General features: G+C 39.2%; 54 protein-coding genes. 41 read left to right on the forward strand and 13 right to left on the reverse strand.

The annotated features are described in order from the left end of the window. The first annotated feature begins 383 nt into the window (after window positions 1–383). From AC25Y6_RS13075 to AC25Y6_RS13115, 9 genes are read left to right on the forward strand one after another with little or no spacing between them, the layout of a single operon-like run. Window positions 384–1,589 carry an acyl-CoA dehydrogenase family protein gene (locus tag AC25Y6_RS13075; protein WP_488143333.1) on the forward strand — a complete coding sequence of 402 codons (1,206 nt, stop codon included), beginning with the start codon at window positions 384–386 and terminating at the stop codon, window positions 1,587–1,589. A 20-nt stretch (window positions 1,590–1,609) separates the two neighbouring features. Continuing rightward, the gene (locus tag AC25Y6_RS13080) at window positions 1,610–2,563 is read left to right on the forward strand and encodes a VOC family protein (protein WP_482103784.1); all 954 of its coding nucleotides are present in this window, start codon (window positions 1,610–1,612) and stop codon (window positions 2,561–2,563) included. A gap of 34 nt (window positions 2,564–2,597) precedes the next feature. Further along, on the forward strand, window positions 2,598–3,398 hold the full coding sequence (locus tag AC25Y6_RS13085; RefSeq protein ID WP_488141617.1) for an adenylyltransferase/cytidyltransferase family protein: 801 nt from the start codon (window positions 2,598–2,600) through the stop codon (window positions 3,396–3,398). Window positions 3,399–3,427: 29 nt separating this feature from the next. After that, entirely contained in the window at window positions 3,428–4,327 is a 900-nt protein-coding gene (locus tag AC25Y6_RS13090; protein ID WP_488143334.1) for an isocitrate lyase/PEP mutase family protein, read from the forward strand. Beyond that, a complete protein-coding gene (locus AC25Y6_RS13095) occupies window positions 4,324–5,742 on the forward strand; it encodes an FAD-dependent oxidoreductase (RefSeq protein WP_488143335.1) in 1,419 nt (472 codons plus the stop codon). The genes AC25Y6_RS13090 and AC25Y6_RS13095 overlap by 4 nt, the downstream gene beginning before the upstream one ends. Before the next feature lie 11 nt (window positions 5,743–5,753). Further along, window positions 5,754–6,497, forward strand: coding sequence for an SDR family NAD(P)-dependent oxidoreductase (locus AC25Y6_RS13100; protein WP_488143336.1), 744 nt, complete (start codon window positions 5,754–5,756; stop codon window positions 6,495–6,497). Window positions 6,498–6,514: 17 nt separating this feature from the next. Then, on the forward strand, window positions 6,515–6,964 hold the full coding sequence (locus AC25Y6_RS13105; protein ID WP_482100208.1) for a GlcG/HbpS family heme-binding protein: 450 nt from the start codon (window positions 6,515–6,517) through the stop codon (window positions 6,962–6,964). Window positions 6,965–6,970: 6 nt separating this feature from the next. Further along, entirely contained in the window at window positions 6,971–8,350 is a 1,380-nt protein-coding gene (locus tag AC25Y6_RS13110; RefSeq protein ID WP_488143337.1) for an FAD-dependent oxidoreductase, read from the forward strand. Between the two features lie 25 nt (window positions 8,351–8,375). Further along, the gene (locus AC25Y6_RS13115; protein ID WP_488141623.1) at window positions 8,376–9,227 is read left to right on the forward strand and encodes an aspartate/glutamate racemase family protein; all 852 of its coding nucleotides are present in this window, start codon (window positions 8,376–8,378) and stop codon (window positions 9,225–9,227) included. Between the two features lie 747 nt (window positions 9,228–9,974). Here the strand turns inward: AC25Y6_RS13115 and AC25Y6_RS13120 are convergent. Then, a complete protein-coding gene (locus AC25Y6_RS13120) occupies window positions 9,975–10,736 on the reverse strand; it encodes an alpha/beta fold hydrolase (RefSeq protein WP_488143338.1) in 762 nt (253 codons plus the stop codon). Window positions 10,737–11,355: 619 nt separating this feature from the next. Between AC25Y6_RS13120 and AC25Y6_RS13125 the strand changes: the two genes are divergently transcribed. From AC25Y6_RS13125 to phoU, 5 genes are all read left to right on the forward strand, one after another. Beyond that, entirely contained in the window at window positions 11,356–12,198 is an 843-nt protein-coding gene (locus AC25Y6_RS13125) for a phosphate ABC transporter substrate-binding protein (protein WP_488143339.1), read from the forward strand. 47 nt (window positions 12,199–12,245) lie between these two features. Then, entirely contained in the window at window positions 12,246–13,160 is a 915-nt protein-coding gene (gene pstC, locus AC25Y6_RS13130) for a phosphate ABC transporter permease subunit PstC (protein ID WP_488143340.1), read from the forward strand. 1 nt (window position 13,161) lies between these two features. Next, window positions 13,162–13,989 carry a phosphate ABC transporter permease PstA gene (gene pstA / locus AC25Y6_RS13135; protein WP_488143341.1) on the forward strand — a complete coding sequence of 276 codons (828 nt, stop codon included), beginning with the start codon at window positions 13,162–13,164 and terminating at the stop codon, window positions 13,987–13,989. A gap of 76 nt (window positions 13,990–14,065) precedes the next feature. Further along, window positions 14,066–14,836, forward strand: coding sequence for a phosphate ABC transporter ATP-binding protein PstB (gene pstB / locus AC25Y6_RS13140; RefSeq protein WP_488140953.1), 771 nt, complete (start codon window positions 14,066–14,068; stop codon window positions 14,834–14,836). Between the two features lie 13 nt (window positions 14,837–14,849). Next, window positions 14,850–15,509 carry a phosphate signaling complex protein PhoU gene (phoU, locus tag AC25Y6_RS13145; RefSeq protein ID WP_488143342.1) on the forward strand — a complete coding sequence of 220 codons (660 nt, stop codon included), beginning with the start codon at window positions 14,850–14,852 and terminating at the stop codon, window positions 15,507–15,509. Between the two features lie 246 nt (window positions 15,510–15,755). On the opposite strand, the gene AC25Y6_RS13150 is transcribed toward phoU, so the two are convergent. After that, entirely contained in the window at window positions 15,756–16,709 is a 954-nt protein-coding gene (locus AC25Y6_RS13150; RefSeq protein WP_488143343.1) for a DMT family transporter, read from the reverse strand. Window positions 16,710–16,844: 135 nt separating this feature from the next. Between AC25Y6_RS13150 and AC25Y6_RS13155 the strand changes: the two genes are divergently transcribed. Next, entirely contained in the window at window positions 16,845–17,744 is a 900-nt protein-coding gene (locus tag AC25Y6_RS13155; RefSeq protein WP_488143380.1) for a LysR family transcriptional regulator, read from the forward strand. Between the two features lie 136 nt (window positions 17,745–17,880). Next, window positions 17,881–18,741 carry a hypothetical protein gene (locus AC25Y6_RS13160; protein WP_488143344.1) on the forward strand — a complete coding sequence of 287 codons (861 nt, stop codon included), beginning with the start codon at window positions 17,881–17,883 and terminating at the stop codon, window positions 18,739–18,741. Between the two features lie 84 nt (window positions 18,742–18,825). Here AC25Y6_RS13160 and AC25Y6_RS13165 read toward each other — a convergent pair whose 3' ends face one another. Continuing rightward, a complete protein-coding gene (locus tag AC25Y6_RS13165) occupies window positions 18,826–19,011 on the reverse strand; it encodes a hypothetical protein (RefSeq protein WP_488143345.1) in 186 nt (61 codons plus the stop codon). A 79-nt stretch (window positions 19,012–19,090) separates the two neighbouring features. On the opposite strand from AC25Y6_RS13165, the gene AC25Y6_RS13170 reads away from it, so the two are divergent. From AC25Y6_RS13170 to AC25Y6_RS13225, 12 genes are all read left to right on the forward strand, one after another. Beyond that, window positions 19,091–20,452, forward strand: coding sequence for a catalase (locus AC25Y6_RS13170; RefSeq protein ID WP_488143346.1), 1,362 nt, complete (start codon window positions 19,091–19,093; stop codon window positions 20,450–20,452). A gap of 198 nt (window positions 20,453–20,650) precedes the next feature. Continuing rightward, window positions 20,651–21,205 carry a DUF6241 domain-containing protein gene (locus AC25Y6_RS13175; protein WP_488143347.1) on the forward strand — a complete coding sequence of 185 codons (555 nt, stop codon included), beginning with the start codon at window positions 20,651–20,653 and terminating at the stop codon, window positions 21,203–21,205. A gap of 361 nt (window positions 21,206–21,566) precedes the next feature. Next, window positions 21,567–22,709, forward strand: a complete 1,143-nt coding sequence (locus AC25Y6_RS13180; RefSeq protein WP_482102171.1) for an ABC transporter ATP-binding protein — start codon at window positions 21,567–21,569, stop codon at window positions 22,707–22,709. Next, window positions 22,687–24,180: a CehA/McbA family metallohydrolase gene (locus tag AC25Y6_RS13185; RefSeq protein WP_488143348.1), complete on the forward strand. Its 1,494-nt coding sequence runs from the start codon at window positions 22,687–22,689 to the stop codon at window positions 24,178–24,180. The genes AC25Y6_RS13180 and AC25Y6_RS13185 overlap by 23 nt, the downstream gene beginning before the upstream one ends. An 89-nt stretch (window positions 24,181–24,269) precedes the next feature. Beyond that, the gene (locus tag AC25Y6_RS13190; protein WP_482104369.1) at window positions 24,270–25,178 is read left to right on the forward strand and encodes an ABC transporter permease; all 909 of its coding nucleotides are present in this window, start codon (window positions 24,270–24,272) and stop codon (window positions 25,176–25,178) included. Window positions 25,179–25,204: 26 nt separating this feature from the next. Further along, complete coding sequence (locus tag AC25Y6_RS13195; RefSeq protein WP_482104087.1) at window positions 25,205–26,896, forward strand: extracellular solute-binding protein; 1,692 nt, start codon at window positions 25,205–25,207, stop codon at window positions 26,894–26,896. A gap of 60 nt (window positions 26,897–26,956) precedes the next feature. Further along, window positions 26,957–27,853 carry a carbohydrate ABC transporter permease gene (locus tag AC25Y6_RS13200; RefSeq protein WP_488140932.1) on the forward strand — a complete coding sequence of 299 codons (897 nt, stop codon included), beginning with the start codon at window positions 26,957–26,959 and terminating at the stop codon, window positions 27,851–27,853. 11 nt (window positions 27,854–27,864) lie between these two features. Beyond that, the gene (locus AC25Y6_RS13205) at window positions 27,865–28,755 is read left to right on the forward strand and encodes a metallophosphoesterase family protein (protein ID WP_482104085.1); all 891 of its coding nucleotides are present in this window, start codon (window positions 27,865–27,867) and stop codon (window positions 28,753–28,755) included. Continuing rightward, a complete protein-coding gene (locus AC25Y6_RS13210; RefSeq protein ID WP_488143349.1) occupies window positions 28,756–30,096 on the forward strand; it encodes an MATE family efflux transporter in 1,341 nt (446 codons plus the stop codon). It abuts the gene before it with no gap. A gap of 43 nt (window positions 30,097–30,139) precedes the next feature. Beyond that, a complete protein-coding gene (locus tag AC25Y6_RS13215) occupies window positions 30,140–30,919 on the forward strand; it encodes a DeoR/GlpR family DNA-binding transcription regulator (RefSeq protein WP_488143350.1) in 780 nt (259 codons plus the stop codon). Window positions 30,920–30,932: 13 nt separating this feature from the next. Next, window positions 30,933–31,955: a histidinol phosphate phosphatase domain-containing protein gene (locus AC25Y6_RS13220; RefSeq protein WP_488143351.1), complete on the forward strand. Its 1,023-nt coding sequence runs from the start codon at window positions 30,933–30,935 to the stop codon at window positions 31,953–31,955. Between the two features lie 396 nt (window positions 31,956–32,351). Next, window positions 32,352–33,767, forward strand: a complete 1,416-nt coding sequence (locus AC25Y6_RS13225; protein WP_488143352.1) for a short-chain fatty acid transporter — start codon at window positions 32,352–32,354, stop codon at window positions 33,765–33,767. 213 nt (window positions 33,768–33,980) lie between these two features. Here AC25Y6_RS13225 and AC25Y6_RS13230 read toward each other — a convergent pair whose 3' ends face one another. Next, window positions 33,981–35,333: a trypsin-like peptidase domain-containing protein gene (locus AC25Y6_RS13230; RefSeq protein ID WP_488143353.1), complete on the reverse strand. Its 1,353-nt coding sequence runs from the start codon at window positions 35,331–35,333 to the stop codon at window positions 33,981–33,983. Between the two features lie 438 nt (window positions 35,334–35,771). Here AC25Y6_RS13230 and AC25Y6_RS13235 point away from each other — a divergent pair, with 438 nt between their 5' ends. Beyond that, window positions 35,772–37,793, forward strand: a complete 2,022-nt coding sequence (locus AC25Y6_RS13235; RefSeq protein WP_488143354.1) for a sensor domain-containing protein — start codon at window positions 35,772–35,774, stop codon at window positions 37,791–37,793. Window positions 37,794–37,859: 66 nt separating this feature from the next. Beyond that, on the forward strand, window positions 37,860–38,309 hold the full coding sequence (locus AC25Y6_RS13240; protein ID WP_488143355.1) for a PilZ domain-containing protein: 450 nt from the start codon (window positions 37,860–37,862) through the stop codon (window positions 38,307–38,309). A gap of 216 nt (window positions 38,310–38,525) precedes the next feature. Here the strand turns inward: AC25Y6_RS13240 and AC25Y6_RS13245 are convergent, their stop codons facing one another. Further along, window positions 38,526–38,792, reverse strand: a complete 267-nt coding sequence (locus AC25Y6_RS13245; protein WP_488143356.1) for a hypothetical protein — start codon at window positions 38,790–38,792, stop codon at window positions 38,526–38,528. A gap of 204 nt (window positions 38,793–38,996) precedes the next feature. Here AC25Y6_RS13245 and AC25Y6_RS13250 point away from each other — a divergent pair, with 204 nt between their 5' ends. From AC25Y6_RS13250 to AC25Y6_RS13260, 3 genes are all read left to right on the forward strand, one after another. Continuing rightward, a complete protein-coding gene (locus AC25Y6_RS13250; RefSeq protein WP_482104077.1) occupies window positions 38,997–39,638 on the forward strand; it encodes an alpha/beta hydrolase in 642 nt (213 codons plus the stop codon). Window positions 39,639–39,710: 72 nt separating this feature from the next. After that, window positions 39,711–40,499, forward strand: coding sequence for a 2-keto-4-pentenoate hydratase (locus tag AC25Y6_RS13255; RefSeq protein ID WP_488143357.1), 789 nt, complete (start codon window positions 39,711–39,713; stop codon window positions 40,497–40,499). 27 nt (window positions 40,500–40,526) lie between these two features. Beyond that, on the forward strand, window positions 40,527–40,706 hold the full coding sequence (locus tag AC25Y6_RS13260; protein WP_482104075.1) for a 4-oxalocrotonate tautomerase: 180 nt from the start codon (window positions 40,527–40,529) through the stop codon (window positions 40,704–40,706). A 343-nt stretch (window positions 40,707–41,049) separates the two neighbouring features. On the opposite strand, the gene AC25Y6_RS13265 is transcribed toward AC25Y6_RS13260, so the two are convergent. After that, window positions 41,050–41,247, reverse strand: a complete 198-nt coding sequence (locus AC25Y6_RS13265; RefSeq protein ID WP_488143358.1) for a hypothetical protein — start codon at window positions 41,245–41,247, stop codon at window positions 41,050–41,052. A 619-nt stretch (window positions 41,248–41,866) separates the two neighbouring features. After that, window positions 41,867–42,178, reverse strand: coding sequence for a DUF3817 domain-containing protein (locus tag AC25Y6_RS13270; RefSeq protein ID WP_488143381.1), 312 nt, complete (start codon window positions 42,176–42,178; stop codon window positions 41,867–41,869). A 319-nt stretch (window positions 42,179–42,497) separates the two neighbouring features. Between AC25Y6_RS13270 and AC25Y6_RS13275 the strand changes: the two genes are divergently transcribed. The 4 genes from AC25Y6_RS13275 to AC25Y6_RS13290 all read left to right on the forward strand — a co-directional run bounded on the left by AC25Y6_RS13275 (window position 42,498) and on the right by AC25Y6_RS13290 (window position 46,957). Next, window positions 42,498–43,886 (forward strand): MFS transporter, encoded by a 1,389-nt coding sequence (locus tag AC25Y6_RS13275; RefSeq protein ID WP_488143382.1) that lies wholly within the window; start codon window positions 42,498–42,500, stop codon window positions 43,884–43,886. Between the two features lie 14 nt (window positions 43,887–43,900). Next, window positions 43,901–45,082, forward strand: coding sequence for an amidohydrolase (locus AC25Y6_RS13280; protein ID WP_488143359.1), 1,182 nt, complete (start codon window positions 43,901–43,903; stop codon window positions 45,080–45,082). Window positions 45,083–45,400: 318 nt separating this feature from the next. Beyond that, window positions 45,401–46,630, forward strand: a complete 1,230-nt coding sequence (locus AC25Y6_RS13285) for a hypothetical protein (RefSeq protein ID WP_488143360.1) — start codon at window positions 45,401–45,403, stop codon at window positions 46,628–46,630. Window positions 46,631–46,636: 6 nt separating this feature from the next. Then, window positions 46,637–46,957, forward strand: coding sequence for a histidine kinase dimerization/phospho-acceptor domain-containing protein (locus AC25Y6_RS13290; RefSeq protein WP_488143361.1), 321 nt, complete (start codon window positions 46,637–46,639; stop codon window positions 46,955–46,957). 282 nt (window positions 46,958–47,239) lie between these two features. Here the strand turns inward: AC25Y6_RS13290 and AC25Y6_RS13295 are convergent, their stop codons facing one another. The 5 genes from AC25Y6_RS13295 to AC25Y6_RS13315 all read right to left on the reverse strand — a co-directional run bounded on the left by AC25Y6_RS13295 (window position 47,240) and on the right by AC25Y6_RS13315 (window position 52,181). Beyond that, window positions 47,240–48,607 carry an amino acid permease gene (locus AC25Y6_RS13295; protein ID WP_488143362.1) on the reverse strand — a complete coding sequence of 456 codons (1,368 nt, stop codon included), beginning with the start codon at window positions 48,605–48,607 and terminating at the stop codon, window positions 47,240–47,242. Window positions 48,608–49,043: 436 nt separating this feature from the next. Then, window positions 49,044–49,769, reverse strand: a complete 726-nt coding sequence (locus tag AC25Y6_RS13300; protein WP_482102151.1) for an amino acid ABC transporter permease — start codon at window positions 49,767–49,769, stop codon at window positions 49,044–49,046. Window positions 49,770–49,795: 26 nt separating this feature from the next. Further along, complete coding sequence (locus AC25Y6_RS13305; protein WP_482104062.1) at window positions 49,796–50,494, reverse strand: amino acid ABC transporter permease; 699 nt, start codon at window positions 50,492–50,494, stop codon at window positions 49,796–49,798. Between the two features lie 66 nt (window positions 50,495–50,560). Then, a complete protein-coding gene (locus AC25Y6_RS13310; protein WP_488143363.1) occupies window positions 50,561–51,409 on the reverse strand; it encodes a transporter substrate-binding domain-containing protein in 849 nt (282 codons plus the stop codon). Between the two features lie 19 nt (window positions 51,410–51,428). Beyond that, window positions 51,429–52,181 (reverse strand): amino acid ABC transporter ATP-binding protein, encoded by a 753-nt coding sequence (locus AC25Y6_RS13315; RefSeq protein ID WP_488143364.1) that lies wholly within the window; start codon window positions 52,179–52,181, stop codon window positions 51,429–51,431. Window positions 52,182–52,381: 200 nt separating this feature from the next. Here AC25Y6_RS13315 and AC25Y6_RS13320 point away from each other — a divergent pair, with 200 nt between their 5' ends. Further along, complete coding sequence (locus tag AC25Y6_RS13320; protein ID WP_488143365.1) at window positions 52,382–53,545, forward strand: acyl-CoA dehydrogenase family protein; 1,164 nt, start codon at window positions 52,382–52,384, stop codon at window positions 53,543–53,545. A gap of 67 nt (window positions 53,546–53,612) precedes the next feature. On the opposite strand, the gene AC25Y6_RS13325 is transcribed toward AC25Y6_RS13320, so the two are convergent. Beyond that, complete coding sequence (locus tag AC25Y6_RS13325; protein ID WP_488143366.1) at window positions 53,613–53,828, reverse strand: hypothetical protein; 216 nt, start codon at window positions 53,826–53,828, stop codon at window positions 53,613–53,615. A gap of 271 nt (window positions 53,829–54,099) precedes the next feature. Between AC25Y6_RS13325 and AC25Y6_RS13330 the strand changes: the two genes are divergently transcribed. The 3 genes from AC25Y6_RS13330 (at window position 54,100) to AC25Y6_RS13340 (ending at window position 57,656) form a co-directional block, all read left to right on the forward strand. After that, window positions 54,100–55,674: a sensor domain-containing diguanylate cyclase gene (locus AC25Y6_RS13330; protein ID WP_488143367.1), complete on the forward strand. Its 1,575-nt coding sequence runs from the start codon at window positions 54,100–54,102 to the stop codon at window positions 55,672–55,674. Window positions 55,675–55,739: 65 nt separating this feature from the next. Then, complete coding sequence (locus AC25Y6_RS13335; RefSeq protein ID WP_488143368.1) at window positions 55,740–56,186, forward strand: GatB/YqeY domain-containing protein; 447 nt, start codon at window positions 55,740–55,742, stop codon at window positions 56,184–56,186. A gap of 387 nt (window positions 56,187–56,573) precedes the next feature. Further along, the gene (locus AC25Y6_RS13340) at window positions 56,574–57,656 is read left to right on the forward strand and encodes an NAD/NADP octopine/nopaline dehydrogenase family protein (protein WP_488143369.1); all 1,083 of its coding nucleotides are present in this window, start codon (window positions 56,574–56,576) and stop codon (window positions 57,654–57,656) included. The last annotated feature ends 15 nt before the right edge of the window (window positions 57,657–57,671 follow it).

The following is a 57,671-nucleotide window of genomic DNA, read 5'->3' on the forward strand; positions in this document are numbered from 1 at the left end:
GCTCATGGCGAGAGGCCTCCCCAAAGCGCCAAGCGATCTATAAATGCACACTCCGAATTGCAACTCTCCCGATAATGCACACCCGAATCACTACTCTATCTCGACATTATGTTCTCTAAAACATTACCCATGAAATAGCTCATTTTCATTCTGGAGAACAGAAGTAGCGTGACAAATCCTAGGAATATGAAAAACTGTTGGATTTATTGAGGCATTAGAGTGGGAATCCCAAAAAACCATAAAAAACTAGTGGAACTTTAGGGCAATACAAACAATTAACACTCTAGAATTTTAGCGGTTAGTTTTATAAACTATCAGTATAGTTCAAATTGATAAAATCTTTTATACAAGTGAAGTTTTAGCGTGGAATAGGAGGTTACGAGATGACAACGATGACGACAACAATGATTGATACGAATAAGGAATTAGTAGAAAAGGCAATTTCATTCATTCCGAAATTGAGGGAAAGAGCAGTTAAAACAGAAAAGGGGAGACGAATCCCAGAGGCAACGATGCAAGAGCTAAAGGATGCTGGGTTATTCCAAATCTTACGTCCGAAGCTATATGGTGGTCTTCAATCAGATATGAAAACCTATACGAAATGTGTCGCTGAAATTTCACGAGGCTGTGGATCGACGGGCTGGATTTTTGGCCTCTGCAATATTCGGGAACTGATGATTGCACAATCATTCTCGAAAAAAGCACATGATGAAATTTACTATTCTGGGGACGACATCATATTTGCAGGCGTATTTGAGCCTAGAAAGATCAGCGTTAAGAAAGTTGAAAGCGGATACATTATTGAAGAAGGCTATTGGCCGTTTTGTTCAGGGTCACTGCATGCGACTTGGGGATACTTCGGAATGCCGATTGTCGATGAGCAAGGTGAAGTAATCGATCAAGGACTGATTACACTTCCATTGAGTGAAGTGGAGATTGCAGACGATTGGCATGTATCGGGCTTAAAGGGAACGGGCAGTAACAGCATTCATATGAATAATGTCTTTGTACCGAATCACCGGGTAGTCTCCTTTACGGATGCCATACATGGTAAATTCCAGTCAGATCATTTCCGAGATACTCCTTTATACAATTCAGCACTTTTCCCTGCATTGGCAATGTCAATCGGTGTTCCGGCGCTAGGAATTGCAAATGCTGCACTGGACTTTTTTAATAAGACCTTGGAAACGCGTCGCGCAGCAAATTTAGGCGTCGAGTTCGTGAAGGATGCTTCTATTACGCATCATCAATTGGCTGAGGCGACATTACATATCGAGACAGCAGATCTCCATTTCACGAACATAGCGGAAAAAATGGATGCCTATGCGGAAAGTGGAGAATACATGCCGAAAGAAGAGCGTGTCAAAATGCTCGCTAAGATCGGTTATGCCGTTCAGATGTGTAAAGACGCGATGGAAATATTTGTTGTGGCACTGGGATCTGGAATTGTAGGGGAAGGTCATCCATTCCAAAGGTTATACCACGATTTCACTGCACTTTATACACATCGTACCATCAACCCGTTAACATCTCGAGAAAACTTCGGCCGTGTATTATGCGGTTTAGAGTCAAATACGAAAAACATTTAAAAGATAAAGAGGGATGAAAAATGACGAATCCAGAAATTGCAAAGCTCGGCTATGTTGCACTCGTTACACCAGATCTCGAAAAGTCACTTGTGTTTTTCAGAGATGTCATCGGCTTAGAAGTCACGGAAGAAGTAAATGGAGTTCACTATTTACGCGCTTGGGGAGATTTCCAGCACCATACACTTTCATTAGAACAAGGGGATCGCGGCTATGTTCGTCATATTGGTTGGCGTACGAAAAATCGTGAAGACGTTCTTTTATTCAAAGAAAGACTGGAGCAAGATGGCGTTGAGGTTGAATTTGTAGAGGCATGGAAAACTCCAGGAATCGGGGACTCGATCCGTTTTAAAATTCCAAGTCAGCATACATTCTCACTCTATTATGATGTGGAGCGGCCGGTTGTAGAAGAGCATCGTCGTTCTGTACTAAAAAACCAAACTTACAAATCATGGGCGAAAGGCATATCGCCTCGTCGTTTCGATCATGTGAATATCCATACATCCACAGATGCAGGATTGACGTATGAGTTTTTAGCAGAAATACTTGGATTCAAATTACGTGAATATGTACGTGATAACGATGGAGATGTTGTTGCGAGCTGGATGAGTGTCACGCCGCTTGTGCATGATGTGGCGGTTTTGGCTAAGCCAGATTCACCGACGCCTGCACGTTTGCATCATATTTCTTATTGGTCAGATGATTCACAAGACATTTTACGTGCAGCAGATATATTGAAAGAAAATGATATTGAATTTATCGGACCTGGTAAACACGGGATCACCCAAGCGTTGTATTTATATGTCATGGATCCAGGAAGTGGATGTCGGGTTGAATTGTTTACAGGCGGATATCTCATCTTCGAACCAGACTGGGAACCGGTGGAATGGACAATGGAAGAGCGTTCCGTTGGCAATACGTATTGGGGAGAATCGGTGCAGGACCGGGAAGAAAACAAAATAACAATCGAAGCGTAATGTGTCTTGGTGAAATGAAGGGAGGAAAATCGATATGAAAACAATTGAAATCAATCGCGATAACTTAGCCTACTGGCAAAAGCGTTTGCCGGAACAAATTATAGCACTCGGTTTTTTCGACGGTTTACACAAAGGACATCTTCAGGTCATTGAGACAGCAAAGAAACAAGCGCAATCGAAAAACTTGGCATTGTCCGTTATGAGTTTTTTTCCACACCCGAAAAGTGTTTTGTCTGACGGGAAAGTAAAAGTGGAATATTTAATGCCACTGAATGAGAAGGAGAAAAGGTTAAAGAAATTAGGAGTCGATTATTTCTTTGTGGTCCAGTTTGACAAACAACTAGCCTCTTTATCTCCTGAAAGTTTTGTTGAAAGTTATCTAGTCGATTTAGGTATTGTCCACGCAGTTTGTGGTTTTGACTATACTTATGGCCATCGTGGTGCGGGTAACATGAGTCGTTTGAAATTAGATTCAAGAAATCGGATAGAAGTTACAGAAGTGCCAAAGGTAGAATGTTATGGCGAAAAAATTAGCTCGACCTTAATAAGAGCGTCCTTAGCAGAGGGAAAGGTTAATTATATTCATAAGTTGCTAGGTAAGCCCTATCAAATAGAGTGGAATAAACTGACGGGTCTTTCACCGTTTTATACACTTCCTGCACCAGGACGATACTATGCTTCAATTCAAGCAGCTGGTAGCAGAGTGAATTGTATAGTGATCGTGAACAATGACGGACAACTTGTTTTCAACCAATTACCGTTTTCAAATGAAGAACAGCTTTCGATTTCTTGGCATTATCAAGTGAGAAGTAAAGCATGTAGAGAAATTAGTTGAATTTATCCAAAGGGAAAGGGGATGTCTATATGTCAAAAACAAAACAGTTTCAAGCATTGCTAAAACAACCGAATGCATTTATTTTACCAGGTGGATATGACGGCATGACAGCGCGCTTAGTAGAGGAGTTCGGTTTCCCGGCTCTGTATGCAACAGGAGCAGGTATTTCAAATGCCCAACTTGGATGGGCGGATGTCGGACTGACAACGTCAACGGAAATAGCGGAAATCGTAAGTAGAATGTCCGATGTTACGACAATACCGATTGTTGTGGATGGGGATACAGGATTCGGTAATGCCATTAATGTCATTCGAACAGTGAAGCAGTTGGAACGTGCAGGTGCTTCCGCCATTCAACTGGAAGATCAAGTTTCTCCGAAAAAATGCGGGCATTTTAGCGGTAAACAAATCGTCAGCAAAGAAGAAATGGTGAATAAAATCAAGGCCGCTTTAGATGCAAGAGTTGATAATAACTTGGCGATTATCGCGAGAACAGATGCGCTTGCTATTAATGGAATTGAAGATGCGTTGGATCGGGCAAATGCCTACAAAGAGGCAGGAGCGGATGTCCTGTTTGTGGAAGCGCCAACGACTTTGGAACAACTGAAAATGATTACAGCTGGCGTGCCTGATATTCCACATATCATGAATATGGTTGAAGGTGGGAGAACACCGTTACTATCATTGGAAGAGGCGGAAGCATACGGCTTTAAGATTATGCTTTGCGCGAATACGGTACTGCGTTCGGCTATTAAAGGAATACGTGAGAGTTTACAGATTTTATCAACTGATAAGTCACAAGCAAATATCCATGACGCGATTTGTACGTGGGAAGAACGTCAGGAACTATTTAAATTAAATCAAATACAACAGTGGGAAAAGCAATATTTAGTTGAAGAGATACTAGTTGGGGGAGGTAAGTCATCGTGACAACAGAAATCGATTATGACTTGGTCGTTATTGGTTGTGGGGTAGCAGGTACGTCCGCTGCATTAGCAGCAGCCGAAAGAGCAAAAGAACAAGGGGAAAACCTTCGTATCGCCATTTTAGAACGTGCGGACTTCGATAATCGTGGAGGGAATTCACGGTGGACTGCAGCCTATATGCGTATGGAAAATATTGACGAACCCGCTGATCGTTTTGTAGAAGATATGATGGGATTTTCAAACAATTATTCAGATCGCCAATATATCGAGACGCTCGCACAAGACGCGGGTTCAACGCTTCGCTGGGTTGAGGAAAAAGGTGTTGAATTCGATTATTTACCGACGATGTTCTTAACGGCATCTAAGCCCCGGTTGTTACCTATAGGCGGCGGCCGTGCCATCATTGACATTCTTTCATTAAAGGCACGCGCTCTAGGAGTTGAAATCATTTATGAGTCAACGGCGTGGGACATTGTGTTGGATGATGAAGGTGCAGTGAGTGGCTTAAAGGTTCGCATCAAAGGCGGTGCATCACTGAAGCTTAATGTCCAATCTGTCATTTTAGCAGCAGGAGGTTTCCAAGGCAGTCAGGAAATGATGGCACAATACATCGGTCGAGATGCGCATAAAATTCCAACTGTAGCAGAAGGTGGCCTTTACAACAAAGGTGAAACGATTCGAATGGCGATGAATATTGGTGCCAAAGGATCCGGACAGTTTGATGCTTTCCATGCAGAGCCTGTAGATCCACGCAGCAAAAGGGAAGAAGCAGGAATTATGGCATACCCTTATGCGATATTGGTTGACCAAAATGCCAAACGTTTTACAGATGAAGGGCAAACAACAATAGATGAGCAATATGAAGAAGTGGCTCGGAAAATCTTTTATGATTTACCAAATCACATTGCATACATGATCAGTGACCAGAAAATGAATGCTATTCCGAATATCGAAGAGGCAATTCAAACAGAGCAACCCGCAATTGAGGCAGATACATTGGAAGAACTTGCAGAAAAACTCGGTATTCCAGCAGCTCAGTTAGTTGAAACGGTTCAACAATTTAATGCTGCGGTTCAGCCTGGTGAATTTATCTATAACAAAAAAGACGGGAAAGAAGCAGTTGGGATTGAGCCGCCCAAGTCAAATTGGGCCATAGCAATTGACCAAGCACCTTATATTGCATACCCCGTCATTTGTTGCAACGTATTTACCAATGGTGGATTGGCGACAGATACGTTCGGGCGCGTGTTATCGAATGATGACGATCCAATTCCTGGTTTGTACGCCGCTGGAGAAATTACCGGACTTTACTATGGAAAATACCCAGGTGGAACTTCCGTGTTAAGAGGATTGGTATTTGGCAAACGTTCGGGAGAGCATGTAGTCACGTATTTGTCAGAAGCAAAAAACCTTATATGAGGAGGAATTAGATGTCTACAGGGGATTTGAAGGGTAAAGTTGCGCTTGTCACAGGCGGTGGGCGCGGCATTGGCCGTGAAACTTGTATTTTGCTTGCATCACATGGTGCGGATGTAGCCATAAGTTCAAGGACGGCTTCCGAATGTGAAGAAGTGGCAGCATATATTCACAAAACATATGGCACGAAGACACTTGTTGTTACAGGTGATGTGTCGAATGAGGCAGACGTTCAAAAAATCATTCAATCAGTTGAAAAAGAGTTGGGGAAAGTTTCAGTACTCATCAATAACGCTGGCATAATGAGCTTTTCACCATTTACGGAAACATCCCTTGAGGAATGGGATCAAGTCAATGACATTAATGTAAAAGCACCATTTTTACTGTGCAAGGCTGTTGTTCCAAATATGATTGAGAAACAGGATGGCATCATCGTGAATATTTCATCGATTTGGGGAACGAAAGGCGGACCGAATCGGAGCGCTTATATTACTTCTAAGCATGCAGTCATCGGCTTTTCAAAAGCACTCGGTGAGGAGTTAAAGCCATATGGCATACGCGTAAATGCAGTTTGTCCAGGTCCTGTCGAAACAAAAATGACAGACGATATGGGACCAGACGTGAATAGAACCGGTTGGCTCCAACCAATCGATATGGCGAATGTCATTGTCGAGCTTTGTTTACCAAAAATGAAAGCCATCACAGCATCAACAATTGAAGCATTCGGAGCAGGGCAACCTGTTGCCGTAACTAACTAAAAAGGGAGAGATACTCAATGACAGAAATGGTCGTAGCAATCGAATCGAAGAATATCAGTCTGGAACTATCTAACAAATTATTGGAAGCAGCTGTTGAAAAAGGTAAGGAACTTGGCATGCCATTTAGTATAGCAATTGTAGATAAGGTTGGTAACTTAAAGGCGTTTTCATCCATGGATAGAGCGACTGTATTAACTTTAGAAATCGCCCAAAATAAAGCATTCTCAGCTGCAGCCTATAACCGGGCTACGCATGAATGGTATGACCGTTTAAAAGATGATCCACCTCTATTACATGGCCTTGTCCACACGGAGCGTCTTGTCATTTTCGGGGGGGGCTATCCAATTACAGTGGACGGTGAATTAATCGGTGGTATTGGTGTGAGTGGGGGGCACTATACACATGATATGCAAGTATGTGAAGCGGCGTTAGAAGTTGTTCAGCAACTTGAGCTAAAGGAAGTGTAAAAGCCTATGGAAAACTACGATATTATTATCGTTGGCGCTGGTATGGCCGGACTTTGTGCTGCAGTTGAGGCTGCGGAGCGAAGTGCAAGTGTACTTGTGCTAGAAAAGGAAGCCGAAATGGGTGGAAGCTCTTTGCTCAGCGGGCGTTACATGGCCTTCGCAGAAACAGACTTGCAAAAAAGTAAAGGGATCGTGGATTCAACTGAATGTCTCGTCAACGACATGTTGTCTGTCGGGGACGGGGCGAACGATCCCGTTTTAGTCGAAGCTTACGGTTCGCACCAACTAGAAACGTATGAATGGCTCGTAAATAAAGGTGTTTTGTTTCATGCCATTCAAGCGGTTAGTGGCCATAGTGTCCCGCGTGGGCATACAATCACACCACAACAGGCAATCACTAAGTTATTTGAAAATGCTGTTAGCCATGAAAAAGTAACAGTTAAACGCAATGCAAATGCGTTGCGTTTACGTAAAAATAACGAAGGAAAAGTAGATGAAGTTTCTTATGAGATAGATGGTGAAATCCGTACAGTCAAGGCCAATAATGGCGTTATCTTAACGTCTGGAGGATTTTCACGCAGCGAGGAGCTTTTGAATTCCTTCGCACCTCAGTTAAAAGGTGCTCTTCGAATAGGTGGCAAAGGGAATATAGGTGACGGTATTAAGCTTGCCTGGGAACAAGGTGCCTGGGTACGTGATTTGCCATTTTTAAAAGGCACATACGGCTTCCATCCAACGGCGGATGGTCCTCGTAAATCACAAGGACTCGTATTTTATAAAGGTGCCATTATTATTAATAAATTTGGCAAGCGCTTTGTCAATGAGTCGATTTCTTACAAGTTAATTGGCACGGAGGCATTGCAACAGCCAGAAGGAATAACCTATCAGGTGTGGGATCAAAACATCATGAAAGAAAGTATTCCTGGTGATGCATTGTATGATTTTGAAAAGTTGCTTGAGTTAGGCTTGATCGAAAAAGCAGAAACAATTGCAGAATTGGCAACTAAAATTGCTGTCCCTTCCGATGAATTGGAAGAAACGCTTCATATATATAATCAAGATGTCGCGAATGGCAACGATTCACAATTTGGACGCGAAACATTGACGCATACTTTCGGAGCACCCAAACAAATTCTACAGGCACCATTTTATGCAATGAGAACGACTGTTGCAATGCTAGCGACATATGCTGGCATTGCGGTTGATGAATTTGCACAAGTCCTCAATCCATATAATGAGCCAATCGAGGGACTATACGCTGCTGGGGAAGTTGTCGGTGGCTTTCATGGAGCGGGATATATGACGGGAAGTTCGCTAGGTAAGGCATCGATATTTGGCCGAGTTGCCGTACGTACAGCCTTACAAAAGCGGGAAATACTAATCTAATCTAAATGAAAACGAGGTGGGTTACATGAAAATATGGCATCAAAGTCTAACGTCAATTGAAAACGTGCCGCAGTATCGAGATGCAGTCATTCAACATATTCAAAAAGTGGCACGTCCTGATGTAGAAGTCGTAATACATGGCATGTCAAAAGAAACCTATCCTGCAGAATATCCAGGTCATTTTATAACATATGCCTATTTGCAAAACTTGCATAAGGAGCAATTCATTCGAAACGCGCTGATTGCAGAAAGTGCAGGCTATGATTGTATGTTCATTGGGACAATACCGGATGTAGGCTTATTGGAAGCGCGTACACTTGTAGATATTCCAGTGATTGGCTATGGACAGGCATCTTTTCACTTTGCATCGATGCTCGGTGATTGCATTGGCATTGTCAATTTTTTAGAGCCATTAAAAGATCAGCTAAAACAAAATATTCAACGATATGGTTTGGGAGAAAAGCTAGGTCCGATCGTCCAAACAGATGTAGGTTTTTATGATATTTTAGAAGGTTTCAGTAATCCAGAACCGATTATTGAGAGTTTCACAAAGGCAGCAAATAAAGCGATTGAACTTGGCGCGGATGTAATTGTACCGGGAGAAGGACCTATGAATGTATTCCTAGCCACTCATGGCATTTCCCGTATCGGTGATGTCCCCATTGTTGACTCATTCGCGGCAGGCATTAAAATGTGTGAGTCACTTACTGATTTACAAAAAAACTCGGGCGTCTATATGACACGCAAGGGATACTTTAATGCGAAACCACCTGAAGAAGCAGTGCAAAAGCTACGTTCGTTTTATAATTTAGAAAGTAATATTCATCCGGAACTTGATTGGGGTCTCTCCATTAAGGGCAGTGCGGTCAAGTCTTAATTTGCCGATAGTATCTATTCGAGAAGAAGGGAGTAGCTATAAACTCTCTTCTTTTTGTATTGTCGATAATTCTTGAAATTTGTGAATCGTAAACGGTACAGCCCAACCACTCAACGGTTTGGGCTATTTTGGATAAATCGCTACATAGTCAACGTTATACTAAGTCTTCTTATTTCTGTACAATAGAAGGAAAGGGTTACAGGGAATTTTAGCTAGATATATTGAATTAAAGAATCCTGTTGAATTTGCTGCGGCGCGCAATAATGAGAGAGTTGAGATCTGGAGTGTGGATTATAGATCGCTTGGCGCTTTGGGGATGCCTCTCGCCCTGAGCGAGGCCACTGAAAAATCCGATTTCCTTCAATCCCGTTGATTTCCGTTCCGAGCGGACGCTTTCCGCGGGCACGGCTTCAGCCTCCTCGTCACTGCGTTCCTCTGGGGTCTTCAGCTGGGGAAGAGTGAACTTCTTTCTCTTCCTAGCTGTTCCCGCTGGAGTCGCCGCTCTCCACTACAATCAACTAGTTCTTATTATAATAAAGAACTTTTTCAGTGGCCCCATAATAACCGGACAGTTTCCTGACTTTTTCCGTTGGGTGGTTTGAAGCGAGAGTTTTCCAACCAATCCTCCGACGTGTCCAAGCAACCTCTGAAGATGTCCAATTAACCCTGTTAAGTGTCTAACGAAAGCTCGAAAATGTCTAACTGATGGGGGAGTGAAAGCTACCCCTTAGCGCATACAAACATGATCTACTTGATTGTTATCATACCTTGTGGCAAAATACCTCCCTGGATCCACTTTTCAAGCATTTGATTAAAAAAATTAGGATTCACCAAGGGTATTCCATGGCCCACGTTAGGGATAATGATTCCTGTACAACTTGCATTCGCCAAAACGATGTCCATCGCTGACTTTTTCATCACGGCTTTTTCTTTTTCGCCAACCGTAACGACTATATTGCACTGTGCGTTGCTGAAATCTTTGGGTATTGTAAACGACATATTTTCTTCTAGTATTCTAATTAGTGTATCTGCCTCCATTTGAGAACTTTCCTTGTAATAGGTTTCAAAGTGTTTTTCATCAACGTAGAGTGCTTTCGCTTGAAGCTTTGAAAAAGATTTATTTTTCACTAATGGAAAAGTTAGTTTTATAGCCGGCCTAATTATATTTTTAACAAATGCATTCGGTCTTACTAAGGCGCTGTTTATGAATGCATAATTGATTAAATTTGGTTGAATACTTAACATTTGAATCGTTACTTGTGCCCCTAATGAAAATCCAATAACAATTACTTTTTTACCGTTTGCTATTATCCCTATCAAGTCATTTACTTTTTCTGCACTTAATTGAATTGAAAAGTTTTCTTGTTCTGGTAAATCAATTGTGACGCAATGATAATGACTGAAGTATTGAATTTGTTCATCCCACATCCAACTACTTACGCCACCACCATGTAAAAATACCATTAATGATGCATTCTTATCCCCATACTCTTGGTAATGTAAATCCAACTCATTCACCTCTTTTGCATTTATTTCTCTTAATTTTAAGTAGAAACCTTCACAATCTCATCCTTAGTTTACTATAAATATCCAATTTAGACCTCTTTATAATATCTCTATATTCCGTTAAATGAATTGTCACTTGCTTAAGAGAAAAGCAGAGAATACAATGTAACAGGTGCTTATATTGTCGTAAATTGCATCTTCAAGCATTTACACTCTCTAATAGGAAGTCATCTATTCATTTCTTTTAAAATAACTGCATTTATCACTAGGATATTGTAGGGACGAGGCAGGCGAATATTCACAACAGGAAAACCGAAAAGGGAGTCACTTCTAACCAATCGACATAGTCCAGTGAAGATAGCGGTTTTCAAGCCTTTTAACTATACAAATACCTAACATCAATTCTGAAATAAATGGAAAGGATTAAACCATAATATCAACGCATCCTAAGTGATCATCTCAAGAGTGAATTCTTAACAATCCTTAACACAAAGTCACTTGTTTTTAATGAAATTTACAAAACCTTTACAATAAACCTGTTGAAAATTTACACAAGGCGATTATTCTGGTATTAGACAAAATACGACATAAAACTACCTACTCTATTTTTAGGAGGTCACAAATGATTAGTTTGAAAAATATGAAAAAGGGGATATTAATGTTATCTCTGGTTACTTTATTATCCGCTTGTAACAGCAATGATGAACCCGGCGAACAAGGGTCAAAAGGCAGTCATGCCACAGTTGCTATTTCAGGATCAACCTCTGTAGGACCGCTTGCTGAAAAGCTTGCTCACGCCTATTCAGAGCAGGATAATACAAAAATTGAAATAAACCAAATTGGTTCATCTGCAGGTATTACCAATGCAATCAGTGGTGTGTCTGAAATCGGTATGTCTTCACGTGATTTAAAGGAAGAAGAACGAGCGAGTGGATTGAAAGAAATCGTTATTGCTTATGACGGAATTGTCGTAGTAACGCATCCAACGAATAAAGTAAAAGATCTAACGATGGAGCAAGTAAAGGAAATTTTTACGGGTAAAGTGACGAACTGGAAAGAACTTGGTGGAGATGATTTGGAAATTGTTGTTGTCTCTCGTGAGGATGGTTCAGGGTCGCGTGATGCTTTCCAAGAAATCGTCGATTACAGCTCTGGCGAATTAATAAGAAATGCAATTATCGCAAGTGGTAACGGTAATATTAAAACAACTGTAGGGAACAATAAACATGCAGTGGGCTTTGTTTCATTTGAATATATCGATGAGTCCATTTCGACAATCGATATTAATGGCGTAGCAGCAACAGCAGAAAATGTTCTAAAAGAACAATACACTTTGTCTAGACCCTTCTTATTTGTGCATAAAGAAGGCGAGTTATCAGAAGCAGGTCAACGATTTATAGATTTCATCTTAAGTGAAGATGGACAACTCATTGCAGCTGAAACAGGAGCCATTCCAATTAAATAAAGAATGACAAAAACATAATATTTAGCGTGATTTTGGAGGAATAAAGTGTGTCTATCCCAACAACTAATAAGCAGTCCGTAGCAATCGGTAAAGCGAATAAAAGGAAGTATATGTTAGAGAAGGTATCATCAAGAATTTTCTTGATTTGTGCACTTCTTTCAGTCATCACTTTATTGTTAATCATTGGATTTGTATTTTATAAAGGAGCTCATCCCTTTGTCGCAGAGGGCTACAGCTTTATAGATTTCATCTTTGGTTCTGATTGGATACCGAGTGAAGATAAATTCGGTATATTCCCAATGATTGTTGCATCCATTTACGCAACAATTGGCGCATTGATACTCGGAGTTCCTATTGGTTTATTTACAGCTATTTTCTTAGCAGAAATTGCTTCTAAACGGGTAGCTAAAATTATTTCACCAGCCATTCAATTGCTAGCGGGTATCCCATCTGTACTATACGGTGTATTCGGACTTGCGATCATTGTTCCATTTTTACAAGATACATTCGGTTTAGTGAAAGGACAAAGCTTACTCGCAGTTATTCTGGTGTTGGCAATCATGATGTTACCGACAATCGTAACTGTAGCAGAGACGGCGATTCGTGCTGTCCCTCAAACGTATCGTGAAGGGTCATTGGCACTTGGCGTTTCCCATATTGGGACCATTTTTAAAGTCATTGTCCCAGCAGCTAAGTCGGGAATTATGACGGCAGTCGTCTTAGGGTTAGGTAGAGCCATTGGGGAAACGATGGCAGTTATCTTAGTAGCTGGTAATAGTTTAATCGTCCCTACGAGCCTAACGGACAGTGTTCGACCACTGACGACAAATGTTGCGTTGGAAATGGGTTATGCATTCGGTACGCATCAGGGAATGTTATTTGCAACGGGCATTGTTTTATTCTCATTCATATTAATTTTGAATTTTGTATTAGCCAGAATCAGTGCGAAGGGTGGCAACTAAGATGAGACAATTTAAAGATAACTTGTTGCGTGGCCTTTTATGGTTCTCGGCATTCTTATCGGTTGCTGTCCTCGTTATGATTGTTGGATTCATTTTTTATAAAGGATTTCGTTTAATCAGTTTCGATTTCATCTTTGGAGATTATTCACCAACTGGTGGCGGCGGTATTTGGCCAATGATTGTAACAACAATCTACACAATTGTTATTTCGTTGATCATTGCAACACCCATTGGGATATTAGCGGCCGTTTACTTGCAAGAGTATGCGAAACAAGGTCGTTTGGTAAGAGTCATACGTTTTGCAACAGAAAGTTTGACAGGAATCCCCTCGATTATTTACGGTTTGTTTGGGGCAGTATTCTTTGTAACAACCTTAAAGTTAGGCATGTCGATTATTGCAGCTTCATTGACATTAACGATTATTGTTTTACCTGTCATCATCCGAACAACGGAAGAAGCTTTGAAAACAGTACCTGCTTCGTATCGTGAAGGTTCGTTGGCACTTGGAACAACGAAGCTACAAACCTTATATAAGGTGATTTTACCGAATGCCATGCCGGGAATTTTGTCTGGTATCATCCTATCTGTAGGACGAATTGTTGGTGAGTCAGCTGCCATCTTCTTAACTGCAGGAACTGTTGCTGCCATGCCAGAGGGGATCTTTTCATCCGCTCGAACGTTGACGGTTCACTCTTACTTAGTCACACAAGAATCGGGAGACATTGAACTTGCTGCGGCAGTGGGTATTGTTCTAATCGTTATCATTTTAATCATCAACCTTTCAGCGACTTACATATCAAAGATATTAAACAAAGGAACCAACAAATAAGGAGTGCTTATCAATGACTACAGCAGTAATGGAACCAGCGATCACACAAAATCAATCAGGAGAGGTATTTGCGCATATGGAGCAAAATATAGGACGTACATCGAAAATTAATGTAACGGATTTGAATTTATTCTATGGTGAGAAACAAGCGCTGTTCGGCGTCGATCTTGCTATTCGTGAAAATGAGGTTACTGCTTTAATTGGACCTTCAGGGTGTGGCAAATCGACTTTTTTACGTACATTAAACCGCATGAATGATTTAATTGATGGTGTGAAAATTACAGGTGAAGTTGTCATTGATCAAGAAAGAATATATAGTTCAAGTGATGTCATCAAATTACGGACTAAAGTGGGAATGGTGTTTCAAAAACCGAATTTATTCCCAATGAGCATTTTTGACAATGTTGCGTATGGTCCAAGAGGGCAAGGCATCACGAATAAAAAAGAATTAAATAAAATTGTAGAAGAGAGTTTACGCGGAGCAGCCATTTGGGATGAGGTAAAAGATCGTCTTAAAACCTCAGCACTGGGTCTGTCTGGTGGTCAGCAACAGCGTGTTTGTATTGCACGTGCCATTGCAATGAAACCAGATGTGATTTTAATGGATGAACCTACTTCCGCACTCGATCCAATTTCTACATTAAAAGTTGAAGAACTCATTACAAAGTTGAAAAAAGAGTTTACAATTGTTATTGTTACACATAACATGCAACAAGCTGCACGAATCTCGGATAAAACAGCATTTTTCTTGAACGGAGAAGTTGTTGAGTACGATGATACAGATAATATTTTCTCTACACCTAAGGATCAAAGAACAGAGGATTATGTCACAGGTCGATTCGGATAACAGGGGGTAACTGATGATTATGCGTGAAAACTTCGAGAAGAATTTAGAGGAATTGAAAAAGAAAATTACCTATATGGGCGAACTATCCATTACTGCCCTAGAAAGATCAATCAAAGCCTTGATAACACAAGACGTTGAGCTGGCTATTAAAACCATCGAGGGCGATACTGCGATTGATAATATCGAAATGGATATTAACCAGTTTGCCATCTGGATTATGGCTAAAGAAGCACCGATTTCAAGGGATTTGCGTGAAATCATTGGGGTACTTAAAATTTCATCTGAAATTGAACGAGTTGGAGATTTCGCCGTCAATATTGCAAAATCAACCATTAAAATTGGTCAGGCAACATCTTTACTGGACTTAACACAAGTAGAGAAGATGAAAGATCTATCAGTTGAAATGCTCGGAAAATCACTCCAATCCTTTTTCGATGAAAATATGGTACTTGCAAAAGAAGTTGGCGACTTAGAGGATGAAGTGGATGAATTAAGTGGTGATAACTATAAAAAACTGACTGATTATCTAAGTGAACATCCAGAAGAAACCAATCAGCTTGTCCAATTAATCTTTGTAAATCGTTATCTTGAAAGAACAGCAGACCATATCACAAATATCGCTGAAAGTGCAGCGTATTTGATCAAAGGTCAGATATATGATTTTAACTCGTAACTTTTAGCTTTTAATTAATCAGAGTTGTCCTATGGGTCGGGGAATTACCGGGCTGTGGGATGACTCTGTTTTTTGGTGTTTGGGGGTGGGATGGGGAGTGTTCTAACGAACTGGGCTAGATGTCCAACGAAAGCCTCAAAGTGTCCAACCAACGGGGAGGTGTCCGACGAACTCGGTGAAGTGTCCAACCACCCCCCAAAAAAAATGCAAAACCTATCATGAATAATGCCAGGTATCCATTGAATTCTAGCTCTTCTGGATACCTGGCAATTTACGTCCGCTTGCTCTAGACCGAATCATTGTTTTTACGAAGTTTCTGCTCCCCAATAGTTTCTTTACATTGATTTCCGCAGCAAGCACCCCAATTAGCACTAGGACAGCCCCTACATATCCTTTATTTGTAAGGATTTCCCCTACGAAAATATAGGCAAAGAATGCTGCAAATACGGGCTCTAATGAAAAGATCAGACCTGTACGTGTGGGTGTTGTATGTTTTTGGGCTACAGTTTGGCCAATAAATCCAACTGCACTACACAAAATGCTTAATGCTAAAATTGCACTCCATGATTCCATGTTGCTTGGAAGCTGTGGTTTTTCGAATAACAGTGAAAAGAGAAGGCCCCATGCACCTGCGAACCCAAGCTGTATGACCCCAATGGAGATGGCATCCGCATTTTTTGTAACACTGCCTGTCACGATGATGTGAAGGGCGTAAAACAACGCGCCTAAGATACACAAGAAATCTCCAGCATTGATGGTAAATGCCTGGTTTAACGTTAATAGACCGATTCCTGTAATCGAGATACACAAGCTGACCATCACTCTTTTTTCAGGTTTCTTTCGAGAAAAGAGTGCTAATAACAAAGGAACAAAGATAACCGCAAGACTAAATAAGAATCCGGCATTTGAAACTGAAGTCGTTTTTAATCCGATCACTACTACGGAAGTGCATAAGAATAACAGCGATCCGAGTAAAAATCCATGCTTGATTGTTTTAGCATCAATTTTAAGAAGGCGTCGATAAAATACAAGTGCAGCTACAAGAAAAGCAATTCCAAAACGCAATGCAATTAAGTTAAATTCTTGAATCGAATCGAGGCCCATCTTCATAAATAAATAGGATGCCCCCCAGAACATTGTCACCATGACCATCATCAAATCCGCTTTTACTTGTATACCCTTACTTATTGAATTATCCATCTAACGACCTCCTGTTCCATTTATTGTTTAAATTCTTATTGATTAGTTTTCAGTATACATGTAGTATTTAGATAATAAAAATGAATGTTTTTAAGGCGTTAGTTGAAAAAAATTCACGTGAAAGGATTGAGGAAGTTGTCACTTATCAAGTTTGAAATATTTAGCACAGTTGTAGAATCAGGGAGTCTCAAACAAGCGGCAGAGATTCTTGGTTTAACGCAATCCGCCGTGAGTCATGCAATTGCTAGTCTTGAATTCGAATGGGGATTTATCATCTTGATCAGAGGACGTGCAGGGATCAAGTTGACTAGTAGTGGAGAACTCGTATTAAAGCACATCCATGAAATATTAAATAGAAATGAACAAATGATGCAAGAAATCGCCAGCATCAAGGGTCTGGAAATTGGTACTGTACGCATTGGAACTTTTTCGAGTGTTTCCATTCAATGGCTACCAGAAATCCTGAAAAGTTTTAATGCAGATTTCCCTGCTATCGATATTAAGTTATTAGAGGGGGGTTACGATACGCTTGAGCATTGGATCGCAACGGGTACGGTTGATTTTGGCTTTGTTTCGTTACCGACTTCGAAGTCATTTGATGTGATTTTCTTGAAAAAAGACCGCATGCTGTGCATTCTTTCTGACGAGCATCGCCTTGCAAACCAGCAGGAGGTAAGTGTTGCAGACATTAAAGATGAGATGCTGATTATGTCGAAGAAAGGGAGCGATAATGATTTGATGCGAATTTATCATGAAAACAAGGTAACCCCTAATATTAAATTTGAACTTGCGGATGATCAAGCGATTATTTCAATGGTTCAAAATGGGTTGGGAATTAGTATTCTTCCAGAAATGGTTTTGTACCGCGTTCCGGATAACGTTCGTATTCTGAGCTTAGAAGGAGAACATTATCGCTCTATCGGTATCGCAGCCCCATCCTTCAAAACCACTTCTCCGGCCGCTCAAAAATTTATTGAGTATATGAAAGTATGGCTGAACAGCTCCGACCGCCAAAGCGAAGAGGTGAGGTTCTAGGTTCTCATTAAAGGTTCCAACAAACTCTTCAAAGTGTTTAATAATAACCTGACGCTGTCCAACAACACTACATAAAATAGGGAATCACGCTATGATAGTTATGGATCCGAAGAATGCTATGTCGAGGAGTGAGAAGATGAAGAAGTATGGTTTTCTTTTTGTCGTTATGGCTAGCTTAATGCTCGTCGGCTGTGGATCGAAAGAAGCGAAGCAGTTTATTGAGACAGATAACTTTAAGCAAGAAGTTGAGAAAATAATTTTGGATAAAGGGGAAAGGGAATACGGCCTTGAACTGGATCCGAATATGAAAAAAGCCAAGTTTGCTTTAAATCATGGAATCCCGACCGTCAATGAAAAACGGGTGCTCATTCCTGTGAAGACGAAGAATCAACCAATCTTCACTTTTAATGCGGATGCGGAAATACATAGAAAAGATGACGGAACGATGGAACTCATAGACGTCGATATTGAAGGCAATGGTGCAAACGGTTTAGGTATGCTTGGTGAATTTCTGTTAACAAACCTTTTTCAGGTGACTTATGAACAGGAATTAGAAAGGCTTGGGGAATTTGATAAGAATGTAAAAGTTAAAGTTGATAGTGTAAGGGTACAGGCAAAAAGATCATTATTCATTGAGAGTAAAGAAGAAGAGCGTAAACTGGCATTTTCTTTGTCCGAAGATTACAAGTTAGGGAAATTTGAGGATGTAATGAATATAGAAGAAATGTTTGATAAACATATGGTAGATGAAAAGATTTCTTCCATAGTCCCACTGTATCTTCCTGAAATCGATCTAGAACTGTTGAAACCGGCTGAAGAAAACATAGTAATGGAAGAAAAGTTCAACCAATTCATTGCCCATATTAAGGATTCTAAAGACCTTCCAGCAGCGATTTACTATGTATATTATTCTCCAGAATCGGTAGAAGAGGAAAGATTAAGTGAAGTAATAATCGTGGAATTAGAAAACCAATTAAGGAGAATTGAAGGTAAATAATATGATGAGGTAAAAAATGGTTTTCTTAACTAATGTGTTTTGAAAGTGGGAGGTTTACCTGCTTTCTTTTTTTTTGGTACCTTACTAAAGTGTCCAATCAAGCCTGGCAACTGTCCAACCAACTTCGAGAAGTGCGCACCCAACCCTGAAAAGTCTCCAACAAACAGGGAAGTCTCCAACAAACTCAGCGAAGTGTCCAACCACCCCTGCAAACCCTCCAACAAAAGCGAACTCCCAACCTCTTTTACCCGTCCACTCATCCATCCCCATTCATAATCGCCCACCCCCTCACATAAATAATACTGTATCTAACAGAATTAATATGTGGATACAGGAGGTAGGAATTACTATGAGAGAAAACCATGGAGGGGAATCAATCTCTCCCACGCAACTAAACAGAAATATATTAAATTCACAGACTGTGGGTGAAAGAGGTCCTGTACTGGAGCAGGACAGTATTTTGCATGAAACATTGGAGGACTTTGTCCATACAAAAATTATAGAAAGACCCGTTCATGTGAAAGGCTTTGGTGCTTTCGGATATTTTCAGACAGTGTATTCCATGGCAAATTACACAAAACTTAGCTTTTTACAAAATCCCGGGCAGCAAGTCCCGGTTACGGTGAGGTTTTCGTTTGCCGTAAGCACGAAAGGCACGCCGGATACCTCACGAAATGTGCGTGGGTTTTCTACTAAGTTTTATACAGAAGAGGGTATTTTTGATCTGGTCTTCAACCACATCCCTGTATTTTTGGTACGAGATGCCATACGCTTTCCGGACTCCATTAAGGCTTTTCTACCCTCGCCGGTAAATAACTTGATGGATCCCGAACGATTCTGGGGCTTCGTAGCTACAGCGCCAGAAGCAACCCATTTCGTTGTTCGGCTGTACTCTGATGCAGGCACAGTAAAAAGCTTTCGCCACATGCCTGGTCACAGTGTGAACACCTACGTTTGGAGGAATGAGCAAGGCGTTCGCAGTTATGTTAAATACCACTGGATTCCTGAGGCGGGGGAGCAGTATATAGACGCTCAAGAAGCGGCCAGGTGGAACTGTGAGAATCCGGATATTGCAGGTAAGGACTTACATGACACAATCGCTTCGGGAAAGCCCGTTGTCTATGGGCTTTATGTGCAGCTCATGAATCCAGAAGACGCAACCACTCTACCCTTTGATCCATTGGATGATACGAAAATTTGGGATGAACAGCAGTATCCGTTGATCCCGGTTGGCCGAATGATGTTGAATCAAAATCCGGATAACTATATGGAACAAGTGGAGAAAGTGGCATTTTCACCGTCGAATCTTTTGGATGGGGTCGAATTATCTGATGATAAAATGCTGCAAGGGCGCGCCAATATTTACTCGGATTCTCAGCGTCGGCGGCTCGGACCCAACTTCCGCAAAATCCCCATCAATCATCAGAGTGACTGGACGCCTGCAACACAAGTGACAAGTGGAAATGGCAGATACGTGGAAGGTCATCTCGTACGATCCGATTTGCCAAAACAAGATGATTTTACGCAGGCTGGGCAATATTATAATGCGCTTCCCCCTATGCAGCAAGAGCACCTAATAACGAATCTTTCTGCTGATCTCGCCGGCATATCCCCTGGAACGCTACGCATCGTTTTGACGTATCTGCACAACGCGTCTCCGGAATTGGGAGAACGGGTTGTAAAGGCAATTGAATTGCAGAAAAAAGGTTAAGGCTTGGCGCGTGTGCACAAAATCACTCAGAAAGTTCAAGACAATGTTATTCGATAGGAATCAAGACCAGACAAATTACCACTGTCTGGTTTTTCATTTGCAGGACTTAAAAGAGAAAGCACTAAAAACGATTCTGGCAATTTTGATGATATAATAAAATATCGCTATTGTTTTTACAATTAAGTAGGGAGCAGTTTCATGAAACATAAAAAGGTTTTATACATAGCACTTGTAATCGTTGTACTTAGCTTAAGTGCCTATCTAATTTTCCATCAATTCAGTAAAGGTAATGTAACAATCGAAGAAAAGACCGCTGATCCAAAAGGTGGAGGCGGGGAAGATTTTCAAACAGTCATTGAAATTGACGAAGTTAGAAAAGAACCAATTGAAGAGGAATTCCCAAGCTCGATGGATGAATTTGATGTGCAAGATGCGATTCATGGCATGTCACATCAAAAAGTGCAAGCAGCTGATAAATGGGGCTTCATTCCTTTAACTCAAGACCGTGTGAAACGCTTGATAGAGGTCGTTAACGAAAACGAATTCAACTATGAGCATGCAGACACATTTTTGCGGATCCTTACGCGCTGGTCAAACAATGATTTCTCACAGGCAGATGACGATCATAACGCCATTTGGGAACTTCAAGAAGGGACTGTGGGACGAGCAACAGGTATCTTGAGTGCTCAGGAAGAAAGGAAATTCATTAAAAAACATTTTAAAGTTGAAGTCAAAGAAGTAACCCCAGATTAAAAACTGGGGTTACTTTTTTGTGTTTAAATAAACGAATATCAAGAAACTGATTTCTGTATGAGATTCATCCGTTATCAAAAAAACATATCTTCTCATTTGATTTGACGGTAATTGTGTCGCGTTCACTTTGGCTAGAGCAAACCGATAAGGGGCAGAAGGAGAGTACATAACTAAATCCCGACCCGCCTAAAACGCTTGAATTTTATGAACTTATCTTGCAGTAGAAGCCATTTTAGGGTTTTATTCACAGGCACATTAACAAACTATTTACATTAGCAACACATTTGCTTAATGTTTGTTTGATAAATTATTGATGTAAACAAAAACGAAACGGAAAAAATAAGTGTACCTGGGAGGCACCATGGCTAAATTATTAATACGTAATTTATCAAAAGAATATAGTGGCGGTGTAAAAGCGGTCAATGACTTTAATTTATCCATAGATGACGAGGAGTTTATTGTATTTGTTGGGCCGTCAGGTTGTGGGAAATCTACAACATTGAGAATGATTGCCGGATTGGAAAGTATTAGTGAAGGTGAAATACTCATCGATGATAAGGTCATAAATCGTCTTCATCCAAAAGATAGAGACATTGCAATGGTTTTTCAAAACTATGCGTTGTATCCACACATGACTGTATATGAAAATATGGCCTTTTCTTTGAAATTAAGAAAGACACCCAAAAAAGAAATAAAAGAACGTGTGCATAAAGCAGCAAAAATCTTAGACATTGAATCTTTGTTAGGTAGAAAACCAGCGGCGTTATCAGGTGGTCAAAGGCAACGTGTAGCCCTTGGAAGAGCAATTGTACGTGATGCTAAAGTGTTCTTGATGGACGAACCCCTTTCTAATCTTGATGCAAAATTAAGAACTCAAATGCGTGCAGAAATTACAAAGCTACATAAAGAATTGAAAACAACAACCGTCTACGTTACCCATGATCAAACGGAAGCAATGACCATGGCAACTCGAATTGTCATATTAAAAGATGGTGTCATTCAACAAGTCGGAACGCCAAGAGAAATTTATGCAAAACCGAACAATATTTTTGTTGGTAGTTTTATCGGTGCCCCTGCGATGAATTTTATTGAGGGGACATTAATAGACAGTGGATTGGATGTAGCAGGAACAATCATTCCGCTCCCGATTGATCAAATTAATCATTTACAAGCAAGAGGATATGTAAATAAAAGCATTGTCATCGGTGTAAGACCTGAACATATTAATATTTGCGATGAAGAGAGTGTAAACGACACGAGATACAATTTTACAACGAATGTTGAGTTAGCTGAGCTAACAGGATCCGAGACCATTTTACACGTGACTTTGAATAAAAAACAGTTGGTTGCGAAAGTAGATATGATTGAACCATTTGATGCTGACCAAGCAGTTGAAATGGTATTCGATTTTGACCATATACACTTTTTTGATAAAGACTCGACGGAACGAATTGAATTAAATTCGATAGGGATGAACGCAGATGAAACAGTTGTCGCTATTTAAAAAAACATTAGGAACCTATCAGATTACAGTTACCCCAGATGCGCATCAATCTCATGTTTTATTAAGGGTGGAAGTGCCAAAGTCGACGCAAGAACTCGTTATTCAATACTCTTATTCACCAAGCGAGGAAAAGGAAAAATCGAATATCGATCAATTGTTTTCCTTGTTTCAACAAGAAAATAATATGGCCTCTTCAGATAGAGTACATATTCAATCCGTGAGAAACTTAATCACCATTTCAGCCAGTTCAAGTCAAGGATATGAAGGAAGTTGCCATCGGTTTGAGCCGGCAAGTACGATTGTCATTAACAACACAGCTTCTTCACCAGGTATGAGAACAGGGAAAATCGAACCTGGATTTTGGGATATATCTTTTAACTTACATGCGCTAGTCACGCCAAAGACCATGATTACTTGTACAATCCATGCCTTATATGAAGATGAAATAAGCGTTCATCTGCCTATGAAAATAGAGAAAAAAGAAAAAAAGCCCTTAAAAAGACAACGCAACAAAAAAGCACATTCTACCTATCAAAAAGTTGAGTTGCATTCACATACACAACATAGTGACGCAATACATACAACGACAGAATTAGTAAACGAAGCCATTAAGCAAAAAATCGATTGGCTAGCGATAACAGATCATAATACGTTAAGCGCATTTGATGAACTATCAATTAAAAGTCATTCAATCCAATTGATTAAAGGAATTGAAATGACGACATTACATGGTCACTTCTTAACATTAGGCTATCAAAATCAAAAGCCGTTAGATTGGACCTTAATTGATCGATTTAATATTAATGAAAAACTAAAGGTTATGAAAGAACAAGGTTTAGTCATTGGGATCGCTCATCCTTTTGATGTGGGCAGTCCATATTGTACAGGCTGTAGATGGCAGTATGTTTTGGAAACTGTTGAATATATAGATTTTATAGAAGTATGGAATTCAGAAGACCCCCACGATTCGTTGTCAAATGCAGATGCCGTTGCAAAATGGACGCAATTGTTAAATGACGGTATTGAAATGGCTGCCACGTGCGGAAGGGATTGGCATCACTCTAATACAACAAAAAAACCTGCCTATTTGTATGTGGAGGCAGAAAAAAATGCAACTGAAGATGAAATATTACATGCAGTTAAACTCGGCAGAAGTTATATGACGCTTTCACCGAAAATCGAATTTGTCATTAACAATGAATGGACAATCGGAGACAGGATTACTATCGATGAAATGCGAGCATTGGAAATACGCATTCGACTGATCAACGCAGAAAATGTGAATATAGTTAAAATAGAATCAAATTTGGGAGAGTTATATGAAAGTGATCAGCTAGATACGAATTATTCTCTTAATCTAAAAGGAATAAATGAGCTGAAATGGTTAAGAGTATCTGCATTTGACCATGATCTCAATCGAATCTTATTAACGAACCCCATTTATTTTGCTGACAATCAAAAAAGCGATTAGGAAGGAGGATTTACTACATGGTGGTCACAACCGGGAAATATATGGGGAATTCAACTCCGTTGAGAAAGAAAAAAAGGAAAGTTAAGCCAATGAAGCTCAACTATGAAAATTTATGGCAGCATCGGGCGCAATATTTAATGCTTTTACCTTGTATCCTATTCTTCATCATTTTTTCTTACTTACCAATGGCTGGTATGGTACTGGCATTTAAGGAGTTTCGATTTGATACAGGCATTTTTGGTGGTGCTTGGGTTGGGCTAGAATACTTTCGACGGTTTTTCCAAGATCCTCAAAGTTGGACGTTTATAAAAAATACACTCATCATCAGTTCGATGAAATTAATCCTAGCATTACCATTTCCAATTATTTTGGCACTCATGTTTAAAGAAATAAAAAACGATAAAATCAGGGGGATTTTTCAAAGTATTACTTACTTGCCCCACTTTCTATCGTGGGTAGTGGTTGTGGGAATACTTCAGAGTATTTTAGCACCAAACACAGGGTTGTTTAATCAGGCACTGTCCTTTTTCGGCGGTGATGGAAGCAAGTTTTTCTTAATGGATGAGGCAAGTTTCCATCCAATAATGTTTTGGAGTTACGTTTGGAAGGACATTGGCTGGAATTCAATTATCTATTTTGCAGCGATTGCTGGTATTAACCCTGCTCTATATGAGGCTGCAGCAATTGATGGAGCGAATCGGTGGAGGCAAATCTGGCATATTACACTAACGGGGATAAGGCCAACAATCTTAATCTTGTTTATTCTCTCGTTAGGAAATATTCTATCTGCTGGGTTTGATCAAATCTACCTGTTGAAAACGCCTGGAAATACAGAGGTTTCCGAAATCATCGACACGTACGTAATACGTACTGGACTTCAAAGCGGTCAATTTGGCTATGCGACAGCAATTGGAATGATGCAAGGTGTTATCGGATTGATCGTTGTACTTGTCGTCAATCGTTTTGCAAATAAGAAGTTTAATACATCGTTATGGTAAATGAAAATTACAAGGAGGAATTTACAATGAAGAGGTTATCACATCGATTATTCATACTGTTATTGGCGGGTGTTTTATTACTCACTGCCTGTTCAAATGATACAGACGACAGCGCGGGACGCGAAAAGCCTGAGGGAGCGCCAGATACATGGATTGCTGACCGAACAATAAAAGGATTAGTGTTTCAGGGCGCAGGAGATACATCTGCAGAAATAAACCCGGAAATCGCTGCAGAATTAAAGAGAAAAACAGGAATTACATTAGAATTACAAGGGATTACTGGAAGTTCGACGGATGCATTGACTTCAGGGTTGGCCGCGGGTGATTTACCAGATTTTATCGCCTATTATTTAGATCATAGTGGACGACCTGAAATGCAAGTATTGTTAAAGGCTGGTCGTGAGGGCATGTTCCATGATTTAACGCCTATGCTACAAAACTCAACTATTTATAGTAAGTATTTTGAAGAAGGTTACTTACCGAAAGACACAAGAGACAATATTATGTTTAGGGATGAGTTTGACAAAGAAAGCTATTTTGTACATATGTCAATCCCACGTGAGGAAGGTACAGTAACTCGTAAATATGTTGGAGGACCGTATATTTTAAAAGACATCGTTGATGAATTAGGCATCAATCCAGCAGAAATAGACACAACGGAAAAGCTACGTGAATTAGCTGAACAGATAAAGGAAGGTAATTTCGAAGACAATAATGGGAAACCAATAACACCGATTGGTCCAACGGCATGGGGTGGACAAGACAGAGACTTTATTTTTAATGACCTAGTGTGGACTGGTGCAACAGGTGAGAAGTTCTTAAAAGATAAAGTTGGAAAAATAAAGCATGAATCACAAACAACTTACGGACTAGAACGAGTCGAATTTATTAGAGGATTATTAAACGAAGGGCTACTACATCCAGAGTTCTTCACGATGGAAGAAAACAGAGCGAAAGAAGGCATTGTAAACAAATCGTTCGGTATTGTTTCTGATATGCATAATTACGTTGTACAAAATAATGACATGAAATATGTTCCACTTGGACCTATAGATACAGTGAACGGCGATTATAAAATGCAGTTGTCTTACAAATCTGGATATGCCGGATGGTCAATTCCTACAACAACGAAGCACCCAGAGGATGTAGTGAAGTTAGCCGACTTTTTAGCAAGTCGTGAAGGGAAATTATTAAGTCAATATGGAATTGAGGGTAGAGATTATACGTTGAATGAGGATGGAAATCCGATTGTGAATGAAGAAGTTTTAGCGTTAAAAGAAAATGATCCAGCTGAAGCAGCGAAGCTTGGTTTCAGAGGCGCTGGCTCCTATTGGGCTGAGCATCTTGGCTATACGGATATCGATAATATGGCGGATTTCGGTGAATATGAATATGGCGAAAGTATAGCCAATGACAATCAACAAGCTTCTCAAAAAATAATTGAACTATGGAATTATGATGAAAAATTTGCAAATGCCAGTGTAATTGATGGGTCGACTTCTAAATCATTTATCTTTGAATTTGACAATGGTGACAATTTAAATATCGCTTTAGATACGTACAATGAAAACTTGTTGCGAGCTTACTATAGTAAAACGGATGAAGAAGCGAAAGAAATTCTACAACAATCAAAAGAGTTACTTGAAAAAGCTGGATTAGATGAGTATATAGAGCTGATCGAGGAAAAAGAAAAATCAGGAACGACAATTAAGTTTTAAAACTAAATAGCTTGTTTTCTTTAGTAAAGAGAGCAAGCTCCTTTTTAAGGAGGGGTTGGCATGTCAGATGGGCATAGTAAGTCATGGCGTTTCTTTAAAATATTAAATATTGTCATTGTGGTTCTACTTTGTTTAACAATCATTCTCCCTTTTTTGAATATACTAGCCCTCTCATTTAATGATGGAACGGATGCCCAGCGTGGCGGAATCAGTTTTTTCCCTCGAGATTTTAGCTTTGAAAACTATGTAGAGGTATTTAAGGAATCAGCCATACTGAGTGCATTTGGTATAAGTTTGTTTAGAACGGTAGTAGGAACGGTTATTAGTGTGTTTTTAACTGCAATGGCAGCTTATGCACTTAAAACAAAGACCTTACCAGGAAGAAAGTTCATTACATTTTTCGTCTTTTTCACGATGCTATTCAGTGGAGGAATTGTACCGTATTACTTGGTTTTAACTGAGCTCCAATTAACAAACACGATTTGGGTATATATTATTCCAAGCCTTTACAGTGTGTGGAATATTTTAATCATGAGGACGTTTTTCTATCAAATTCCAGACAGTATTGAGGAAGCAGCTAGAATCGATGGTTGCACTGAGTTTCAAATATTCTTGAAAATCATTCTTCCAATGAGTAAGCCTGTGATCGCTACAATTGGCCTATTTACTGCTGTTGGTCATTGGAATGATTGGTTCTCGGGGTCCTTCTATGTTAGAAATCCTGACCTTAAACCACTCGCAACGCTGCTTCAAGAAATGTTAACGAGTCAACAAGCATTAGCCGATAGCTTGTTGAGAAACTCTGGTGCCTATGCAGCTTTAGAGAATATAACGGTAACAGGTGATTCGTTGAAGATGGCAACGATAATCATAGTTGTTGCACCAATCGTCATGGTTTATCCGTTTATCCAAAAGTATTTCGTGAAAGGTGTAAATATTGGTTCAGTTAAAGAATAGGAGGTTGAATGATGAAACTTACTGTGGGAGAAGAAGGGAAGTTCAGGATTTTGCAATTTACGGATTTACATGTGGGTTCAATGCCATTTCATGATCATGATGATCTTACGTTTAATCATTTAAAAGAAATGACTGAGAAAGCCAATCCGGATTTAATTGTCATTACAGGAGATTTAATATGGTCTGAAGGTGTACCAGGTCCTGAAAAAAGTTTTGAAGCATTAGTAGACGTATTAAATGCATTAAATAAACCAATAGCGATTACATACGGTAATCATGATGCAGAAGAAGGCATTACACGTACGCAATTACGAAAGATGGAAGAAAAAATTGGACAATTGGTTGAGAAAAAGCATTTGCATGTTGTTGAGGATAGAGCTTCTTATTGTGTTGAAATTAATACCAATGAAGGTGATGTTTCACATGTACTCTACTTAGTTGATAGTGGTGCAATTGACCCGTTAAAGATTGGTACATATGAGTTTGTCCATCCTGACCAAGTGACGTGGTTTAACAAAGTTTCCGAGTTATATAAGAATAGGGAGAACGAAGTGAAGCAAGATTTATTGTTTTTACATATTCCACTTCCGGAATATAAAGATGCATGCATGCATGGAAAAGTAAATGGTCAAAGATATGAGAGTATCTCTTCACCTATGGTCAATACGGGATTATTTACGTCGTTATTACTAAACGGACATATTGCAGGCGTATTTTGTGGCCATGATCATGACAACGACTTTGTTGCCGATTATCATGGCATTCAATTAGGCTACGGTAGAGTGAGTGGGTTTCAGTGTTATGGAGAGCTTGTGCGTGGTGCCCGTGTAATCGAGATGAATCACAAACAATTATTTCAGACATATCTCATTGAAACGAACAACTATAGAAATTATAAGTAAATGAAAAACTTCAAAGAAATTCCTAATTTTAAATATCTATTCATTCCTTTATTAGTAGAGCAATTTTTTCAACTATTACTAGGTAACATGGATGTGCTAATGCTTAGCCAGTACTCAGATAATAGTGTTGCTTCCGTTGGGCTAGCAAATCAATTAATCGTCGTCACAACTATGATATACGGATTTATAAATATTGGAACAACGATTCAGCTAACCCAACTTTCAAGTACGGATCAAAGGGAAAAAAGCGCAAAAATATTTACACATGCAATATATTTAAATGTCATTTTCACTATCATTATGATGACTATACTACTCTTTTTCAACGAAACTTTACTAAAATTAATTCAAACACCAGAAAACTTAATGGCCGAAGCATCGATTTACTTAAAAACAATCGCATATGGACTCATTTTTCAATCCATTATGGGTTTGATGGGAAGTGTTTTTAGAAGTTATTCGATGGTTAAGTTTGTGATGTCTGTGACAATATTCATTAATGTATTAAATATTATATTCAACTATACAGTCTTATTTACACCCATAACCATTTTCGGCGAAGGCGTTTTTGGTGTTGCAGTTTCGACCAACATAAGCCGGATGATTGGTATGATTATCCTGAGTATCTATTTTTTGAAGTATAAGCAACTCCTTTTTGGTTTTATAAATTGGAAAAGTATTGAATTGAAAGTCATAAAAAAAGTACTTGTACTTGGCATTCCTTCAGCCGGAGAACATGTTTCTTACAACTTATCGCAAGTGATCATCACAGGTTTTGTCGCAAGTTTGGGCGCTGCTACGATAACAGCGAAGATTTATACGCAAACAATTACTTCGATGGTATTTGCATGTTCAATGGCAATATCGCAAGCAGCTCAAATCATAACTGGTAAGCTGATTGGCAGCAATATGAAGGATATGGCTTACAACTTTTCAGTGAAGTTATTAATGAAGAGTATCCTTGCAACCACTACTTTAACAGCTGTGATTGCATTGTTATCTTCATTTATTATTACCTTATTCACCACAAATGAAGAAATCATTCAACTGACGATTCCGCTATTTTTTCTAAGTGTTTTATTAGAACCTGCTAGAACAGCAAATGTGATCCTTGTTTCAACTTTGAATGTAGCGGGAGATGTGAAGTATCCTGTATTAATCAGTATTATTGTAGTATGGGGGTTTGTCATTCCGATGAGCTTTATCGTCGGCGTTTGGTTAGGGTACGGGTTAATAGGAATTTGGATTGTATTTATAGTAGATGAGTGGATTCGAGCTTTATTGTTATTTTTACGCTGGAAAAAAGGCCATTGGCAAACCTTGAACATACTGGTGGATTGACAATTTTGTATAGATAAGAACAGCTGTAAGGGAGGATGTCATGATGAATAAAGACGAACGATACCGGTTTATTTTAAGTCAATTGGAAAAGTACGACAAAATAATGGTCGCCGATATTGCAAAGAGTCAAAATGTCACCCCCGAAACGATAAGAAGAGATCTGGCAGATCTTGAGATGAATTCACAACTGACACGTATTCATGGTGGGGCGGTTCCTTTTATACCTACTCAAAAAGAGATGGTCTATGATAGTAAAATGTCATTAAACTATGAGAATAAGTTGGAAATCGCCAAAAAGGCCGCGGAGCTCATTCAGCATGGAGATACGATAGTGGTAGATGTAGGTACGACAACGGTTCACATTGCAGACATGATTGAAGATATCCAATCATTAACGATTGTAACGAACTCTTTGAGTGCAGCCATTCGGTTTAATTTAGCGATTGAAGAAAAACGTATTTCAGGACAAGTGATTATGCTACCTGGAATTACGCATCCTGAACAATCATCTGTGAAAGGCACATACACCGTTGAATTTCTAAAAAGATTTAATTTTAACAAGGCCTTTATATCTTGTGGTGGGGTGACCAAAGACGCTGTCTATGATTTTGATATGGATGAATCACTCATATCAGAAGTCATGATTCAGCAAAGTCAAGAAGCCGTTTTGCTTACCGATTCATCCAAGTTAAATAAAAAATCGGTATTCGAAGTAAGTCCGATTTCCAAACTAACCAAAATCATTTGTGATCAAGAAAAACCGTTAGACTGGCTCGAAAGTGGATATGAGTGGATATCTGTTACTGATCCAGTTTTGCAATAGGAGGATGAATCGAATGAAAGTAGACTATCATATACACCTTGAAGAAGGACCTTACTCGGAATCGTTTGTTGAAAAAAGTTTGCAAGCAATGGAGCATTTTGAGCCAAGTCAAAAAAGTAAGCATACGAAAGAATGGTTGGTCGAATCCAGTGATAGGATGAGTAAACGTTTAGATGAAAGTGAATACTCTACATGGTGGTTGGACTTCTATTTGCAAGAAGCATTAAATAAAGGGATTAAAGAAGTAGGTATTGTTGATCATTTATACAGATTTAAGGAAACAAGAGATTACTTCACTAGATACATAGATGTGCGTTCGGATGATATAGGTAAGCAGCAAGCAGATTGGTTAGATAAAGTGATGGTAAGAAGTTTACAGGATTTTGTTTCGTTCATAACGATTGCAAAAAAAGAGTGGAAGTCAAAAGGTGTGACACTGAAGTTAGGAATAGAAGCAGACTATTTTGTTGGCGGAGAAGATGAATTAAAATCAATCTTAAGTGACTTTGACTTCGATTATGTAATTGGGTCTGTTCATTTTTACGATGGATGGGGATTTGATAACCCTGCTCTCCAAAATAGATTTAAACTATACGATGTAAATGAGCTTTACAAAAATCATTTTGAAACAGTCAAAAAAGCTGCGTTGAGCGGAATCTTTGATTTCATCGCGCATTTAGATAATATAAAAGTTTTTAATCACCGACCTCCTGAAACAAGTTTGGTCGATGTGTATAAAGACGTAGCGAAAGTGTTAGTTGAAAATGATGTAGCAACAGAAGTCAATGCAGGATTATATTACCGCTATCCTGTTAAAGAATTATGTCCAAGTCCTAAGTTTTTGGATATCTTAATAGCGGAAGGGGTAAAGTTCACTACATCATCTGACTCGCACTACCCGAATGATGTAGGTATTTACGCAGATCAAATTAAGAGTATGTTAATTGAAAAAGGTGTTAAAGAGGTAGTGACTTTTACGGATAGAAAAAGAGTCATGAAACCTTTTCACTATGATCATCTCGTTGTTTCGTATTAACTAGGTAACTCATTAAAACTGCATTATAAAAAGACCAGACAAATTGGGAGTGTCTGGTTTTTTTAGGTGTGTTGTGAGCAAAACTAATCAGAGAATACAATGCAATTGCATAGTTTAAAAGAGGAAGACAAACACAAACACTTACTTGGTATATTTTAATTTTTTAATTAAAATTTGAAGTGTCATAATTTAACAATATATATCGCTCCTTCCACTAAATAGGATTCCATTTTTGAACTTTACATATACTCAAATAAACTGTAATATCAATCATTGGGGACTGCTAAGGGAGGGAATGAATTCATATTTTGGGGACAGTTACATAGTTTGCGATTGACGCAACGAGATGAAACGAATTTTTACATCTTAACAACTTAGAGTGAGGGGTGCGTGTCGTTGAATAACAAGAAAAAAGATATAAAACAGGAAAGCGCTATGGAGCGATTGGGGATTTCACTAGCGAATTGGAGTGAAAAGTGGTTCCCTGATGCGTATATTTTTGCGGTAATTGCAGTCGTTTTAATTGCAATTGTTGCCTTACTTATGGGACGGACTCCCGTTGAAATTGGTGTCGACTTTGGTACTCATTATTGGGACTTAATACCTTTTACAATGCAAATGGCCTTTATTATTATTACTGGATACGTCGTAGCTTCTTCTAAACCTGTTCATACATTAATTGCAAAACTTGCTGAAATTCCTAATTCACCGAAGAAAGCAGTCGCTTTTGTAGCGTTCTTTTCTATGTTTACATCTCTCATAAGCTGGGGATTTAGCTTGGTGTTTAGTGGAATTCTTATTAAAGAAATTAGCAGACGCGTCGACGGTGTCGATTACCGTGCGATGGGCGCGGCAGGATTCCTTGGGCTTGGAAGTGTTTGGGCACTAGGCCTCTCTTCTTCAGCCGCATTGCTAATGGCGACGAAAGCTTCAATTCCGCCAGCTTTGTATGAAATCAGTGGTACGATTTCGATGTCGCAAACAATTTTCACTTGGCAAAACTTAGTCATGATCGTTGTTCTAATCACTTTATCAGTGTGGATTGCTTATGTATCTGCCCCTGGTAAAGACAAAGCGAAGACTGCCGAAATGGCTGGTATTGATTATAAGAGAATTGGTTCCCTTGATAAGGAAAAAAAGAAGGCTGAAAGGCCGGGAGAATGGCTTGAATACAGCCCTATCTTAACGCTTTTATTGGTCGGTATCGGCTCGATTTATATTATAAATGTGATTGCGCAAACAGGACCAATCGCTGCTCTTAATCTCAACAATTACAACTTCATGTTATTAATGTTAGGATTGCTTTTGCACTGGACACCAAGAAACTTCTTGAATTCAGTTGCCAATTCAGTACCTGCCATTGGTGGTGTGCTCATTCAGTTTCCTCTCTACGCAGGAATTTTCGGAATCTTAATGAACTCAGGACTGAATGATGTGGCAGTGAAGTTCTTTCTATCGATTTCAACTGAAAATACGTTTCCGCTAATTGCCGGGATATATTCAGCCATTTTAGGGTTGTTTCTCCCTTCAGGCGGTGGAAAATGGATTGTGGAAGCACCGTACTTGCTCGCAGCCGCAAAAGAATTAAATGTGAGCATGGCCTGGATTGTACAAGTATATAATGCTTCAGAAGCACTACCCAATATGATAAATCCATTCTTTATGTTGCCTTTATTGGGTGTTTTGGGTGTCAAAGCAAAAGACCTTGCCGGATATTCCATTTTACAATTGATATTCCACGCACCCGTGGTCCTATTCCTAGTATGGATTTTGGCAAAAACAATGCCTTATATAGCTCCTATCTTTGAATAAGTTTACTAGATTTTTGACCCTTGGGAACTCTAGCGGGAGGCATTTAGATATTCCCGAGTAACGGTTGCTTGGTTGTGAGACAAATCGGAATTGTACTAGAACCAGGCACCTTAAATTCATAAACAAAAAACCAGACATTGGCGAATGTCTGGTTTTTTGTTTATGATTTTTCAAGTACAGGTATCCTTCATTAATCTGCGTCTTAGAAACCTGTTATTGATGAATGAAAATATCCGTGATCTGGTAGGACCCGAATTCATCAACAATGATTGTATAGTCTTTTTCACGCTCGTAGTAGATGAGTTCTCCTGTTGCTGTGGTAAAGTCGAATTGTTCAAGTGTCGATACATAAGCTATTTCGTCGAGAATTTCAATCCCAGTGACTGTATTGTTTGTGAAATTAAATGTCATTCCTTGACCCGAAATCTCTGCTACATAGTCCTCCAGTTCACCATACGCCGCACTACCGGGCAACACCATGTCTTGAATCCAGTAAAAATCTTCATCTTGCAAGGCCATAGCATAATTGTCACGAAACGTGAGGATGAAACTTTCCAATTCACTTTCATCGAAATAGACAGTAGAGGTGACAGGGACTTCTTCGTCCACGACTTCCTCTTCGACGTACTCCTCGTAATTGTCTTCCGCTTCCGTTGTGGTACTAACATCGGCGTACTCATCATAGAAACCAAATACCTCGGCAACTTGATGATTCGTCATAGGGGATTTAGCCCAGGAATCCAAAAGGTCGACCATGCTATACATGGGTATCGAGAAGGCAAAATTGTTTTTATTTGTATAAAGAAGTGAGTTAATGCCAATTACTTTTCCAGATTTAGCATCTAACAGTGGACCGCCACTGCTTCCTTGGTCAATTTGTGCATCGACTTGATAGACATTGTCATAGCTGAATTCAAAATCAATTGTTCGATTAATGCCTGTCAAATAGCCGACAGAAGCGGAGTTTTCAAATCCTTGGGGGCTGCCAAGCGCAATCACTTCGGTTCCAATCGCAGATTCTTGCATTTCAACAGAGAGCGGTTCCGCGTTTACATAGTCCGCAACCTGTATCAATGCAACGTCATAAAGATTTGATATGCCGATGACTTGCCCAGGTGTGTCCTTGCCGCTCGAATCTCGGACAATAACCTCCGTGTAACCGACGACAACATGCGCATTCGTTACGACCAGTCCGCCTTTTTTATATAGGAAACCGGATCCGAGTCCCTCTTGCGTGAAAATCGTAAAGACCTTTGGCAACGATTCTTTAATAACTGCCGTTTTTTCTTTTTCAAGACTTTGTACACGTTCCACTTTCTTAACAACAGGCTGCACAACCTGTTCCACTTCTTTTGGTTTTTCCACAGCCACGCTCTGAACCATTTCGCTAGGCTTCTTGTCGTTTAACACTTGAACAAGCACATATCCGACTCCTGCCAATAAGAAGACAGTAAAGACGATGCCTATCCACAACCACTTTTTTCCGGATTTCTTCATAGAAGTACCGCAACTGCCACAAAACAGTGAAGTAGCTTCGTTTTTACCCCCACACTTCTGACAAAACATGGCCATACCTCCAGTAGTTTATTACTATAAGTATCACCCTATTCGACTCAAATTGAAAGAGTGTTTTGAATTAAATATATCCATGCAAAGGAAAGCTTAGAATTATGGGGGCTGTCAGATGTTCGTGTAGTTATCAGTCTGCATACAAGGATTATTTGATATCAATTAGTACTTTCGAAATCTATTTCTATGGAATTAGGTGGTTTTTGAAATAGGTATAATAGCATAAAAATCGTTGACTTAATCTGAGAATGACGGTAAATTTATGTAGAGAGTTGATTTGCCGAAATACTTTTATTATTTACATATACCAATTAATTACTCGAATGTTGTGGGAAAAACTCGAAATTTAGCATTATCATTTTAGGTGTCTTTCACTATGAAATAATAAAGCCACTTTGAACAATATAAATTTACGTCTAGTAAGGAGGGGGGTACTTGTTTTCACGAATGAAAAAGAAGAAAAAGTTAATGGCTTATTTGGAAGAGGAAAAAAGCTCATATCCTCAAATTTTTGAAATATCTCCTGATATTCTTCTCTTCGTTATTGATCTAAAAGGGAGAATTGTGCATATCCGTGGAGGGAGTAACCAATTAGCGGGAGCTAACGTTGAAGATATTATTGGGGGAAAGTATAGCAATTTCATATATAAAGAAGATGTAGAAAGGGTCGAAGGCTATTTCACCAACGTGCTAAAAGGAGAAGCTCAATATGTAAACTATAGAGTCTTAAATAAAAATGGTGAAATTATTCATGTTGATGTTACGCTGACACCCATTCAACTAGAGAATGACGAAGTAATCGGTATATATGGATTAACACATAATATTTCCGATAAACAAGAATTGAAGCAGGATATACAAGAAATGCAAGAAAAACTACAATCACTAATCCATTTTTCTCATGAAATTATCGGCATCCTCGATTCAGATGGAACAATCGTTTTTGAGAGTCCATCAATTGAAGCAGTTCTGGGTTATAAAGTGGAGGAGCTTACCGGGAAAAACTTTTTTGATTTGATGCATCCTGATGACCTTCAATCGAAAAAGGGCAAATTCAAAGAAGTTCTCAATCGGGCTAATACACCCTTTACGGTAGAGCTTCAATTAAAGCATAAAAATGGGGAATGGCGTGATGTTGAGGTCATCTATACGAATCTCCTCAATACACCAAGTGTGAATGGGATCATTTGCAATATCCATGACATTACTGAACTAAAAGAGCAGCAGCGCGAAATTCACTATATGGCTTACCATGATTATTTAACTGAATTACCAAATCGACGAGCTTTTGAAAATGGGGTGGATCTTGAAATCCGACTAGCGAATGTCGATAAGCGCAAATTCGCCGTTTTGTTCCTTAATTTAGACGGGTTTGGCTTTTTAAATGATTCATTAGGTCATGATATCGGTGATCTTTTATTAATTGAAATCGCAAGGCAATTAAAAAATACGCTTACTAAAAACGTCAAAATGATAGCGAGAATCAGCGGAGACGAATTCGCGATTTTAACAACAAACCTTCAAGAAGCTCATTCAATTGAACAAATTGCAGAAGAGGTACTGCAGGTTTTTGAGCAATCATTTGACATTAAGGACTACACTCTTTCCATTACAACGCGTATTGGGATTAGTATTTACCCTGAATCAGGAGATGAAGCTGTTTCGCTGATGAAAAATGCGAGTTTAGCATTGTACCTTGCGGAAAAAGCGGGAAACAATAAATATAAAATTTTTTCACCATCCGCCAATGTCGGCACATATAAGACTTTTTCATTAAGAAATGAGCTCAAGAAAGCGTTAGAAGAAAATCAGTTTCTCGTCTATTACCAACCGATTGTACATGCGCGGACGAATCAAATTGCTAGTGTAGAAGCACTAATCCGCTGGAATCATCCCGATTGGGGAATCGTTCCTCCAGATGAATTCATTCCGCTGGCTGAAGAATCGGGATTGATTACTCGAATCGGTGAATGGGTATTGCGGACAGCTTGCAAGAATGTATGCTTATGGCACAATGCCGGGCATTTTATTCAGGTTTCTGTTAATTTGTCACTTGTGCAGTTTTTACAAACAGGTTTGGTGGATATGATTTCTAATGTGTTACAAGAAAACAAGTTAGATCCAAAATGGCTTAACATTGAAATTACTGAGAGTACGTTAATGGATCAAGAAGAAAAAGTGTTGAGGAAAATAAAGAAATTGCAAGAGATGGGTATACAAATCTCCCTTGACGATTTCGGTACGGGCTATGCTTCTTTTAAAAGTTTGCGAGATATCAAACCGGACATATTGAAAATAGATCGAGACTTAATAAAGGACATACCTACCGATAAGGATAGCGCCGAAATTGTAACTTCAATTATTCAGTTAGCCAATAGGCTGTCCATAAAAGTGGTAGCGGAAGGTATCGAAACGATAGAACAGAAGGAATTTGTAGCTGATTTACAATGCGATTGAATTCAAGGTTATTTATTTAGCAGGCCTGTTTCAGAAGAAAATATCATCAAGTTACTTGCAGGGCAATTGAATCCTGAAATTGAATCTATACCATTTAAAGAAAAAAGAAAGTATTTTAGAATTGATTTTAAGTATCCACTCGAAGCACTTATGACGATCTCCGAATTGAATGGCAAAAAGGTTCAATTGGGAAATACAAAAATAGTAGTTGAAAACATAGGACCGGGCGGATTACGTTTTTTATCGAACATTAAACTTCCCGTAAGGTCGGATATTATATTGAAATTTCAACTAACCATAATGAACGAAAAAATGACTATTTATGGGACAATTACGTTTGATGGAGAACAGGAAAGCCTCAACCAATATGGTATTAAATTTATGGTGGATGAGAAGGAAAGAGAATACTTTATCAAGCATTTCAATCAATTCCAACTGCAGTTGAAAAATGACCCTCTCTTACCGGGTCATTCTTTTATAATAGACAGCGTGGGGAAATACTTTAAGGAATTGTAGGATTTCTAAGGCGTTTGTTGGTCAAACTAATTGGGGAATGCACTGGAATGGCATGGGTATTTATTTGTTTGAGGTTGTGTCCAACAAGGATAATAATCAGGTTTTGTCGAACTATATAAAGTAGGATTCATAGCTCTGTAACTAACAATAAAGAATTTTAATAAAAAAACATCTCGAAAGATGTTTAGCAAAAATGTATGAATAGGGAGTAGATTTCTATTTCCAAGGTGAATTCATCTGTCTTTTCATTTTTTCTATTTCAGAGGTTAAATAATCAATCTGTTTTTGCATATTTTTACTATCTCCAGCATTATTTTGTTCTTGCCGTGCTTCTTCTAATGCTAGGACTGCTGCCAAAGTGGATAGGGCATCCCCAAATGTAGTTATTACGCCTGCAATGACAGCAAGTTTAGCACTTTCACTGTCTGTTTGATTTTGACTATCTTGATTTTGATTGGAAAAGAATAAACTGCTATTATTCAAACTATTAACCTCCAATCACTTTCACGTACTGTGTTTAATATATTCAAATATGTACTATTTCGTGAAAAAAATTTTAGGTAATTAAAACATAGTACGACCATTATGTGCAATTGGAATTTGATAGTTGGTAAGATTAATTTGGGGAATGTCATATTACAAAATAAAAATCTGAATGCTACAGTAAATGTATCCAGGAGGGACAAAATGGTGAATAAATTTGAGTACGAAGTGATGATGCCATCAAAGATTGAACCAGGAAAAAATCTACCTGTGTTATTTGCTCTACATGGCATTGGCTACAATGAACAACATATGCTAAGTGTTTTTGAAGATGTAAAAGAGGATTTTATTTTAATTGGCATCCGAGGTCATTTGGAGCATGAAAAAGGATATGCGTATTACCGTTTGAAAGGATACGGAAATCCGGATCGGGGCCTTTTCGACGAAAGCATGAAAGACTTGGAAAGCTTTATCGAATATGCATGCGCAACCTATCCGATTGACCGTGGACAAATATACTTAGGCGGCTTTAGTCAAGGAGCTATATTATCCAATTCACTTGCGTTAGTACTAGGGGATAAAATTAAAGGCATCGTTTCCATGAATGGTTATATTCCAGATTTTGTAGTGGAGGAATATCCAATGAAACCGATTGATCATCTTTTAGTTTATTTATCAGACGGCGAAACAGACACTATCTTTCCGCCGGAAGTCGGGAAAAAGAATGATGCCTATTTTAAAGAAGCAGGCGCCACTGTAGATTATAAAACCTATCCGACGGGCCATAAAATTGGAGAGGCTAATAAAAACGATCTTAGTCGCTGGCTGACTGAGACCATACGTTGAATTAGGTTGCTTACATGAAAGCTGAGCGCTCCAAACAAAAAACTTATACGTTGTAAAAAGGAGGAAATATCTATGAATGCAAATCAAATAAAAGAAATTGCTACCTATTTAGTTGCAGGAGAAGTAGAAAAGCGTGAAATAGAAAAAGTGACAGCCCGTTTGAAGCCCGATTTAACAGTTGAAGAAGGGTATCTCGTTCAACAAGAGCTGGTTTCTATGAAGTTGGCTGAAGGTCGCAAGATTGTTGGGCCTAAAATGGGATTGACGTCTCAAGCTAAAATGCAGCAAATGAATGTCGATGAACCCATTTATGGATACGTTTTCGATTATATGTTGATTGATAACGGAGGAGAGGTTTCTCTTAGTGATTTAATCCATCCGAAAGTGGAAGCGGAAATCGCATTTGTGATTGGGGAAGACATTGTAGGACCTGGTGTGACAGGTGAACAAGTGTTGGCGAAAACCGAATCGGTTGTTCCAGCGCTGGAAATCATTGATAGCCGTTATGAAAACTTCAATTTCACACTACCTGATGTAGTGGCGGACAATGCTTCCACGTCGAGAGTCGTATTTGGTACGACTTTGAAAAGTCCAGACCAATTCGAACTCGATTTAATCGGCGCTACATTAACGATAAATGGAGAGTTGAAGGAGTCAGGAACAGGAGCGGCGGTTCTCGGTCATCCTGCAAATGCGATTGCGATGCTCGCCAATATGCTTGCGAAAAAGGGCGACAAGGTCCGTAAAGGAGACGTCATTTTATCAGGTGCACTCACTGGAGCCGTGTTACTTGAAAAAGGCGATGTAGTCAGCGGTAAATTCGATGGTCTTGGTGAAGTATCATTTACTGTAACCGAATAAATTCTAGTGTAAGAAAGGAGAAATTTTATGCCGTTAATCCAGGTAAGTATTATAGAAGGCAGACCGAAAGAGAAAGTTGCCGAATTGATTGGGAATATTACGCAAACAGTTTCTGAAACATTAGATGCGCCAGTAGAAAATATTAGAGTGCTTGTCACTGAGATACCTAAAACGCATTGGGGTAAAGCTGGAAAGCCAATTTCGTAAAATGAAAATGAAGTAGTTATTATAAAGCCTGCCCATACAAGTGTTATCGATAAACTTTTGTACCGCCGCGACAATAACCAACTTACTGTACAGTACGCAAAAACATTAGCGCAAGCTTTGAAGAAGTCGTTACAGGAAGCTTTGGAAAGTTTGGATGTAATGAAGGGAATAGAATTGTTGAATTAAGTACGTGTTGCATAAATTCAAAAAAGTAACGCCAGAGTAAAAACTGGCGTTACTTTTTTGAATTTATGCAAGTTGTTGTAAAGGCCTTGGTATCAAGCGCGACCTTTTAAAGAGGCGCGGGTTTTCTAATGTTTTGAGACGGCTGTCAAAAATGAAATTACCAAAGAACAGCGTCAATTGTAAATTTGAAAGGCCATTTTACCGCAATCATCGTATACACAATGGCAACCATATACGCGAGGGGCATCGCAATGAACAACAAGAGTAGCAGTGAGCTACCTACCTTCCAGGAAACCCATGAAACGAAAACATCCCAGTATATTTTTAAACATGATATCGCTCCTAAAATCTTCATTTTACCAAACCCCATTTTATAAGAAGAAATGGATTATCTATAGAAATCGAATTGACTAGTAGATTGATGAAAAACTAATGAGCGAATCAGGTGCGTGAGATGTTACCATCGTTTTTGTGTCGATATAGGTCGAAATATATACTCTGGAATTTAATATAATTAAGTTTAGTAAAATAGTAGGTAAAAAAGCATACTTAGTGTATAATAAAGGAAGTAGAGACAAATAGATTACAGATTTTCATAGTTATATATGAGGGGGGATTCTCATCGGAAAATGGTTTGGGAAATGGAAGTGTAAGCTGTCAGGGTATCATCGGATGAGTTACAACTCTGATAGTTGCAGTCGTTGTGGATATGTTCGGAGAAACGGCTAGACAATGTAGTAGAGAAACTATATTTTAAAAAAGGCCACCCATCGATGAATCATCGACAGGTGACCTTTTTTGTGTTGTTAAATTTCAGATAGTTGTGTATGTGAATGATTCTTTCTATATGTTTTTCCAAACATGTGAGTCGATTGTCTTTATTTCATACACTGGCACCTTTTACTATGTCTTTGTGTCAGCACAGGTGCTGCTCACTACTTATTCAGAGTTGTATTAGAATCAGGCACTCAAATTTAAAGAGACGTGCCGCTCGGTTTTTCTAGCATTTTCAGACGGCTGTCCAAAATGAAGTTACCGAATGGAATAAAGGCGGAAAGAACAGCGCCAATTGTAAATTTGAAAGGCCATTTTACCGCAATCATCGCATACACAATGGCAACCATATACGCGAGGAATATATAGCCATGAAGGGTTCCGATAATAGTCACGGCACTCGGCATACCAAACCAATATTTAAGGGGCATCGCAATAAACAACAAGAGTAGTAGCGAGCTCCCTTCGAGGAAACCCATGAAACGAAAACGGCCCAGTGCATTTTTAAACATCATATCGCTTCTAAAATCTTCATATTACCAACCCACAGTATATAAGAATTAAATGACTAAGTATAGAAATTGAATTGACTGGTTGTTGACGGAAAAATAATTACTAATAAATCTTGAGAGTAGGAGAGTTTAACTGCTATCTTTTTTGTAATTAGTTTTAGGCACCTTTCAATCAAGCCGCCAACCAACTTTAGCAACTATCCAACAAAACCATCCAACTGTCCAACCATCTTCATAAGGTCTCCAACAAAGTACAGTCGTGCATAGAAGTACTATTTCTGTAAACAATGAAGTCATGAATGAAAATGAGGGAGTGCAAATTATGACAACCGCCTATAAAGGGACAAATAAATTGATTGCAGGGATTGTGTTTGGGGTTTTAACATTTTGGCTTTTTGCTCAAGCGATGGTCAATGTCGTTCCTGCAGTTCAGGAGGATCTAGGTGTTTCCGCCGGGACAGTCAACATCGCCATTAGTTTAACAGCACTTTTTTCGGGTATTTTTATCGTCGCTGCAGGTGGTCTTGCAGATAAAATTGGTCGGAAAAAAATAACGAATATCGGACTGCTCTTAAGTATTGTTGGATCACTTTGTTTAGTGTTAGCAAATGGTTCGATATTACTCATTTTGGGTCGTGTCATTCAGGGTTTATCGGCTGCTTGTATTATGCCTTCAACAATTGCCCTCATAAAAGACTACTTTGAAGGGGCTGAACGTCAACGGGCACTTAGTTATTGGTCAATTGGTTCTTGGGGTGGTTCCGGTGCTTGTTCGTTATTAGGCGGAGTTATTGCAACCTATTTGGGATGGAAGTGGATTTTCATCTTCTCCATTATCTTTGCAATTATTGCATTGTGGTTAATAAAAGACACGCCTGAAAGTAAAGCGAAACAATCGGGTAACTCTAAATTTGATGTGAGTGGTCTACTTGTTTTCGTAGTCACACTGCTGGCATTGAATATTTTTATCACACAAGGTTCTGAAATTGGTTGGACAAACTGGATTACGATCTTACTGTTAGTTGTCACAGTCATTGGTGCAATTGGCTTTATAAAAGTTGAAAAGGGTAAATCGAATGCGCTTATCGATTTTGGGTTATTTAAAAACGCGCCATACACGGGTGCAACCGTTTCAAACTTCTTGCTCAATGCTGTTGCCGGAACGCTTGTTGTTGCGAATACGTATGTTCAAGAAGGAAGGGGTTTTACATCTTTTCAATCGGGTATGCTTTCAATAGGTTATCTCATTGCTGTACTTGCAATGATTCGTGTTGGAGAAAAGATTCTTCAAAAAGTTGGTGCAAAAAAACCAATGCTTTGGGGTACGACTTTGACGCTTATCGGTGTTGGGGTGATGGGCTTAACATTCTTACCGGATGTTGCTTATACAGTCGTTGTCTTTATAGGATTCGCTTTGTTCGGTTTAGGGTTAGGGATCTATGCAACACCATCTACGGACACCGCGGTTTCGAATGCACCTGATGATAAAATTGGGGCAGCATCGGGTATTTATAAAATGGCAAGTTCCCTGGGTTCTGCATTCGGGGTAGCGATTTCTGCGACTATCTATGCGATGATTTCAGCCACTAGTGGGGTAGATGCAGCGGCAACTGGAGGTATTGTTGCCAATGTGATTTTCGCAGTTATCGCGTTGTTATCAATTATCTTCATGGTTCCAAATAATGCTGGTAAGAGCGAAGTTAAATAAGGGGTGTTTTAGGTATGAAAGAAAAATTAATGAATATGTTGGATGAACGCAAAGATGAAATGATTCAAATTCGCCGTTTTTTACATGAACATCCTGAATTATCATTTGAAGAAGAAAAAACGGCTCAGTATATTACTGACTTTTATAAAGGAAAAGACGTCAAAATACAAACAAATGTCGGGAATGGTTACGGCATTATTGTGAAAATTGTAGGTGGGAAACCTGGAAAAACAATTGGATTGCGCGCAGATTTTGACGCGCTTCCAATCGTAGAAGAAACGCCTGTGCCGTTCAAGTCGAAAAATGAAGGTGTCATGCATGCATGCGGACATGATGGTCATACGGCCTATTTGTTAGTGCTTGCAGATTGTTTAATTCAACTGAAATCAGAACTATCGGGAACCATTACAATCATTCATCAGCATGCTGAAGAGGTTCCACCAGGCGGAGCAAAAAGTATTATTGAATCGGGACTGCTGGATGATTTGGATGAAGTGTTTGGAATTCACTTGTTACCAATCGCTCCTGTTGGAATGGTTGGTTACAATAAAGGTTATGCGTTTAATGGACGGGCATACATGAAATTGAAAATTCAAGGCAGAGGTGGGCATGGATCATCCCCTCACTTAGCGAATGATGCAATTGTCGCGGGTGCTCATTTTGTTACCGCAGTTCAAACCATCATCAGTCGCAGATTAAGTCCATTTGACGTTGGGGTCATTACGATTGGCTCATTTGATGGAGCTGGAACGTTTAATGTGATTAAAGACAGTGTGGAGCTGGAAGGCGATATCCGTTATATGACTGTTAAAACGCAAGAAACGATTGAACGAGAAGTTAAACGATTAGTCAAAGGACTTGAAACAGAGTTCGATGTCAGTTGCGAACTTACGTATACACCAGATTATCCACCCTTATACAATAATCCAGAGCTTACAGAAATAGTCGCCGAAGCACTTAAAAACGCAAATGTGAAAGAAATTACAGAGGTAAAAGAACTGCCACCAATGGCACCTTCCGAAGATTTTGCTTACTATGCTGAAAAGTTTCCGGCTTGTTTCTTTTATATTGCGTGTTCACCCAAAGGTGTTGAAAAACCCTATTTCAATCATCATCCAAAGTTCGACATCGACGAAGATGCACTCCTAGTTGCAGCAAAAGCAGTGGGACAAGTTGTTTGTAGTATGCAGGAATAGAGTGGAGGAAGTCGTTCAATAAGTGGTTATTGAACGGCTTTTTTGTGTTTTGGATTTCGAAGAAAATTCGGTAATTTATAGAAAAGTGTTCTACCGCCAAGGGAGTCTCCACCGAAAATCCCGAAGCGTCCATCAAAGTCCTGAAAATATCCAACCAAAATGTCAGGTACCTGTTCAGAAAACGCAGTCGTTGTGTGATGCAGTAATTTTCACTTCCATCATGCCAGAACTTCATATTTGAATGTGATAAATGACTAGTACTATAAGTGGATGAATGGTATAATATTTCCAATAATTGCCGAGAGAGGGGGGAATTAATTGAGGAGGATATTCCTTATTTTGATGACTTGCTTCTGTTTAATCTTAATCGCACCTACTAACGTTCATGGTGAAAATGCGGGAGTTTCTACGGATCCTCCAAGTGGCGAGAAAGTTGGAAAGTCTCGAAGCATTTTGTTTGGTAATGTAAAGAAAGTAGACAATGTGTTGAAAGAGAAAACAGAGTCTATTGGAACAGTTCTACAAGAAACAGTTAATGGACAGCATAAAACGGAAACGAATTTATCCGAAGCATCGGAAAGTAAGCCTGTCACTTCCGGGATTGAGGCTATAGGGAATTTACTAAATACGACAGTTACCGATACTGTGGAGAAAACTACCTCTGAAGTGACAAATGCGGTCATTGACACAACAAATTCGGTCGTAAATGGATTGCCAACCGTTCCTGTCGTCAAGGATGTAAATGAAACAGTTAAGAAAGCAACTTCTTATGGTCAAATCGTCGTTGAACACACAGGGGAATTTTCTAATGAAACTCTGAAATCTACAATCGACGTTTCTTTAGAAATGGTTATTGAATCTGTTGGAACAGTTGCTAAAGTAGCAAAAATGCCACAGGAAATTTTTAAGGAGGAGGGAAAGACCAATAGTGGGAATGGAAATGTCTTCACTAATACAAAAGAGCATAATCGAGATGTCGGTTCTGGGGAATTTATTACACCTTTAGCGCCTGAAATTGGGACAGATGTATTGTATAAACAAGTCGATACTAGTGAACTGAAGAAACATAGTGATATCGACTTGGATGATGGAATTAAAATCAGTATGAATGTCGAGGGTAACCTCGACGTAGATTCTATTCTAGGAGCAACTACCGTAGACCGACATTCGATTGTTAAGGAATTAAAAGTGCTTGAAAAGACGAATGGTTTGATTGACCCATTTGGAAATTCTAAAACTATCATGTTAGAAAATGAAAATGTTGATAATCCTAATCTTCCAACTGCACCTAGTAAGAAGTGGGATCGTCTGCCGGTGGCTATCATTATGGAAACTACACCGCCTACAACATCTTCAACTTTACAAATAGGTGGACAAAGTGATTTAAGTTGGGGAATCGTTGATGTGTTCATTCTGCAATCTTCAAGCGGGGGAAAGTGGACGCGTATGAATGAGTACGCAATGGTTAAGTGGGCTCATGCTCCTCCCGGAGAGCCTCCACAACAACCTCCTTTATTAATGTGTAATGAACATAATAAAAGGGGATGAAAACAAATGCATAACAACGTGGAAATCAAGGGTTTATTGGAGCGAACAAAAACTATAGATATGATACAGAGTACAGACCAACATTATGTTGTTGGTCAACTTGCGGCAAGCATTGCGCATGAAATACGAAATTCCTTAACAGTCATTAAAGGGTTCACGAGATTAGGTGAGAAAGGGATACCAACTGAAAACTTTGATGTAGTTATGTTTGAAATTGAAAAGATAGAAGAAGTATTAAATGATTTGTTACTTGTAGCTAAACCGCAAATTTTCACTTTTGAAGAATTGGATATGCAGAAGGTTCTTAAGAGTTCCTTGGAAATATAGGTTTGTTTACTTGAAGTTATTCACATAATACTAGAGAGTCTCCAACATGTTTTAGCCCTCTCTATTTTAGTCTAGACTCCGTACGCCAGCTGCTTTGATATAAAGTAATTTTACAGATTTTATCCTAAATCCACTCAAAAAAGCCCTATCTCTCATAAGTATGAGAAATGGGGCTTTTCTAACGATTCTTTAAAAATGGATGCATTCAGACCCATTATTACTTCAGACATTTTATGAGAATATTCTAAGGTACCATAGATGCTTGCGTAATTGTTTGAAATATCAAACGACTTGTATTTTCCTCTGGTTTTTGTTTTTCCGGATCATATAAATCACAATTAGTAAAATAAACCAAACAGGTGTTACGAACAAAGCAATACGAGTATCCTCCGCTAGTCCTAGCACGACAAGAACGAACGCTAGGAACACAAGGATTAAGTAATTTGAAAACGGGTGAAGCGGCATTTTAAATTTATTCGCTTTCGCAAGTTCTGGTTTCGTTTTGCGATATATCAAATGGCAGATGACTGTAACGCCCCAAATATAGATAAAGCATACTGTAGAAATACTTGTAATTAGTGTAAATACACCTTCTGGCATTACATAGTTCAAAACAACGGCGATTAGAATGACAATAGTTGAAAAGAACAATGCATTGGAAGGGACTTTATTGGTAGTCAGTTTTGTAAATGGTACAGGTGCATTATTATCTTTGGCAAGTGAGTAAATCATCCGGCTTGTACTGAACACGGCGCTATTACATGCCGAAGCGGCGGATGTTAAGACAACAAAATTGACGATACCAGCAGCTGCAACAATACCTACTGCAACGAAGACCTGGACAAACGGGCTTTCCAGTGGGTTAATAGCGTTCCACGGATAAATACTCATAATAACAATAAGAGCGCCAATATAAAATATCAAAATCCGAATAGGAATATTATTAATGGCTCTCGGGATCACTTTTTCCGGGTTTTCTGTTTCACCTGCTGTCAGGCCCACTAGTTCAATGCCGACAAACGCAAATACAACCATCTGGAATGAAAGAATAAAGCCATTAATACCATTAGGGAACATACCACCATTGCTCCATAGATTAGTAAAACTAGCTGGGCCAGCATCGGTAGAAAAGCCCTTGAAGATCATGAAAACACCAATAACAATAAGTGCTAGAATCGCGATGATTTTAATTAATGCAAACCAGAATTCCATTTCGCCAAAAAGTTTTACAGTTGCAAGGTTCATAAATAGCAAAATGACAAGCGCAATTAAACCTGGCATCCACTGCGGTACGTTCGGAAACCAAAACTGCGTATAAAGACCAACTGCGGTTAAATCGGCCATTGCAATTGAAATCCAGCAGAACCAATAGGTCCATCCGGTAACAAACGCCGCCATATTCCCCATATAGTCTTGTACAAAGTCAACAAATGAATTATAGTTCAAATTGGTTAAAAGTAGTTCTCCAAGTGCGCGCATGATTAAAAAGCAAATTATTCCTGTAATCAAATATGCAAATAAAATTGACGGCCCTGCTAAATGAATGGATTTTCCTGCCCCAAGGAATAATCCGGTACCGATTGCCCCCCCAATGGCAATTAGCTGTACGTGCCTGTTTTTTAGACCCCTTGACAATTCTTGTTCTTGCATGACATTTCCCACTCTCTGCTTTTTCTAGGATGTTTGAATTGTGAATGTTTTAAGTATCAAACAATTGCAAAATAATATCCTAATGAAAGTTTAACATAATAATACTCAATTCGACAATAGGAAAACGCTTACAATTCTCAAAAAAAAGAATAATCAATATGTAGCGGACAATAACTTTTTATCCGAACTATCCAACGAACCCCAGCAAGTCTCCAACAAAGAGTAAAGTCTCCAATCAAACCATCAAAGCGTCCAATTAAATCTAGAAAGTCTCCAACGAACCCCGACGAGTGTCCAACCAACTCGGAAAAGCATTCAAAAAACAGGGAAGTCTCCAACCAAACTATCAAAGTGTCCATCGAACCACAGCAAGTCTCCAACAAAAAAAGCCCTATCTCTCAAAACATGAGAAACGGGGCTTCCATAAACTTCTTTATCAAACTGTTGCATTCAGACCCATTCTTGCTTCAGAACGGCTCATTCTCTTCTCGAGTTTAAACAAGATAAATTCACAGATGAGGCAAAGGATCCAATAGATAATGGATGCGACTAAATACATTTCGATGAAACGGTATCCATCGTTCGCAATAATTTTGGAAATGGCTAACACTTCTACAACCTTTACAGCGAATGCTAAAGAGGTTGCTTTAATGAGCCCGATAAATACGTTTCCTAGATTAGGCAATGCGATTAATAACGCTTGCGGTAAAATGATTCGTGTTAAACCTTGTCTCGTTGTCATCCCAACCGAATAGGCGGCTTCCATTTGTCCTGCATTTGTGGCATTAATGGACGAACGGAAGATTTCTGCCTGATAAGCGGCTGTGTTTATCGTATAAGCAACAAGTGCGTATAGCAGTGGCGGAATTTCATCAGCATCTATTTGTAAACCCAGGCGTGGGTTCAAGTAATCGATGAGTACGGGGACACCGTAGAAAAAGACATATAGCTGAACAATCAAGGGCGTTCCTCGAATGAACGAGATATACAAAATGGATAACTGATTTAATACAGGTATTTTATATATTCTGCAAAGAGCAATGAGTAAACCAAAAATGAGCCCGAAAAGCATCGCGACAATGGCTATCGTTATTGTCCAAGGTACTCCTTTTAACACTGCGGGTACTTGCTCTAACGCAAATTTAAAATCTACAATAGCCATAATTTATCACTATCCTCAACAAGTTATTACTTCGATAGACCAACATGCCCTTTCTTGAAGACTTTTTCAGCATAGCCGACAAGACTTTCAATAATTATGCAAGTTGCCCAGTAAACAAGCGAAATCACAACGTAAATTTGAAACATGCCGATTCCGTGATTATTGCCTAAAATGATTCGAACTTGCCCCATAATATCAATGATGCCGATCGTAAAGGCGAGAGATGTGTCTTTCAATAATTCGATAATGTTGTTTCCTAAGTTAGGCAATGAAATCAGAAAGGCTTGCGGCAGTATAATTCTTCGTAACGCTTGTGAATAGCTCATTCCAACACTATAGGCTGCTTCGAATTGGTCCTTTCCAACGGCTAAATAGGCTGAACGGATAACCTCTGACATAAATGCACCTGTATGAAATGAGAAGGCCATAATGGCAAAGAACAGCCGATCCCAATGATTAATATCTACATTAATAACAAGTAGTAATTGGGGGAGTCCAAAATAGACTAGAAACAGTTGTACCAACAAAGGTGTACTTCTTGTGAATGATAAATATAATGTTGCAATTCCATAGAGAAACCGATACTTCTGAATTCGTATAATCGCAATACCTAAACCTATGAGTAACGCGAAGAATAAGGATATTACTGTCATCAGTAGTGTTAGCGGGAGTTTATCCAGTACTCTAAAGAATATGTCAATCCAGTCTTGCAAACTCGAGCTCATCTTTCACACCACCTAAGAAATATGTGAAAACACCGAATTGGCGTTTTTGAACCAATGCGATTTTCATTATTTTTTGTAGCTAAAGCCTTTTTCATTGATGTAGTCTAGGTCTTGGAAGAAGTCTGTTGAAAACCATTTTTCGGATAGTTTCGCTAGTGTTCCGTCATCGGTCAATTCGATCGTAATTGCGTCGATTTGATCGGCTAATTCGGTGTTGTCTTTATTAAATACAACAAAGACAGGTTCTTTTGAAACGATTCCAGCTACTTTTAAATCCAAGTTAAGCGTTTCTTGAACAGCATCAAATGTCGATTTGTTGAGGAAAATCGCATCTGCTTTTCCTTCGTCAACGCGCTTTAAGTTATCTGCGTTTGATGGGTGTTCCATGCTTTCAATTGTTAAAGGATTATCAGGATTACTTGTGTTGTATCCATTTAATATAGAACGAAGTCCGCCGCCAGCTGACATAGGCGTGAACTTTTTACCAACCATGTCATCTAATGTTTTTATATCATCTCTGTCTGTTTTCGTAATAAGTGACGTTAGAGAGTAGCCATATTCCGTTTTTGGATAATGAAATTTCTCTTCTCTATCTGGATTTTTGAAAAACCAGTTAATCGCCATGTCAACTTTACCAGTATCAAGGCCCACTAAATTCGATTCTTCTTCACCGAAGATGTATTCGAATTTGTAGTCCGGTAATCTTTTTTCAACTTCTGCTAAATAGTCCATGTCGTAGCCAATCGGGTTGTTTTCATCGTCTGTGTATAGGAAGGGAGGATTGACATCATCGCTTAATGCGACTTTAATGACCTTTTTTCCGTCTTCCGTTGTTGTACTTCTTTCATTTGAACAACTTGCGAGAATAGCAAGGAACATCGTTACTCCCAATAGTACTAGCCATTTACGTTTCATGTGTATGCCTTCTTTCTTCTTAAATTTCATATTCTGGTTCCGGTGTAAGTCTTTTCAAAAATTGTTTTGTGCGATCGTGTTTTGGATGGACCAATACATCTTTCGGTGTACCTTGTTCAACTACAAGCCCGTCCGCCATGAAAATAACTTCTGTAGCCACATCTCGGGCAAAGTCAATTTCATGTGTTACAATTATCATCGTAATTCCTTCATCCGCAATTTTCTTTATAATAGAAAGAACTTCTCCAACCATTTCGGGATCGAGTGCAGATGTTGGTTCGTCGAATAATAATACAGAAGGCTTCAATGCCAGTGCGCGAGCAATTCCTACGCGCTGTTGCTGTCCGCCTGAAAGTTGCGTTGGGTAGTCATTTGCTTTATCTTCAAGACCCACTTTTTGAAGAAGTTCCATGCTAATCTGACGTGCCTCATCTACGTTGATTTTCTTCGCAACGAGAAGGCCTTCCATAATGTTTTCAATCACAGTTTTATTTTTAAATAAATTATAATGTTGAAAAACCATAGCCGTTTTTCTTCTTAACGTTAGGATGTTTTTTTTCGTTGCACTTTTTTCATCTATGGAAAAATCATCGATTGAAATGCTACCTTCATCAGGTTTTTCTAAGTAATTTATGCAACGAAGGAGGGTTGTTTTACCAGATCCACTTGGCCCGACAATCACCAAGACATCTCCTTTGTTCACAGTTACATCAATGCCATGAAGCATCGGATTCTTATTGAAACTCTTTTTAATATTTTTTAATGTTATCAATTTCCCACCCCTCCTTACATGTAATGAATGCATCATAACAGTACATACAATAGCATAAGTATTCCTAGTTGTAAAGTAGACATTGTGCAGATATACTAGTTATGTTGAAAAAAGAATCCCAATGAATCCGCTGTTTCTTTTAAGGCGCAGACGTACTACTTACGTTATAGATTTAACAAACTAATAAGGAAGTGTCCTATATGTCGAAAAAGGTATTTATTGAAAATGCATTTCAAAAAGAATGGCTTGAAAAACTCATGAACCATGAGGAAGCTTTTAAAAGTCATTCGAAAGAAAACGATGAACAGACTCGATTTCCGAAAGAAAATATAAAAGCACTTGTTGACCTCGGTTATACGAAACTAACGTTACCGAAAGAATATGGCGGCGAGGGTATCAGCGTACGTGACATGGTTTTATTCCAAGAAACGATTGCAAGTTTTGACGGAGCTACAGGGTTAGCAATTGGGTGGCACCAAGGTGTTGTCGGAGAATTATATGAGAACAAATCATGGAGTGAAGATCTATTAACTTCATTTGCACAAGAGGTTTTGGACGGGGCATTAGTGAATCGTGCAGTGAGTGAAGCCCAAACGGGGAGCCCAACTCGTGGTGGACGTCCTGGAACGAATGCCGTAAAACAAGATGGTAAATGGGTGATTACGGGTCAAAAAAACTTTACGACGATGTCACCCGTGTTAACACATTTTCTAGTGTCTGCATGGATTGAAGAGAAAGAGGGCATCGGTTTCTTCTTAGTTGAACGAGATTCAAAAGGTTTGTCCATCAAAGAAACATGGGACGTTGTGGCGATGAGGGGAACAGAAAGCCATGACTTAGTGCTAGACAACGTTGAAGTTTCGGAAGACAAATTTGTCGAATTCAATCAAGGTCCTAGGGGCAATACGTTGAACCCATGGATTCTGCACATTCCCGCTTGTTACCTCGGCATTGCACAAGCAGCTCGCGACTATGCGGTGAAATTTGCAGTCGAATACTCTCCGAATAGTTTACAAGGGTCAATTAGTCAATTGCCAAATGTCCAGAGTTTAATTGGTCAAATGGACTTAGAACTGATGAAAGCAAGACACTTCCTTTACAGCGTGGCAGATGCTGTAGATAATGACGCACGTCGCGAACAACTAACAAATGAACTGGCCGCTGCCAAACACATCGTGACAAATTCAGCAATTACAATTGTTGATAAAGCGATGCGCTTAGTCGGAGCGAAAAGTCTTCAAATGTCCAACCCATTGCAAAGGTATTATCGTGATGTACGAGCGGGTCTACATAATCCACCAATGGACGATATGACAATATCTAAATTAGCTCAAACGGCAATCAAAGAAGCCGAGTCGAAGTAAGATTTCGTGTATTAATAAAAAGACAGCAGCTTTTTTCATACAGGCTGCTGTCTTTTATTGTGGAATTTTAGTGCTTGGAACTTTTTAAAAGGTGTGCGAGGCCTTTTAAAATAATTGCAAGCGCAAACAAGACAACCACTACGATAACGACAATAACCCCAATGAGCGTTAAAGTAATTGGTCCACCGAGTAATCCCGGTACGAGGAAAATCAGTCCTAGAATCGCATAAGCTGCTAAAATACAATAGAGAAATAGTGATACATCACTTTTAAAACTTGGCATAGTTAAACACCCCCTTTACGCTACTATATGTGCGACGCTTCGCGGGAGTGTTAGGGTGAGTATGTCTGTGAAAATAGGTAGATTGTTGTTTTTCCTGGGCACACTGCTAGTTCTACATCCACATCTACTTCATGTGCATTCTGTTATTAAGGATATATAGTAAATGAATTAAATGGTACAGTAGTAATGAAAAATAGCATTATAGTTTACTAGTGAACCACAACGTCATTCACTCAACCTATATAAGCTAAAAGGAGAGCTACATATTGCGATGAAAGTTTCACTGAAATCCTTAATCCTCCTCGTGGCACTACTGTCAGTTGGACTTACACTTTTTAGTAGTATTACATCAGGGTATCTAGTCAATCAGCAGACACTGGTTGAAAATACATTGGAAACAAACCGAGTGTACACCCAGAAACTTGCGAGCACCACTGATAACTTTTTTAAAACGACGCTTCAAGAATTGGCCTATAGTGCAAAAGATGTCTCTGGTTTCTTTGAGCAAAGCGATTCTGAGTTACTCTTATTTAATGAAGCAAAGCGTTTATTTGAGCGAAATAAAACGTTTAATTCTGTCGTTATCGCGTCTGCGTCGGGTGAGGTTATTGCAAATTCACCCCAGAGCATACAGTTAAAAGGAAGGCAATTGGACACGGTTGGTGCACAGCAGGCATTGACAGAAAGAAATCCACTTATCTCAAAGCCTTATCTGTCAATAACGAAACGTCTAATTGTTTTTATCTCACAACCCATTTTTGATGACGAAGGAAATTACCTTGGTTTTATCGGTGGATCGATTTATTTACTCGAGAAAAATATTTTGAATGATATACTGGGAGAACACTTTTATGAGGACGGTTCCTATGTCTATGTTGTGGATGAAGAAGGACGAATTCTCTATCACCCCATCATTGAAAGAATAGGGAATACTGTTCCAGGAAATCCAGTCATAGAGGATATTATGAGTGGAAATAGCGGTGCCCAAAGACTTGTAAACTCGAATGGGATTGATATGCTTGCGGGTTACGCATATACGCCTACGACGAAATGGGGAATTGTTTCGCAACGGCCGACGGAAGCTGCATTGTTATCGTCTAAAGACCTGAGAAATCAAATGATCCTTAAAACGATGCCGTTTCTCTTGCTGTCGCTCCTAATTCTTATATTCATCTCCGGTCGAATTGCGGGTCCCTTACAACGATTAGCGCAATACGCAGAATCGAGCACAGATAAGAAAAGCTATACAGAAATGAAAAACGTGCATGCGTGGTATTATGAAGCAATTCAATTGGAGAATGCACTTGTTAAAAGTTTCTCTTTTTTTGAAGATAAAGTGAACTTCTTTAGCCACCAGTCAACAACGGATCCGTTGACAGGGTTGGTAAATCGAAGGACGATGGACGAGCATACGGAGAAATGGATGGAAGAGGAAACGCCGTATTCAATTATCTTGTTTGACATTGACCGGTTTAAACAGGTCAATGATACATTTGGCCATGCAGTGGGAGATGAAGTTCTACAATTTGTAGCGGATGAAATGAGAACCGTTTCGCCAGCGAATGGTATTTGTTGCAGGTATGGCGGTGAGGAATTCATTTTACTGATGCCTGAAACACCTATGTTGGAAGCTTTTGAAGTCGCCGAACGACTGCGGAAAAAGTTAGAAAAAACGGTGAGTCCAAATGGCGAAATAGTCACGATTTCAGCAGGCATTGCAAGTTTCCCGGAATGCGGAAATCACAGTAAAGAATTAATCCAAATTGCGGATAAATGCATGTATGAAGCAAAAAGTACCGGTAGAAACAAAAGCATCATGGCAATGCATCACACGGATAAAATGTAAATCGTTCGTTTCTAAAAAGGAACCAACCTAGGCTATACTATTAATAAGGAAAGGAAGTTATTTAAATGACACTTAAGCAAAAACTGAAGGATTCGATGAAGGAAGCTATGAAAGCCAAGAACAAAGAAGAACTAACAAGCATTCGTTTGGTATTAAGCACGATTCAAAAAAAGGAAATCGATAAAAACGACGGCAATGAGCTTACTGACGAAGAAGTGATGCAAATCATCCAAACAGAAATCAAGCAATCCCAAGAGTCCCTAATGTACGCGAAGCAATCCGACAAAAGCGAAATGGTCACCAATCTTGAAAACCGCATACAAATGCTCACATCATATCTACCCGAGCAACTCAGCGAAGATGAAGTCAAATCAATCGTAAAAAACATCATCGAAACAAATGGTTTCTCCGGCAAGCAAGACATGGGCAAGGTAATGGGCCTCGCCATGTCAGAACTAAAAGGCAAAACAGAAGGCGCTTTGATTAGTAAAGTTGTTAAAGAGTTGCTATAACATTGAAAAGCGGAAGGTGCCGCCTAGCTCCGACAGGCATAAGACGATTTACGGAGAGGGCGTTCTTCAGCCCTCGCAGTAAAGCGACTTATGACCCGAGGAGTTGGCACCAGCAGCTGGATCACAAAAAAAGCGGAAATTTACCGGATAAACATTCGGTGGATTTTCGCTTTTTTTATTCAGGGCGTTGATTTGGTGTATTTTACACACGTCTGGTATATGAAAGCCCTTAACGTCAATCAAAGAAGTTAAGGGCTTTCATATATTTTCTGAATTTATGTAATATAGTGAAAACAATGGTATAGTAGATAACTAGGGAGGAAACTTCTGGAAAAAGTAACGTTTAAAGAGTTGCATAGAATTTATCAAATTACTGGGGGGATTTTTATGAAAATCACAGTTGTAGGAGCAGGACATGGTGGAACAACAATCGCTGCTGATTTGAAACGTAAGGGTCATCTAGTCACTTTGTTAAAGACTTCAAAGAGTTTGCATAACGACAATTTTGATTACCTAACGAATCATAAAGGTCAAATCACTATTGTGGATGGTAAGGAAGAAAATACAGTCCATCTAGATGTAGTGACGACGGATGTTGAAGTGGCAATCAAAAATGCTGAAATGATTATTATTTATGTCCAAACAAATTACCATGAACAAGTTATTAAGCGTATAATACCTTTCATGAATGAAGACCAAATCGTGTTGCTGGAGCCAGGTTATTTATCAACAGCATATTTCTTGAAACATGAAAAGAAAAAGCGATTTACAATTGTTGAAGCACAAAGCTCACCAATTGACTGTAGAATTATTGAACCTGGTAAAGTAAAGATTTTGTTTAAAAATGTTAGAAATCCAATTGCAATTTATACGGAAAAAGACAAAATAGTTATTCAAGAAAAGTTAGATACGCTACACTATCATTTTGTTTACCTCAATTCAGTCATCGAAGCTGCTCTCCACAACCCCAATTTAATTGTCCATACGATCGGAGGGATTATGAGTATTCCTCGAATTGAATATACGGAAGGCGATTATTGGATGTACAAAGAAGTGTTCACACCCCACGTCTGGAATATGGTAGAAAGCCTTGATAATGAAAAAATGGATGTGCTGGAGAAGGTAGGGGCGGAACGATTGCCTTACGTGGAAGCCTGCAAATTCCGTAATTTTGAAGATCGAACAATCGATGCGAAAGAAGCATTTTTAACATATGCTAAAAACAGTTCACCAGAAGGTCCATTTGTAGCGGATTCAAGATTTATTACGGAAGACGTTCCTGAAGGTCTCGTATTGTTGGAATCTTTGGGGCAGATGTTAGACGTCAAAACGCCTACGTGCACAGGTTTGATCAACATCGCGTCTGCTGCTCTTGCGACGGACTTTAGGGAGAATGCGAGGACTGTCGAATTACTAGGTAAAGAAAACATAGAGAAGATAATCGGCACGCTTGCTGTGTCAGTAGGTTGAAAAAGAACCTATGTA

It is taken from the genome of Sporosarcina sp. Y1004 (assembly GCF_057669665.1).

Excerpts from the sequence above, each read along its gene's own strand:
- AC25Y6_RS13210 (WP_488143349.1), top strand. The coding sequence starts at position 28,756 with ATGAAAAACTTCAAAGAAATTCCTAATTTTAAATATCTATTCATTCCT.
- AC25Y6_RS13195 (WP_482104087.1), top strand. The coding sequence starts at position 25,205 with ATGAAGAGGTTATCACATCGATTATTCATACTGTTATTGGCGGGTGTT.
- AC25Y6_RS13205 (WP_482104085.1), top strand. The coding sequence starts at position 27,865 with ATGAAACTTACTGTGGGAGAAGAAGGGAAGTTCAGGATTTTGCAATTT.
- AC25Y6_RS13215 (WP_488143350.1), top strand. The coding sequence starts at position 30,140 with ATGAATAAAGACGAACGATACCGGTTTATTTTAAGTCAATTGGAAAAG.
- AC25Y6_RS13080 (WP_482103784.1), top strand. The coding sequence starts at position 1,610 with ATGACGAATCCAGAAATTGCAAAGCTCGGCTATGTTGCACTCGTTACA.
- AC25Y6_RS13300 (WP_482102151.1), bottom strand. The coding sequence starts at position 49,769 with ATGGCTATTGTAGATTTTAAATTTGCGTTAGAGCAAGTACCCGCAGTG.
- AC25Y6_RS13335 (WP_488143368.1), top strand. The coding sequence starts at position 55,740 with ATGACACTTAAGCAAAAACTGAAGGATTCGATGAAGGAAGCTATGAAA.
- AC25Y6_RS13175 (WP_488143347.1), top strand. The coding sequence starts at position 20,651 with ATGAAACATAAAAAGGTTTTATACATAGCACTTGTAATCGTTGTACTT.
- AC25Y6_RS13105 (WP_482100208.1), top strand. The coding sequence starts at position 6,515 with ATGACAGAAATGGTCGTAGCAATCGAATCGAAGAATATCAGTCTGGAA.
- AC25Y6_RS13310 (WP_488143363.1), bottom strand. The coding sequence starts at position 51,409 with ATGAAACGTAAATGGCTAGTACTATTGGGAGTAACGATGTTCCTTGCT.
- AC25Y6_RS13185 (WP_488143348.1), top strand. The coding sequence starts at position 22,687 with ATGAAACAGTTGTCGCTATTTAAAAAAACATTAGGAACCTATCAGATT.
- AC25Y6_RS13200 (WP_488140932.1), top strand. The coding sequence starts at position 26,957 with ATGTCAGATGGGCATAGTAAGTCATGGCGTTTCTTTAAAATATTAAAT.
- AC25Y6_RS13075 (WP_488143333.1), top strand. The coding sequence starts at position 384 with ATGACAACGATGACGACAACAATGATTGATACGAATAAGGAATTAGTA.
- AC25Y6_RS13180 (WP_482102171.1), top strand. The coding sequence starts at position 21,567 with ATGGCTAAATTATTAATACGTAATTTATCAAAAGAATATAGTGGCGGT.
- AC25Y6_RS13330 (WP_488143367.1), top strand. The coding sequence starts at position 54,100 with ATGAAAGTTTCACTGAAATCCTTAATCCTCCTCGTGGCACTACTGTCA.
- AC25Y6_RS13265 (WP_488143358.1), bottom strand. The coding sequence starts at position 41,247 with ATGAAGATTTTAGGAGCGATATCATGTTTAAAAATATACTGGGATGTT.
- AC25Y6_RS13270 (WP_488143381.1), bottom strand. The coding sequence starts at position 42,178 with ATGTTTAAAAATGCACTGGGCCGTTTTCGTTTCATGGGTTTCCTCGAA.
- AC25Y6_RS13290 (WP_488143361.1), top strand. The coding sequence starts at position 46,637 with ATGCATAACAACGTGGAAATCAAGGGTTTATTGGAGCGAACAAAAACT.
- AC25Y6_RS13230 (WP_488143353.1), bottom strand. The coding sequence starts at position 35,333 with ATGTTTTGTCAGAAGTGTGGGGGTAAAAACGAAGCTACTTCACTGTTT.
- pstA (WP_488143341.1), top strand. The coding sequence starts at position 13,162 with ATGAGACAATTTAAAGATAACTTGTTGCGTGGCCTTTTATGGTTCTCG.
- AC25Y6_RS13340 (WP_488143369.1), top strand. The coding sequence starts at position 56,574 with ATGAAAATCACAGTTGTAGGAGCAGGACATGGTGGAACAACAATCGCT.
- AC25Y6_RS13320 (WP_488143365.1), top strand. The coding sequence starts at position 52,382 with ATGTCGAAAAAGGTATTTATTGAAAATGCATTTCAAAAAGAATGGCTT.
- AC25Y6_RS13305 (WP_482104062.1), bottom strand. The coding sequence starts at position 50,494 with ATGAGCTCGAGTTTGCAAGACTGGATTGACATATTCTTTAGAGTACTG.
- AC25Y6_RS13255 (WP_488143357.1), top strand. The coding sequence starts at position 39,711 with ATGAATGCAAATCAAATAAAAGAAATTGCTACCTATTTAGTTGCAGGA.
- AC25Y6_RS13090 (WP_488143334.1), top strand. The coding sequence starts at position 3,428 with ATGTCAAAAACAAAACAGTTTCAAGCATTGCTAAAACAACCGAATGCA.
- AC25Y6_RS13170 (WP_488143346.1), top strand. The coding sequence starts at position 19,091 with ATGAGAGAAAACCATGGAGGGGAATCAATCTCTCCCACGCAACTAAAC.
- AC25Y6_RS13085 (WP_488141617.1), top strand. The coding sequence starts at position 2,598 with ATGAAAACAATTGAAATCAATCGCGATAACTTAGCCTACTGGCAAAAG.
- AC25Y6_RS13165 (WP_488143345.1), bottom strand. The coding sequence starts at position 19,011 with ATGGGGATGGATGAGTGGACGGGTAAAAGAGGTTGGGAGTTCGCTTTT.
- AC25Y6_RS13295 (WP_488143362.1), bottom strand. The coding sequence starts at position 48,607 with ATGCAAGAACAAGAATTGTCAAGGGGTCTAAAAAACAGGCACGTACAG.
- AC25Y6_RS13110 (WP_488143337.1), top strand. The coding sequence starts at position 6,971 with ATGGAAAACTACGATATTATTATCGTTGGCGCTGGTATGGCCGGACTT.
- AC25Y6_RS13220 (WP_488143351.1), top strand. The coding sequence starts at position 30,933 with ATGAAAGTAGACTATCATATACACCTTGAAGAAGGACCTTACTCGGAA.
- AC25Y6_RS13280 (WP_488143359.1), top strand. The coding sequence starts at position 43,901 with ATGAAAGAAAAATTAATGAATATGTTGGATGAACGCAAAGATGAAATG.
- AC25Y6_RS13115 (WP_488141623.1), top strand. The coding sequence starts at position 8,376 with ATGAAAATATGGCATCAAAGTCTAACGTCAATTGAAAACGTGCCGCAG.
- AC25Y6_RS13160 (WP_488143344.1), top strand. The coding sequence starts at position 17,881 with ATGAAGAAGTATGGTTTTCTTTTTGTCGTTATGGCTAGCTTAATGCTC.
- AC25Y6_RS13150 (WP_488143343.1), bottom strand. The coding sequence starts at position 16,709 with ATGGATAATTCAATAAGTAAGGGTATACAAGTAAAAGCGGATTTGATG.
- AC25Y6_RS13260 (WP_482104075.1), top strand. The coding sequence starts at position 40,527 with ATGCCGTTAATCCAGGTAAGTATTATAGAAGGCAGACCGAAAGAGAAA.
- AC25Y6_RS13190 (WP_482104369.1), top strand. The coding sequence starts at position 24,270 with ATGAAGCTCAACTATGAAAATTTATGGCAGCATCGGGCGCAATATTTA.
- AC25Y6_RS13125 (WP_488143339.1), top strand. The coding sequence starts at position 11,356 with ATGATTAGTTTGAAAAATATGAAAAAGGGGATATTAATGTTATCTCTG.
- pstB (WP_488140953.1), top strand. The coding sequence starts at position 14,066 with ATGGAGCAAAATATAGGACGTACATCGAAAATTAATGTAACGGATTTG.
- AC25Y6_RS13250 (WP_482104077.1), top strand. The coding sequence starts at position 38,997 with ATGGTGAATAAATTTGAGTACGAAGTGATGATGCCATCAAAGATTGAA.
- phoU (WP_488143342.1), top strand. The coding sequence starts at position 14,850 with ATGATTATGCGTGAAAACTTCGAGAAGAATTTAGAGGAATTGAAAAAG.
- AC25Y6_RS13325 (WP_488143366.1), bottom strand. The coding sequence starts at position 53,828 with ATGCCAAGTTTTAAAAGTGATGTATCACTATTTCTCTATTGTATTTTA.
- AC25Y6_RS13100 (WP_488143336.1), top strand. The coding sequence starts at position 5,754 with ATGTCTACAGGGGATTTGAAGGGTAAAGTTGCGCTTGTCACAGGCGGT.